This is a genomic window from Sphingopyxis sp. P1IMeth2, from assembly GCF_900185685.1.
Taxonomy (GTDB): domain Bacteria; phylum Pseudomonadota; class Alphaproteobacteria; order Sphingomonadales; family Sphingomonadaceae; genus Sphingopyxis; species Sphingopyxis terrae_A.
Map to the genome: position 1 here is coordinate 108340 of NZ_FYAT01000013.1, position 56074 is coordinate 164413.

Genomic DNA, 56074 nt, shown 5'->3' on the forward strand with positions numbered 1-56074 from the left:
AAATAATCGGCGGCCGAAACCTGTTCGGGGCCTCCTTCGGTGACCTTCACCAGCTTGGTGTCGGGCAGCGAGTCTCCGGTAGTGATGGTCATGCTGGCATCCTTTCGTTGGGGGGTCTTGTGCGGGCGAGACATTGGGTGTGCGCCGCCGCGAGTCAAGCGGCGCAGCGTTCGCATTGCACAATGGACCCCGCCGTTCGTCGATATGGCCGCAAAGACGCTGGACCGTGCGCGCCCGGCAGTCCATGATGGGGCGATGGAAAAGGCGCCGACCTGGTTCACCGGCCAATTGCTGCTCGCCCTGCCCGGCATCGGCGATCCGCGTTTCGATCACTCCGTCATCGCGATGATCAGCCACGACGAGGATGGTGCGATGGGGATCGGCATCGACGATCCGATCGACGGCATGACCGTCGGTGCGGTGCTCGATCAGCTCGATATCGCGCACGACGCTCCGCTCGATCAACCGGTCTTTCTGGGCGGACCGGTCGAACCGTCGCGCGGTTTCGTGCTCCACAGTCGCGACTGGTCGGGCGAGGGCGCGGTGCAGGTGTCGGGGCGCTGGATGATATCGAGCTCGCACGACATATTGCGCGCCATCGGCGAGGGGCGCGGGCCGTCGCAATGGCTCGTCGCGCTCGGCTATGCCGGATGGTCACCGGGGCAGCTCGAAGAGGAAATGGTACGCCACGCCTGGCATCTGACGCCCGGCAGCGACGCGTTGCTGTTCGACACGCCGCCGGCGCAGCGGTGGCAGGCGGCCTTTGCCGAAGCCGGCATCGATGCGCGCCTGCTGACGGTGGAGGGCGGCGAAGCGTAGGATCGCCGCCCGTCGATCCGCTGCGTCAGTGCGCCAGGGCGAGGAGCGGGCGCCCTTGGCCAAGCCGCGCGAGCGCGGTTCGGGCGGCCCAGCGCGAATCCATGAAATCGCCGTTCGCAAGCTCGAGGTCGTAGCGGATCGGGCTGTCGATCGCCGACCGATAGGCGGTCGCGGCGTCGGCGGTGCGGCCAAGCCGGGCATAGGCGGTGCCCAAATTGATCAGCCGCGACGGATCGCGGGCATCGACCCGGCCGTCGGTCAGCTTCGCCACTGCCGCCTTGTTTTCACCCGCCTGCAATTCTTCAAAGGCAACCGACAGCGGCGTCGAGGCGCTGTCCTCGGTGCCCGTGACGATGATCGACTGAGCCATCGCCGGCGACGCGACGGCCAGGGCTGCCAGGCTGAGCAGAATTTTTTTCATCTAGGTATCTCCCCGAAAACTTTGACCTATTTTCTCGTTTGTCGGGATGAAAGTCAATGAATCGCCGGCTATGTAACATTGGTGTCACATGGCCGGATTATGCTGAGCGCAAGGCGCATTATAAGGCAAATTTCTTAGGAAGTTGGCTGTTGCAAGACCGTGTCACAATTGCGCCCCGCGGGTTGTAACATTGGCGCGCGCCCGAATTTTATTTTGCGCTGCCTCGCGATTGGCGGCGGACGAATCGTGCCTGCGCCGCGTCCGACTGCGACCCGCGCCTTGCAGATATAAAGAAAAGTTTATATTTGAATGGCGACGCGCTTTCGGTTAGGGCGCGCAACATAATTGCTCGACAATTCGGGGCCGCTCGCCTGCGGCCGTACTCGCCAATATGGAGACTCCCCCGTGGCCACCACCGCAGCCAATGCCACCATTACCGCCGCCAATGCCGCAATCGCGGCGGCGAAGACCAAGGACGGCGCCGCCGACTATGTGATTGCCGACATCGGCCTCGCCGACTTCGGACGCAAGGAAATCGCGATCGCCGAAACCGAAATGCCCGGCCTGATGGCGCTGCGCGCCGAATATGGCGCGGCGCAGCCGCTGAAGGGCGCGCGCATCACCGGATCGCTGCACATGACGATCCAGACCGCGGTGCTGATCGAAACGCTGATCGCGCTGGGCGCCGACGTGCGCTGGGCGACTTGCAACATCTTTTCGACCCAGGATCATGCCGCTGCCGCGATTGCTGCCGGCGGCACGCCGGTGTTCGCGGTGAAGGGCGAAAGCCTTGCTGAATATTGGGATTATGTCGGTCGGATCTTCGACTGGGGCGACGATCAGACCGCGAACATGATCCTCGATGACGGCGGCGACGCCACGATGTTCGCGCTGTGGGGCGCGCGCGTCGAAGCGGGCGAGCCGCTGTTCGAACCGACCAACGCCGAAGAAGTCGAATTCGTCCGTGCGCTCAAGGAATTCCTTGCCGCCAAGCCGGGCTATCTCACCAAGAGCGTGCGCGCGATCAAGGGCGTGTCGGAAGAAACGACGACCGGCGTCCACCGCCTTTACCAGCTGGCCAAGGAAGGCAAGCTGCCCTTCCCGGCGATCAACGTGAACGACAGCGTCACCAAGTCGAAGTTCGACAACCTGTATGGCTGCAAGGAAAGCCTGGTCGATGCAATCCGCCGCGCGACCGACGTCATGCTGGCCGGCAAGGTTGCGTGCGTTGCGGGCTTTGGCGACGTCGGCAAGGGCTCGGCCGCCTCGCTCCGCAACGGCGGCGCGCGCGTGCTGGTTACCGAAATCGACCCGATCTGCGCGCTGCAGGCGGCGATGGAAGGCTATGAAGTCGTCACGATGGACGAAGCGGTCGCCCGCGCCGACATCTTCTGCACCGCGACCGGCAACGCCGACGTCATCACCGCCGACCATATGGCGGCGATGAAGCCGATGGCGATTGTCTGCAACATCGGCCACTTCGACAGCGAAATCCAGATCGCGGGGCTCGCCAATTACAAGTGGACCGAAGTGAAGCCGGGCACCGACCTCGTCGAATTCCCCGATGGCAAGCAGATCATCGTGCTGGCGAAGGGCCGCCTCGTGAACCTCGGCTGTGCGACCGGGCACCCGTCGTTCGTGATGTCGTCGAGCTTCACCAACCAGACGCTCGCGCAGATCGAGCTGTTTACCAAGGCCGACGATTACAAGAACGACGTCTATGTCCTGCCCAAGCATCTCGACGAAAAGGTCGCAGCGCTGCACCTCGAAAAGCTGGGGGTGAAGCTGTCGACGCTGACGCAGAAGCAGGCCGATTATATCGGCGTGCCGGTCGATGGACCGTTCAAGCCCGATCATTATCGTTACTGATCGTTACTAATTTTTCATAAGCAGACTGTAGGGTCGCGCTGCCGTCCGGAGACCGGATGGGGGCGTGGCCCTTTGCTTTTGGGGGTTCGGGGCAACGCTCGCTCGATTCAGATTTTGGTGCAGCCGGGGGGCATCGCTTAAACGAGGGAGTTCCCGGAATGATTACCGTGCGCGCGATGCGAGCAGGGCTTTATGGCGGCCTGTCCGCGCTGGCTATTCTGGCGGCCGCCGCGCCGGCTGCGGCGCAGGATGTTGTGCCGGATGCGTCGGCGGACGCCGACAGCAGTACACAGATCATCGTCACCGGGTCGCGCATTGCGCGCACCGATGCGGACACGATCCAGCCGACGCTTGTCACCACCTCCGACCAGATCGACCGCCGCGGCTATACCAATGTCGCGCAGGCGCTGTCGGAAATTGCCGCCTTCGGCGTTCCCGGCAACAGCAATGTCGGTGCGCAGGAGGGGCCGTTCGGTTCGGGGCAGACCTTTGTCGATTTCTTTTCGCTGGGCAGCCAGCGCACGTTGACGCTGGTGAACGGTCGGCGCTTCGTGTCGTCCAATACCGCCTCGGTATTCGGGCCGGCGGGGCCGGGCAGTCAGGTTGACCTTAACGTCATCCCCGAAACGCTGGTCGATCGCATCGAAACGGTCGCGGTCGGCGGCGCACCCATCTATGGCTCCGATGCGATCGCGGGCACCGTCAACATCATCCTCAAGCGGGATTTCGACGGGCTTGAAATAAAAGGCCAGGCGGGCGTGTCGCAGCGCGGCGACGCGCCGGATTATCGCATCAGCGTCATCTGGGGCGCCGATTTTGCTGACGGGCGGGGCCATATCACGCTGAGCGGCGAATGGAATCGCGCACGCGGCCTCGCCACGGGCGATCGCTTTCTGACGAGCGCCGCCGGCCCCTTCTTCACGACCGCCGCCGATCCGGCCTCACCCTTTCAGCAACAGCTCTATTATGATCAGCGGCTCAACGTTTTTACAAATAGCGGGGTACCGCTTGCCTTCGACAGCATCCCCGAATTCGGCGGAATTTTCGATGCATCGGGCAATGTCCTGACGTTCAACGACGCGGGCCGGCTCGTCCCGCTCGACTTCGGGACGCGCACGGGCAGCCTGTTCGAAAGCTCGGGGGGCAACGGCTTCGCGACGAAAGATTATGGCAATCTCTCGACGAACAATGACCGCTATCTCGCAACCGCGCTCGGCAGTTTCGACCTGAGCGACACGGTCCGCTGGTTCGGCGAGGGCTGGTATGCGCACAGCAAAGGGACGAACATCGCGGCCCAGCCGCTGTATAACACGGCGCTGGCCGGACCGGGAACGTCGCCGAACGGCAATCTGGTGCTCAGCCTCGACAATCCCTATCTGAACGACGCCGACCGGGCGACAATCCGTGACAATCTGGCCGCCTATGGTCTGCTCGGCGGGATTCCGATCGATGCCGACGGCGACGGCAATCCCGATTTTGCGACGGCTCCCGACAGCTTTCTGATGGCCCGTGCCAATACCGACCTGACGACGGGCCGCGCCGACACGACGGTCGAACTCTATCGCTTCGTCACCGGGCTCGACGGCGAACTCGGCGTCGGCGACCGGATCTACAAATGGGATGTCTCGGCCAACTACGGCCATTCCAAAACGCGTGGGCGTGAACGTGTGCTGGTGCAGCAGAATTTCCTCAACGCGGTCGATGCCGTCGATGAGGGTGTGTTCGGCGGCGGTGCCGCCAACGGCAATATCATCTGCCGCCCCGGATACAGCAACGCGAACATCGCGACGCTAAATGCCACCTGCGCGCCGCTCGACCTGTTCGGTGTCGGCCGCTTCAGCCAGGCTGCGCTCGATTATGTGACGACGATCGCCGATCCGACCGCGACCAATTCGCAGTTCGTGCTGAGCGCGTCGGTCAACGGGCCGCTGTTCCAGCTGCCCGGCGGCGATGTCATCGCCTCGCTCGGCTATGAACATCGGCACGAGAAGACCGCTTTCGACCCCGGCGCCTATTATTATGGCGAGGATGTCGGGGGCGGATTCCGGATGCCGTTTGGCCGCAGCATCCCGATCGATCCGGTGCGGGGCAGCTTCACGACGAATGAATTTTCCGGCGAGCTCAAGATTCCGGTCGTTACGCCGGGGATGGACAGCTTCGTCAATGCGTTCGAACTCGACGGCGCGGCGCGCTATATCGATCATTCGGCAGCGGGGGGCGACTGGACGTGGACCGCGGGCGGACGATTGTCGCCGGTCGCCGATGTGACAATCCGCGGCAATTTCACCCGCTCGGTGCGCGCGCCCGCGATCACCGAAAGCTTCAGCCCGACGTCGCTGGCCTTTGCAACGGCCAATGATCCGTGCGATCGCCGCTTCGTCAATTCGGGACCGAACCCGGCGCAGCGGCGCGCAAACTGCATTGCCGGGGGGATAGCGAACCCCGATGCCTTCACGTCGAACATCGTCGGATTCACGGCGCCGATCTCGGTTTCGGGCAATGCCGCACTCAAGAACGAGCGCGCCGACAGCTGGACCGTCGGCGCGATTGTCCGCCCGCGCTTCGTGCCTGGTCTGACGATCACCGCCGACTGGGTCGATATCCGGCTGCGCGATGCGATAATATTGCTCGGTGCCGGCCAGACGCTCGACGCTTGCTATGATGCGGTCGCCTATCCGGCGACGGTTTGTGGCCAGATCGACCGCGATCCGGGCGGGCAAGTGACTTTCGTGCGCACCGGCTATGCCAATGCGGCGTCGATGGACTTCCGCGGCCTGACCGCCGAAATCGCCTATCGGCGCGAGATTGCGGCGGACACGGCGCTCGGCCTGTCGCTCAATTACTTCTATCTCGACAAGCTCGAAACGCGCGTCGGAACCGGCGATATCGACACCGCGCGCGGCGAAATCGGCAATCCCAAACATTCGTTCACCGCGAATGTCACGGTCGATCGCGGCCCGGTAAATCTGCTCTGGCAAACGCAATATTATGGCAAGAGTGTGTGGAACGCCGACGCGGCGCCCAACGCGCTGGAATATAGCGGTGTCGGCTCGTGGTGGCTGTTCAACGCCTCGCTCGGCGTCGACGTGTCGAAGCAGTTTTCGTTGCGCCTGATCGTCGACAATGTCTTCGACGCAAAACCGCCGTTCCCGGCGCCGGCGGCCAATGGCACGATCACCTATTATTCGGGCATTTTAGGACGCTATTTCCGCGCATCGGCGACGGCAAAATTCTGACCGCGTACCGGCGCGCAATCCGCGCGGGGTGCGGGGGATATTCGACCGGACGAGGCCTTCCGGCGTCCTGTTCCGCCGTGCCTGTGCGGCGGACGATTGAATAGAGGCTGCGCAGTCGATAGGGGCAGACGGATGATATCCGGCGTCCCTGTCGTCCTCTTGCTTCGATCGGCGCGATGCCCGTGCCGATGAGCGCGGGCTTGCTCTTCGCGCTCGGCCTGTTCGCCGCGCTCTGGCTGGTCGCTGGGCTGTGGGCGGTCGGGCGCGGGGTTGCGATGCAGCGGCGCTCGGCGTTCGTCGCCGGGCAGACCGAACGCCTCGCCAGCCTGCTCGAAGCGTCGCCCTATCTGCCCGTCGTGGTGCGCGGCGACTGGCGCATCGAGGCGAGCGAGCGGCTCGGCCGCTGGCTCGGGCTCGATGCCGGACCGCGCAGTTTCGACGAGCTTCACGGACTCGGCGCCGGGCTCGACGCGCAGGCGCACGAAGCGTTGCGCCAGGCGATCCTCGGCGCCCAGCGCGGTGCCAAACCCTTCACGCTCAGCCTGCGTCCGCAGGGCAGCAACCGTACGATCGTCTGTCAGGGCGTGGCGGCGCCGCAGTCGGTCGGCGGACCGGGCAGCGTTCTGCTGTGGCTCAGCGATGCGACCGACGGCCAGCAATCGCTCGCCAAGGCGCGGATCGAGCGCGACGAGGCGATGGCGGCGTTCGAGGCGCTGTCGGGACTGATCGAGGCGGCGCCGTTTCCGATGTGGTTCCGCGAACCCGATCTTCGCCTCGCGCTCGTCAACACCGCCTATGTCCGGGCGGTCGAGGCGAAAAGTGCAGCGCGGGTGATCGAGGATGGCACCGAATTGTGCGAGCCGATCGCCGGGGTCAGCGCGACCGACGCGGCCGAAGCGGCGCGTGCCGCGGGCTCGGCGCATATGCGCACCGTCCCGGTGACGATCGAGGGCGAGCGCCGGATCATGCGGGTCGTCGACGTGCCGCTGGCGCCCGAGGGCGGCCGCGTCATCGGCATCGCGGGCTATGCGATCGATATTCAGGAGCTGGAGAGCGAGCGCGGCGCGCACCGCCGCTTCGTCGATACGCAGCGCGAATTGCTCGACCGGCTGTCGGCGGCGGTGGCACAGTTCGGCCCCGATCATGGCCTTGTCTTTGCGAACCAGCCCTTTCGCCGGCTGTTCGACGTGACGGCCGAGGATGTGTCCGAAGGCCGGGCGCTCGCGCGGTTGCTCGATGCATGGCGTGAGGGCGGCCGGACGCCCGAGGTGCGCGACTATCCCGAATGGCGGCAGGCGCATGTCGACTGGTTCGCGCTGCCGCACGCGAGCGAGGAGGAATGGCGCCTGCGCGACGGCACCCATCTGCACGTCGTCGCCCAGCCGACCCCCGACGGCGGCCTGCTGCTGATCGCCGAGGATCGCACCGAGCAGGTGCAACTGGCCTCGACGCGCGACACGTTGCTGCGCGTGCGCACCGCAACCTTCGACAATCTGTTCGAGGCGATCGCGGTCTTCGCTCCCGATGGCCGCCTGCATCTGTGGAACCAGCGCTTCCGCCGCCTGTGGGGCGTCGATGAATCGACCCTTGCGGCGCATCCGCGCGTCGATGTGCTGATGAACGGCCTCGCCGACCGGCTCGCCAAGCCCAACCAGATCAGCATCGTCCAGGAAGTGATCCGCGCCGCGACGCTCGAGCGGACGCAGCGCGCGGGCGAAATCCGGTTCAAGGACGGGCGCCATTTCGATTTCGCCTCGATCCCGCTGCCCGACGGCAATGCGCTGCTCATCATGCTCGACATCACCGCCAGCCGGAAGATGGAGGGCGCGCTGCGCGAACGCAACGAGGCGCTCGAAGCGGCGGACAAGGTCAAGACCGCCTTTCTGTCGCGGATGAGTTACGAACTGCGCACGCCGCTGACCTCGATCGGCGGCTTCGGCGAGATGCTGCAGGCGGGTTATGCGGGCGAACTTCCGCCTGCCGCGCGCTCCTATGTCGACGCGATCATGGATTCGGTCGCGGTGCTCGGCCGCCAGATCGACAATGTGCTCGACCTCGCGCAGGGCGAGGCGGGGACGCTGGCGGTCGAACGCGCGCCGGTCGACGTCCGCGCGCTGCTCGGCAAGGCGCTCGCCGACGCGGCTCCGTTCGCCGAGACCGAACACATCGAACTCGTCGGCAATCTGTCCGACAATCTTGGCAGTATCGAAGGCGATGCGCCGCGCCTGTCGCGGGTCGTGGGCGGGCTGCTCGACAATGCGATCCGCTTTACTGCCCCGGCCAAGCGCAGCGGCGGGCGCGTGCTGCTCCACGCCGACGGCGACGCGCGCGGAGTGGAGATCGTCGTGTCGGACAACGGCCCCGGCATGCCCGATGCGGTCGCCGCGGTGACGAAGGGGCAGCAGGCGGGTACGCAGACCGGCGGCATCGGCCTCGCGCTCGCGCGCCAGCTCGTTGCCGCGCACGGCGGCACGATGGAGGTGCTCAGCGAAAAGGGACAGGGCACGCTGGTCCGCGTCACCCTGCCGCGCGGATGAGCTTCAGCTGCGCCTATGATCTCGAAGACGCCGATCGCATCGGTGCCGCCATCGGCGCCGCGCTGAGGCCCGGCGATGTCGTGCTGTTGTCGGGCGACCTCGGCGCGGGCAAGACGACGCTGGCGCGCGCGATGCTCAAAGCGCGCGGTCTGGCGGGCGAGGCGCCGAGCCCGACCTTCGCGATCGTCCAGCCCTACGCCCCGCCCGAAGTCGATCTGCCGATCGCGCATGTCGATCTCTATCGCATCGACGGAGAGGATGAACTGATCGAACTCGGCCTCGACGATTATCTCTACGACGGCGCGCTGCTGATCGAATGGCCCGAACGATTGGGCGCCCAGGCATGGCCCGACGCGCTGGCGCTGACGATTTCGGGAGGGGGCGATGCGCGCGTCTTGACAGCGGCGGTGCCGCCCGCTTGGGAAGCGCGATGGCCGCTCAGATGATTCCGCCCGACCATGCGCCCGCCTTTCTTGCCGCGCATGGCTGGGGCGAGGCCCGCATTCTGCCGCTCGCGGGCGATGCCTCGTTCCGCCGCTATTTCCGCGTTGTCGGAGAGGGGCGGCAGGCGGTGCTGATGGATGCGCCGCCGCCGCACGAAGACCCGCGCCCCTTCATCGCGGTCGCCGAATGGCTGTGCGAACAGGGGATGACCGCGCCCGCGATCCTCGCCCGCGATCTGGCGCGGGGCCTGCTGCTGATCGAGGATTTCGGCGACGTGCGGCTGCGCGAAACGCTCGACGCGCGCCCGGCGGCGGAGGCCGAATTCTACGCCGGGGTCACCGACCTGCTCGTCCATCTGCACGCGCGCCCCGCGATGCCGGGGCTGCCCGTCCACGGCATCGAACAATGGCTGGACGAGGTGATGCTGTTCACCGACTGGTACTGCCCCGCGCTGGACCTTGCCGTCGATCGCGACGGATTTCGCGCGGCGTGGCAGGCGGCGCTGGCGCCCGTCGAGCAGGACGGCTTGCCGCGTGTCACCGTACTGCGCGACTTTCATGCTGAAAATATCATGCTCGTCGATGGACGCAGCGGCATTGAACATTTCGGCCTGCTCGATTTTCAGGACGCGCTGGTCGGCCATCCCGCCTATGACCTTGCCTCGGTGCTCGAGGACGCGCGCCGCGACGTGACCCCGATGGTCGAGGCGGCAATGCTCGATCGCTATGTCGCTGCGACGGGACAGGGTACGGCGTTCCGCGCTGCCTATTGGGCGCTCGCGGCGCAGCGCAACACGCGCATCCTGGGCGTTTTCGTGCGCTTGTGGAAGCGCGACGGCAAGCCCGGATACCGCCAGTTCCAGCCGCGCATGTGGGGTCTGCTCGAACGCGACCTTGCGCATCCGGTGCTCGCACCGGTCAAAAAATGGTTCGACGACAATGTGCCCGCCGCCAAGCGCGCGGCGGCGTGGAGCGAGTGACGGCATGAGCGCGACGATCGAAAGCGCGATGGTGATGGCTGCGGGGATCGGCAAGCGGATGCGCCCGCTCACCGCGACGCGGCCCAAGCCGCTGGTGCGCGTGGCCGGCAAGCCGCTGATCGACCATAGCCTCGACCGGATCGAGGCGGCGGGGATCGGCCATGTCGTCGTCAACGTCCATTATCTCGCCGACGCGCTCGAGGCGCATCTCGCAAAGCAGAAGCGATCCTTTACCCTGGCGGTTTCGGACGAGCGCGGCGAACTGCTCGAAACCGGTGGCGGCATGGTCAAGGCGCTGCCGCTGCTCAAGGGCGATCCGATCCTGGTCGTCAACAGCGACAATATCTGGACCGACGGGCCGCAGGACAGCATCCGTAATCTGGCGCGCCACTGGGACGGCGATCGGATGGATGCGCTGCTCCTCGTAATCCGTCAGGCGAGTGCGACGGGACACGGTGGCAAGGGCGATTTTCACATGGACCCGGGCGGCAAGCTGTCGCGGCGCAAGCCCGGCCGTGTCGCGCCTTTCGTCTATACCGGAATCCAGCTCATTTCGCCGCGCCTGCTCGTTGGCGCGCCCGAAGGGCCCTTTTCGACGAACCTGTTGTGGGACCGCGCGATCGCGGCGGGGCGGCTTTATGGCCTGTCGCACATGGGGCAATGGTTCGACGTCGGCACCCCCGCCAGCATTGCACCAACCGAAGCGGCGCTGAGCGAGGTTTGATTCCTTTCCGCAGCCATTTCGAGCCCTTCGACTGCTTTGCAGGCGTTCGGGACGAACTGCGCGAAGCAATCCAGAGCTTGCGTAAGCCGCCTTGGATTGCTTCGCTGCGCTCGCAATGACGGAGATGTCCAAACCCACCCTCTATTCCATCCCGATTCATCGGGCCTTCGCCGACGCGCTCGCCGCCGGGGTAATCGCGCGCTTCGACGACGGCGCGCTGGGATTGGCGCACGGCCTGATCCTGCTGCCGAGCAATCGGGCGCGCAGCGCGGTGCAGGCGGCGTTCGTCCGCGCGGGCGGGCAGGGGCTTCTCATGCCGCGGCTGGCGGTGATCGGCGATACCGATCTCGACGAATCGGTCGCGCTGTCGCTCGATGCGATCGACGACGATCCGCTGCCGCCTGCTATCGATCCGCTGCACCGGCGCCTGCTGCTCGCCGAACTCATCGAGCGGCATACGCCGCCGGGCGAACCGGCAATCACCGGCGCAGCGGCGTTCCAGCTTGCCGACGGACTCGGCCGCGTGATCGACCAGCTTCATTATGAAGAGGTGCCGGTTTCGGCGCTCGTCGACCTCGATCTCGGCGCCTTTGCCGACCATTGGCGGGCGTCGCTATCGCGACTGCGGCTGCTGGTCGATGAATGGCCGGCCACGCTTGCCAGGACCGGCGCGATCGACCGCGCGGCGCGCCGCAACTTGCTTCTCGATCGCGTTGCCGCGGGATGGCGTGCGGCGCCGCCGGCGCGCTTCGTCGTCGCGGCGGGCGTTACCACCGCTGCTCCTGCCATCGCGCGGTTGCTCCGCACCGTGACCGATATGACGCGCGGCATGGTCGTGCTGCCCGGGCTCGATCAGGTGATGACGGCGGATGAATGGGATGCGCTCGGCCCGACGCGGCCCGATGCGGATGACGATCGACGCCCGCTCGAAACGCATCCGCAATATCATCTGAAGCTGCTGCTCGATCGCATGGGCGTTGCTCGTGATGAAGTGCAGCCATGGGATGCCGCATCGCCGCACGATGGCCCCGAAGCGCGGACGCCCTTCGCGTCGCTGCTCTTCGCGCCCGCGGACTACAGCACCCAGTGGCAGGCGGCGGGCGATCTGTCGGCGGCGGTTGCCGGCCTGTCGGGCGCCGTCTTCGCCGACGACGGGCAGGAGGCGCAGGGAATCGCCCTGCTGATGCGCGAGGCGATCGAGACGCCGGGGCGCACGGCCGCCCTCCTAACCCCCGACCGCGCGCTCGCCGAGCGCGTCGCCGCCGCGCTGACGCGCTGGGGCATCAGTGTCGATGACAGCGCCGGCCAACCGCTGTCGCGCACCGCGCCGGGCGCGCTGTTGCTGCTGCTTGCCGACCTGGCTGCCGCCTTCGATCCGGTCGCGTTGGTGGCGCTGCTCGGCCATCCGCTCGTGCGTGCGGGAGGGGAGCGCACCATGTGGCTCGACGAGGTGCGGCGGCTCGACCTGACGCTGCGTGAGCCCGGACTGCTTCCGGGATGGGACGGGGTGAGCGCGCGCATTGCGGCGCGCGCTGCCGATCCCAAGGCGCGCGGTCATGCCATTGTGGTCCAGATGGCGCCCTGGTGGACGCGTGTTTCGACCGAACTCGCCGCCGCGCTCGTGCCCTTTGGTGCCGGGCCGGCGCCGCCCGCCGACCTGCTCGCGGCGTTGCAGCGCGCTGCCGAATGGCTGGCGGGCGACGCGGTGTGGGCGGGGCCGGCGGGCCGGATGCTCGCCGAACTGTTCGACCAGTGGGCGCTGGCGCGCGGCGCCGGGCCGGCGCTTGTCGATCCTGCCGATTTTCCCGCGATGCTCGGGCAATTGCTTGGGCAAGCGAGCGTGCGTCCGCCCTATGGCGGGCATCCGCGCCTGTTCATCTGGGGCTTGCTTGAGGCGCGGTTGCAGCGGGCCGACCTGATGATTCTCGGCGGACTCGACGAAGGGCGCTGGCCCGCCGCGACGCAACCCGACCCGTGGCTCGCGCCCGGTATCCGCCGTCTGCTCGGTCTTGCCGCGCCCGAACGGCAGCAGGGGATGGCGGCGCATGATTTCGTGGGCGCGCTCGGAGGCGGAAAGATCGTCGTCACGCGCGCGCAGCGCAGCGGCGGCGATCCCGCCGTCGCCTCGCGCTTCTGGCTGCGGCTCGCGGCGCTTGCGGGCAAGCTTCCCGAACCCGCACCGGGCGGGGTGCCGCTCACGCGCCTTGCCGCCGAAATCGACCTGCCGCCGGGCGGCGCGCAGCCCGCCGGTCGTCCGGCGCCGCAGCCGCCCGCTGCCGACCGTCCGCGCCGGATCAGCGTCACCGGCGTCGACAAGCTCGCGCGCGATCCCTTTGCCTTTTATGCCGACCGGATGCTCGGCCTTTCGGCGCTCGATCCATTGAGCGCCGCTCCCGATCCGCGCTGGCGCGGCACGCGGGTGCATAAATTGTTCGAGGATTGGGTGCGCGGCGGCGCCACGCGCGACGCGTTCGAGGCAGAACTGGCCGCGCTCGCCGCCGATCCCGCGCTCGACGGGCTTGCGCGCGCCTTCTGGCTGCCGCGTATCGCACCCGCGCTGCGCTGGGCTGCGGAGCAGGTTTGGGAGGCCGAGCGCAAGCCGGTCGCAGTCGAGGCGCGGGGCGAACGGACCGACGACGGCATCACGCTGCATGGCAAGGCCGACCGCATCGACCGCGGCCCCGATGGCCTTGCCATCATCGATTATAAATCGGGCGGCGCGCCGAGCGCGCAGGCCGCCGCCGACGGGCTCGACAATCAGCTCGGGCTGCTCGGCCTGCTTGCGCGCGAAGGGGCGATGGAGGGTATCGATGCCGCCCCCGTCGTGGCGCTCGAATATTGGAGCTTGCGTCCCGATCGCCGCGCCGACGGTGCGGGGCGGATTTCGAACAGCTATGGCCCGCGCAGCACGCTCAAGACCGCCGAGGCGGCGATCGACCATGCCGCCGACACGCTGACCCGGCTGGCGCGCGATTATTTGCTCGGCGACGCGCCCTTCTTGCCCGGCGAGGGCCGCGGCTATGGCGATTTTGACCAGCTCATGCGCCGCGACGAATGGTTCGGGCGCGGGGAGGACGGGCTGTGAGCAAGAGCGCCGGCCTCGCCATCCTCGACCCGCGGCAGGGCGCCGCCGCCGATCCCGAAAGCCATGTCTGGCTCGGCGCATCGGCGGGGACCGGCAAGACGCAGGTGCTGTCGGCGCGCGTGCTGCGGCTGATGCTGGACGGCGTTTCGCCGCAGGCGATCCTGTGCATCACCTTCACCAAGGCGGGCGCTGCCGAAATGGCGCACCGCATCCACGAACGGCTCGCGACCTGGGTGCGGATGAGCGACGGCGATCTGCGGCTCGATCTCCACGCGCTGGGGCTCGACTGGGAGCGGCCGGGGCTGATGACGCGCGCGCGGTCGCTGTTCGCGACAGTGATCGACAGCCCCGGCGGCGCGATCCGCGTCCAGACGATCCACAGCTTCTGCCAGACCCTGCTCGCCAGCTTTCCGCTCGAGGCAAAGCTGCTTCCCGGCTTTCGCGCTATCGAGGAAGATGAAGCAGCGGCGCTGAAGCGGCAGATACTCGGCGATCTGCTCGAGCATGATCCCGACCGCGAGGCGCTGCGGGCGGTTGCGGCGATGCTGTCGCGGCGGCTGGGGCAGGAATCCGCGCTTGCCTTCCTGTCGAGCTGCGCCGCGGTCTTCGGTGGCCCGCGCGCCGCGTTGCCGCCCGCGGCGCAGGATCTGCGCGCGGCGTTCGACCTGCCGGGCGGCGATCCGGATGCGTGGCTCGCTGCCGAAATTGCAGGCGGGGCGATTTCCGACGCCGATATCAAGGCGGTCGCGACCAGCGGGGCGGCGTGGGGTACCAAGACCGGCGAGGCTTGTTCGGACAAGATGGTCGGCTGGCTCATCGCCGAGGCCTCGGCGCGCGCCGCGATGCTCGACGAACTGCTCGGCTGTTTCCTGACCGGCAAGGGCGAGCTGCGCGCCGATTTTGCGGGCGATAAGGGCCGGATGACCGATTGTGCCGATAGCGCGGTGCGCATCGTCGATGCCGCCGGGCGGCTGCGCGCGACGGCGACCGCGATGCGCGTCGCCGACGATCTTGCGGCGGGGTGGAAGCTTGGCGCGCGCTTTGCCGAAGCCTATGCGCTCGCCAAGCGCGATGCGGGGCTTGCCGATTTCGACGATCTCATCACGCTCGCCGGGACGCTGCTGCGTGTCAGCAGCTTCGGCGAATGGGTGCGCTTCAAGCTCGATCAGCGCACCGACCATATCCTCGTCGATGAGGCGCAGGATACGAACATGCGCCAGTGGGGCATTGTCCTGTCGCTCGCCGAAGAGTTTTTCGCGGGCGTCAGCGCGAAGGACGACCGGCTGCGGACGCTGTTCACGGTCGGCGACCGCAAGCAGGCGATCTTCGGCTTTCAGGGCACCGACCCCAGGGCGTTCGCGAACGCGCGCGACATGTTCCACGCGATGGGCGAGATGGGCGGCCAGCCCTTCCGCCAGGTCGATCTCGTTTCCAACTATCGCTCGACGCCCGCGGTGCTCGACGTCGTCGACCGCTGGCTCGGCGACGGCGGGACGATAGCGATGGGACTCGACGGCGAAGAGCCGCCACACCGTCCGTTTCGAAGCGCGCAGGCCGGCCAGGTCGAACTCTGGGCGCCGCTGCCCGTCGGCAAGGCGATCGATGCCGCAGCCGCGGAGGACGGCGGGGACGAGGGGGACGGCAGCGCCCCCGCCTCCGATCCTGCCTCGATGCGGTTGGCCAAGGCGATCGCGGGCGAGGTGCAGGACTGGATCGCGAACGGCAAGGATGGCCGCCCCGTGGCGCCCGGCGATATCATGATCCTCGTACGCCGGCGCCGCGATCTGGCGGCGCGGATCGTCGCGCGGCTTCAGACGCTGCACGTCCCCGTCGCGGGCGTCGACCGCTTCGCGCTGACCCAGCCGCTAGCGGTTCAGGATCTGATCGCCGCTATGCGCTTCGCGGTGCAGCCGCTCGACGATCTCAACCTCGCCGCGCTGCTCGTGTCGCCGCTGCTCGGCTGGACGCAGGACGAGCTTTACGCGCGTACGGCAAAGCGCGGCCGCGCCGCCATCTGGGAACATCTGCGCTCCCATGAGGAGACTATGCCGCCCGCAACGATGGCGGCGCTGCGCGCACTGCTCGGCATGGCCGATTTCACGACCCCTTTCCGCTTTCTCGAAACGATCCTCTCAGGGCCGATCGACGGACGGCGCAAGCTGTACGCGCGGCTGGGGCGCGAGGCGCGCGACCCGATCGACGAACTGCTGAGCCAGGCGCTGGCGTTCGAGGCGCGCGAAACCGTGTCGCTACTCGGCTTTCTGACCCGGATCGCGGGCAGCAGCGCCGATATCAAGCGGCAGACCGAAGCGCGCAGCGACGTCGTGCGCGTGATGACGGTGCACGGATCGAAGGGCTTGCAGGCGCCGATCGTCATTCTCGCCGATGCGACCGACGATGCCGCGATCGGTCATCGTCCCTTCACCGTCGATGTCGCCGCCTGGGAAAAGCTGCCCGTCTTCGCGATGCCCGCCGACGAGCGGCAGGGTGCGCTGGCGCAGGCCTATCAGGACGCGGCCGATGCCGCGGCGCAGGAGCATTGGCGGCTGTTCTACGTCGCGATGACCCGCGCCGAAGAGATGCTGATCGTCGCGGGCGTTACCAAAAAGCCCGACCTGTCGGTGCCCGAGACAAGCTGGCACAGCGCGGCCGCGATGGCGCTGGAGGGGCTTGGTTGCGATTGGGAGGATGCGGGGCCGCTGTGGGGCCGCCGCCGTGTCCACCGCATCAATGACGGCAAATGGGCGCGCAGGGATGCGGCTGTGCGCGCCGCACCGCCGCCGCTCGCGCTGCCCGCCTGGACCCACGCCCCGGCGCCCGAGGAGGCGCGCCCGCCGCGTCCGCTCGCGCCCTCGGCGCTGGGCGAAGACGATGTCGCGGTGCCGCCGCAGGGGGCGGCGCGCGTCGCGGCGGTGACGCGCGGCCTGCTGCTCCACGCGCTGTTCGAACGCCTGCCGCCGGTCGCGACCGATAGGCGGCGCGCGGCGGCGCTGCGCTGGCTCGCGGTGCAGGCACCGACGCTCGACGATGCGGCGCGTATGGCGATGGCGGACGAGGTGCTCGCCATCCTCGATGATCCGGCGCACGCCGCACTCTTCGGCCCCGACAGTCTGGCCGAAGTGCCGCTCTCGGCGGTGGTCGACGGCATGGTCGTGGCGGGGGTCGTCGACCGGCTGCGCGTGACAGACGACGCGGTGACAGTGATCGATTACAAGACCGGGCGGCGGATACCCGGGAGCGCGGCCGATGTCGCGCCCGCCTATCTGCGCCAGATGGCGGCCTATCGCGATGCGCTGGCGGTCATCTTTCCGGGCCGGCGCGTCGAAACGGCGCTGCTCTATACGGCGGAGCCGCGCCTCATCGCGCTCGACGATGCCGTGCTGGCACCGCACAAGCCCGGCTTGCTTGCCGCCAAGGCGAATTTGCCGCCGCCGCCTCTTGAGCCGGGCGCCCCGACGTCCTAGCTTGGCATCAACGATTTTTCAGAATTTCAGGAGTTCAGACGATGGCAACCAAGGCAATCACCGACGCCAGCTTTCAGGCCGATGTCCTCGACAGCGACACCCCCGTGCTCGTCGATTTCTGGGCCGAATGGTGCGGTCCGTGCAAGATGATCGGCCCGTCGCTCGAAGAAATTTCGAACGAACTCGCCGGCAAGGTGGTGATCGCCAAGCTGAACATCGACGACCATCCCGACGCGCCGAGCAAATATGGCGTGCGCGGCATCCCGACGATGATCCTGTTCAAGAATGGCCAGATCGCCGACACCAAGGTCGGCGCCGCACCGAAGAGCGCGCTTAAGGGCTGGCTCGAAGGCGCGCTTTGATTTTAGCTAGCCCCCCGACGCCGAGTGATCGGTGTCGGGGGGAGCCTTCTATCGGTCAGTCACGCCAATAGTCGTGTCGTTCGGAGCCATCGAAACCGGCCCGAAGCGAGGCAGAAATTGCGGAAACCTCTGGCCTGATCCGCATGGGCACGGGTCTTTTCGGCCGAGTTTTTCGATAAGTTCGATATCGCCGCGGACGAAGCGATGACCACGCTTGACCTGCGTTTCGGACGGGTAACCCTTACGCCGCTTCGAGGTGTCTCGAAAGCAAGGCAGGTCGGCGAAGTCTTTTTGCCGTACCATGACGGCCTCCTGTGGTCGGCGCACCTGATTGCGCGCAGTGGGCGGATCTAAAAGATCGCGGTCAACTCCGGTAGTCGGCGTTGATGCTGATATAGCCGTGGGTCAGGTCGCAGGTCCAAACGGTCGCGCGCCCGTCGCCGAGGCCGAGGTCGGCGCCGACGCGAATGTCCTGGCCCTTCAGATGCGCCGCAACGGGGCCCTCGTCATAGCCGTCGACGGGTAGCCCGTCCTTCGCGACCCAATGGTCGCCGAAGCGGATTGCCAGCCGGTCGCGGTCGGCAGGTTCGCCTGCCTTGCCCACCGCCATCACGACGCGGCCCCAATTGGCATCCTCGCCCGCGATCGCGGTCTTGACCAGCGGCGAATTGGCGATCGACAGCGCGACGCGCTTGGCGCTGGCATCGCTGACCGCGCCGGTCACCGTAATTTCGATGAATTTCGACGCACCTTCGCCGTCGCGCACGACAAGCTGCGCAAGGTCGAGCGCAACGCTTTGGATTGCCGCATAAAGCGCGTCGGCGCCCGGATCGTCGCGCGTCGTCAGCACCGGATTGCCCGCCCGCCCGGTCGCGAACAACAGCACCGTGTCGCTGGTCGACGTGTCGCTGTCGACCGTGATCGCGTTGAAACTCCCGGCGGTCGCGTCGCTCAGCATCGCTTGCAACAGATCGGGCGCCACCGCGGCATCGGTGAAAATATAGCCGAGCATCGTCGCCATGTCGGGCGCGATCATCCCCGATCCCTTGACGATCCCCGCGACTTGCACCGTGGCGCCGCCGACGACCGCGCTTGCCGCCGCGCCCTTCGGGAAGGTGTCGGTGGTGGTGATCGTCTGCGCCGCTTCTTCCCAGCTTGCGCTCGGCGTGTCGAAGCCGATGACCTTGGCGACGCCGGCGTGCGCCTTGTCCTTGGGCAGCGGCACGCCGATCACGCCCGTCGAACAGACGAAGACTTCCCTCGGATCGCACGCCAGATGCGCAGCGACCTGATCGACGATCTGCTCGACCGCCTCGCGTCCGCGATAGCCGGTGAAGGCGTTCGAATTGCCCGCATTGACGATCAGCGCGCGGGCGCGGCCGTGCGCGATGCCCTCGCGGCACATTTCGACCTCGGTCGAACAGCAGACATTCTGCGTCGTCACGCCCGCGACGACGGTACCCGGCGCCAGTTCGACATAGGTGAGGTCGCAGCGGTCCCAATTTTTGTAGTGCGCGCGCGCGATACGGCGCGTCACCCCGGCGATTTCGGGCAGGGCGGGGAAGGCAGCGGGCGCGAGCGGCGAGCGATCAGTCATGGCGCGCGCATAGCCGTTGGGGGGGCAAAGAAAAACCCCTCCCGCGAACGGAAGGGGCTTTGCTGCCGGAGTTCAGCGACGAGCGCTTCCCGGCGGTCGTCCTCCCCGCGGCGTCGCCACAAGGAGGATCGTCCGGCTTACGCCGGGATGCCGCTGATCGCCTTGACTTCCATGAAGTCCTTGAGGCCGAACAGACCGCCTTCGCGGCCATTGCCCGACGCCTTGTAACCGCCGAAGGGCGCGCCCGGTCCGGGGCCCCAGGCGTTGACAGCGACCATGCCGGCGCGCAGCTTCGGTGCCACCTCGGCGGCCTTGGACGGATCGCCCGATACCACGGCCGACAAGCCATATTCGGTGTCGTTAGCGATATCGACCGCTTCGTCGAGGCTGGAATATTCCATGATCGTCGCAACGGGGCCGAACACTTCTTCCTTGGCGATCCGCATGTCGGGCGTGACGCCCGAGAAGACGGTCGGCTTGATGAAATAGCCGCGGTTGACGTTCGCGGGCAGGCCGGTGCCGCCGGTTTCGAGCGTTGCGCCCTCGTCGATCGCCGACTGGATCAGGCCCTGGATCTTTTCGAACTGCGCCTTGTTGACGACGGGGCCGATATGCCCCCCTTCCTGCGCCGGATCGCCAACCTGCGTTCCGTCGAACATCGCCTTGATGACGCCGACGGCCTCTTCCTTGCGGTCCTTGTGGACCAGAATACGCGTCGGGGCGATACAGCTCTGACCAGTGTTGACGAGCACGCCCTGCACCGTCGGGGGCAGGACCTGGGCCAGATCGGCGTCGGGCAGGACGATGTTCGGCGACTTGCCGCCCAGTTCCTGATGGACGCGCTTGACCGTGTCGGCCGCCGCCTTGGCGACGAGGATGCCAGCGCGGGTCGATCCGGTGAAGCTCACCATTTCGATCCCCGGATGCGCGCTGATCGCATTGCCGACGGTCGGGCCGTCACCCTGAACCAGGTTGAACACGCCCGGCGGAACGCCTGCCGCATCGAGGATTTCGGCGAAAATAACGGCATTGCCGGGGCATTCTTCCGACGGCTTCAGCACCATCGTGTTGCCGGCGGCGAGCGCGGGCGCGACCTTGAGCGCAATCTGGTTGAGCGGCCAGTTCCAAGGGGTGATCATCCCGACGACGCCGATCGGTTCATAGACGACCTTGTTTGCGCCATGCTGTTCGCTGAACTCGAAATTCTTCAGCGCTTCGATCGTGCCGAGGAAGCCGCCGATGCCGGCGCCGACTTGCGCGGTGCCCGCGAAGCTGACCGGTGCGCCCATTTCGGCCGCCATCGACTTGGCGAGATCGGCGCCGCGCTTCTTATATTCCTCGACGATACGGCCGAGCAGCGCCAAGCGCTCCTCCCGCGTCGTCTGCGAATAGGTCTTATAGGCTTCCTTGGCGGCGGCAACGGCATCGTCGACGTCGGCCGCGGTGCCGAGCACGACGGTCGATGCCGCTTCCTCGGTCGCCGGGTTGATGACGTCGTGCAGCTTGCCGCCCTTGCTGTCGACCCATTTGCCGCCGATGTAATTCTGTTTCAGGTGCGTTTCGGTATCGCTCATCATCTTTCTCCCATCGGCGGAAACTTCCGTCTCGGATTGCTACCTAATCACTGTGCCGCGCGAATCAAGCGCGGTCGGCTGCGATTTCTTCCAGCTCAGCGCTTTTCAGCGGCTATGCGTGACATGAGTATCGCAGCGCGCGTCGCCTGGCGTGCGATGCTGGACAATTCGACCCTTTCGCCGGGCGCATGATCGCCGGTCGAATAGGTGCCGAGCCCGGCAAGGCCATCGACATCGGCGGCGACGAAGCTGATGTCGCCGGCGCCGCGTTTAAGCGGATCGAGCGCGGCCATTTCGGGGAGCCCCATGTCGCGGTTCACGCCGTTGAGCCGGTCGAGCAGCGCCTTGTTGCCCGCCGTCGGCGCCATCGGCGGATAGGCGCCGGGGTCGAAGGCAAGCTTCGCATCGGTGCCGGGCAGATGGCGCGCAACGATCGCCGCCATCTTGTCCTTCACCCGCGCCGACTGTTCGGGCGACAGGGTGCGCAGGTCGCCGCGCGCCACCGCAATCGGGGCGACGATGTTGGTCTTGCCGTTTGCGGTCGCGCGGATACCGCCGGTGTCGAGCGTCGCTTCCTGTCCGCCGGCGATTAGCCCGACGTTGAAGGTCAGATTGGGTTCGGGCAGTTGGGTGCGGAAATCGCGGATGATGCGTGCCAGCTCGTTGATCGCGCCGTCGCCGACCTCGGCGCTGAAGATGCCCGAACTGTGGGCGCTCATGCCCGTCGCGGTGACGGTCCAGCTTTCCGAACTGCGGCGGGCGATCGATCCCATATCGGCGCCATTGTCGCGGACAAGTCCTTCGAAATCGAGCGCGATGTCGCTGCGCTTGCCCGCGGTGATCAGGTCGGCGCGCGATTTTTCGATCGGATCGCCCGCGTCTTCCTCGTCGCCGGTCATATGGATTTCGATATTGGCGTCTTTCAGCGTGCCCGCAGCCTTCATCGCGCGCAGCGCCGCGACGATCACCACCATGCCGCCCTTGTCGTCGCCCGCGCCGGGGCCTTCGCCCCAGCCGTCCTTGCGCGTGAAGGTCTGGAAGGGCGAGTCGGGTTCGAACACCGTGTCGAGATGCGCGATCAGCAGCATCTTCTTGCCGTCGGCACGCCCCTTGTGCACCGCGATCAGATGGCCGGCGCGCTTCGTCTCGGGCGTGGGTTTCCAGGTGACCGTAAAGCCCAGCGGCTCGAGCTCGGAGCGCATCATCTCGGCTACCTTTTCGACCCCGGCGAGGTTCAACGTACCACTGTTCTGATTCACCAGCCTTTCGAGCAGCGCGATCGACCGTTCCTGCTCGGCCTTTACCGTTTCGGCCATCCGGCTTTCGGTCGGGCTCAGCTTGGCATGCGCGGCCGGGGCGAGCGCGAGCGCGGCAAGGGCGGCGAACGCGGCGAAGCGGGCTGATTTCATCTGCACAATCTCCTTTGTCGGCGCCCTTGTGCCGCTTGAAGGCCGCCGCCGCAAGCCATCGCGCCCGGCAATATTCGCTCGCTTGCCGATCCCCATCTCGAGCACGACCTGTAAAGAGTGTTTGACAGCATATGTTTCGCGTCTGTAAAGAGTGTCTGACAGGCTGAAAGGATGGTCATTGCAAAATCGCGTTCGGGATTGCCGCGAGCAGGCGGGGTGGAGCCAGGGCGAACTGGCCCGCCGGCTCGGCGTCTCGCGGCAGACGATCAATGCCGTCGAAACCGACAAATATGATCCCAGCCTGCCGCTCGCGCTGCGCATGGCCCGGCTGTTCGGGCTGGAGGTGCGCGAGCTGTTTATCGATCATTGGATGCCAGAGGACGAGTGATGGACAAGATGGTGGCCGGACATAGCGCTGCGGCGTGGAAGAAGAGCGGGATCGGGGCGCTGGTCGGCGCGATCGTCGGTGCGGGCACGGTCGCCGGGCTGATGCATGTCGCCGGGACCGATTTCATCGATGCGATGGGCGGATCGCGCGTTGCGCTGGCCGGGGTCGCCATCCTCTATCTCCTGATGGCGGCCTTTGTCGGCTTCGGGCTGGCGGTGCCGCGCACCGGCGCCAGGCTGCTCAACGTCGCCGATGCCGACGAACTGCGCGAGGAGCGCGCGGGCATGGGGCGATCGGTCATCGTCATGGGCGCAATCGGGGCCGCACTGCTTGCGCTCGCGCTCGCACGCACGCCCTCCTTTCCGGCCGGACCCGTTCCGGCGCAGGCGGCCGCGGCGGTGCTGGCCCTCGTGATTGCGGGCGGTGTCGCGGCGAGCTGGGCGTGGCGGTGGCAATATGACGAGCTTAACCGCCAATTGGGCATCGAAGGCGGCTATTGGGCCTTCGGCCTGAGCTGGATCGGGCTCACCCTCTGGGGCGCCGCCGATTTTCTAGGGCTCGGACCGGCGCTCACCGCGATCGACGTGGTGACGACGCTGGCGGCGATGATGCTTGTCGGGGCCTTTGTGGCGATCGGTCGCCGCGGCCTGATGATGCGCTGAGCGCAGGTAGCAGATAAGGGAAGGGCGTCCGAGCTCCCCCAAGCCGGACGCCCTTCGAGCGTGACTGATCGCTGCAGATCAGGCGCTGTAATACATGTCGAATTCGACCGGGCTCGGGGTCTGTTCGAAGTTGTAAACTTCGGCCCATTTGAGTTCGATATAGGCTTCGATCTGATCCTTCGAGAAGACGTCGCCCTTCAAGAGGAAGTCGTGATCGGCCGCGAGGCTGTCGAGCGCTTCGCGCAGGCTGCCACAGACGGTCGGGACTTCGGCGAGTTCTTCGGGCGGCAGATCATAGAGATTCTTGTCCATCGCGTCGCCGGGGTGGATCTTGTTCTGGATGCCGTCGAGCCCCGCCATCAGCAGCGCCGAATAGCAGAGATAGGGGTTCGCCATCGCGTCGGGGAAACGGAATTCGACGCGCTTCGCCTTGGCGCCCGCGCCATAGGGGATGCGGCACGAAGCCGAACGGTTGCGGCTCGAATAGGCGAGCAGCACCGGCGCCTCGAAGCCCGGGACGAGGCGCTTGTAGCTGTTCGTCGTCGGGTTGGTGAAGGCATTGAGTGCCTTCGCATGCTTGATGACGCCGCCGATGAAATAGAGGCACATGTCCGAAAGGCCGGCATAGCCGTTGCCCGCAAAGAGCGGCTTGCCCTTTTCCCAGATCGAGATGTGGGTGTGCATGCCCGATCCGTTATCGTCCTTGATCGGCTTGGGCATGAAGGTCGCAGTCTTGCCATAGGCATGGGCGACCTGATGCACGACATATTTGTAGATCTGCATGCGGTCGGCGGTCTGCGTCAGCGTGCCGAAGGTCAGGCCCAGCTCGTGCTGCGCGGCGGCGACTTCATGGTGATGCTTGTCGCAGGGCAGGCCCATTTCGAGCATGGTCGAGACCATTTCGGCGCGGATGTCGACGGCGCTGTCGACCGGCGCGACAGGGAAATAGCCGCCCTTGGCGCGCGGACGATGTCCAAGGTTGCCGCCTTCATAGGCGCGGCCGGTGTTGGTCGGCAGTTCGATATCGTCGATTTCGAAACCCGACTTGTTATAGCCGGTTTCGAAGCGGACGTCGTCGAACATGAAGAATTCGGCTTCGGGGCCGACATAGACGGTGTCGCCGATGCCGGTCGAGGCGACATAGGCTTCGGCGCGCTTCGCGGTGGTGCGCGGGTCGCGGGCATAGCCTTCGCCGGTCGAAGGTTCGACGATGTCGCAGAACATCACCAGCATCGGGGTTGCCGAGAAGGGATCGTCATAGACCGCTTCGAGATCGGGCTTCAGGATCATGTCGCTTTCGTTGATCGCCTTCCAGCCTTCGATCGACGAACCGTCGAACATCAGGCCGTCTTCGAGGGCGTCTTCGTCGATCACGCCGGCGCACATGGTCAGATGCTGCCATTTGCCCTTGGGATCGGTGAAACGCAGATCGACCCACTCGATGTCATTATCCTTGATCCGGGCGATGATATCCTTCGGCTTGGTGGCCATGGTCACTTCTTCCTTTTTGCGAATAGTACCGGCTGGACCGGCGTCTGTTGAACGGGATGGAGCGATGGAAGCTTAGAGCGCGTCCTCATTGCGCTCGCCGGTGCGGATGCGCAGCGCGGTTTCCACGGGGATCACGAAAATCTTGCCGTCGCCGATGCGGCCCGTCTGCGCCGCCGCGGCAATCGCCTCGACCACGCGTTCGGCCATATTGTCATCGACGATAACCTCCAGCTTCACCTTCGGCAGGAAGTCGACGACATATTCAGCGCCGCGATACAGTTCGGTGTGACCCTTCTGGCGACCGAAGCCCTTCGCCTCGGTGACGGTGATGCCGCTGACACCCACTTCGTGCAGCGCCTCCTTCACCTCGTCGAGCTTGAACGGTTTGATGATCGCCTCAATCTTCTTCACGCTTCATGTCCCCCTTTGGGCCTTCCACCTTTGCCTGTGGACGAAGCCGGGTCAGGTACGCCTGAACCGGTTTCCCCCGTGAGTCGGTGCGGTGTGCGGCCATCTTGCACCAATCAAGACCCGTGCCAATTGGCGAATCGCAAGCTTTCGGTAAGAAATTTGGCACGAAATTACGCCGCTGCCTGTCCTTTGGGCAGCGGCGTGATTTAGGTGATTAAATTTTGTGCAATCAGCGCCCGACGGGCGCCGACGCGTCGGGCAGGTTCGCCTTGGTCCAGTTCGACCGGTCGATGACATAGGCGCGAATCGCCTCGACATCGGCGGGGGAGAGCACCTTGGCAAAGCTCACCATGCCGCGGTCCTTCAGCGCGCCGTCGAGGATCACGCCCTTCCATGCATCGGCACTGGTCAGCGCACCCGAAACGCGCAGGTCGGGGGTGAAGCCGTTGCCGATCGCGCTGTCGCCGTGACAGACTTGGCAATAGCGCCCGAAATGCGCCTTGCCCGATGCGATCTGCTGCGGCGTGCCGAACTGCGCGGGCGGATTCCACGCCAGCGTCGTGGTCGCGGGCGGGGCGGGGAGCTGCACCGTACCGCCGAGCTTGAGCACCACGAGGCGCGGAATATTGGGCACCTTGCGCGTCACTCCGCCCGCGACCCCGGCGACAAGTGGAAAGGCGCCGCCCTTGCTGGTCTGGAAAGCGACATATTGCACTCCGCCCACGCGGAAGGTCGATGGCGCGCTGACGATCCCCGACTGCATGTCGAGGTCGAGCAGCTGCTTGCCGGTGTCGGCGGCATAGGCGCGGAAGCGCCCGGTGCTCGTTCCCTGGAAAACCAGATTGCCGGCGGTCGTCATCGTGCCGCCGTTCCATGCGGCGGGATAGTCGACGCCCCAGGCGACCTTGCCGGTGCGCGGGTCGAAGGCAACGAGACGGCCGGTGGTCGCGGCGACGGCCGCGCGGAAGGCAGCCTTGTCGTCGGGGAGCATCGCTGCGGTCAGCGAGGCGCCGATGTTGAAGCCGAGTACCTTGCGCCGGTCCAGCTCATCCATATCCTGGATATAGCCCTGCGGAATCTGCTGCGCCGGAATATAGACGAGGCCGGTAGCAGGGTTGTAGCTCATCGGATGCCAGTTGTGCGCGCCAAGCGCGCCCGGGATCGCGATGAAGGGCTTGCCGGTCTTGTAGAAGCGCGCGTCGGGATTTTCGATCGGCCGGCCAGTGGCCATGTCATAGCCGGTCGCCCAGTTGATCCCGTCGACGAAAGGCTTGGCGTCGATCAGCTTGCCGGTGGTCCGGTCGATCGTGAAGAAAAAGCCGTTCTTCGGTGCATGATACAGCACTTTGGTCGGCGTGCCGTTCACCGCCTGCTCGGCAAGGATGATCGGCTGCGTCGCGGTATAGTCCCAGCTCTCGCCGGGCGTTTCCTGATAATGCCATTTATATTTGCCGGTCGACGCATCGAGCGCCACCACGGACGAGAGGAACCAGTTGTCGCCTTCGCCGTTCGAACGCGTGCCATGGTTCCACGGATTGCCGTTGCCGACGCCGAGATAGATCTGGTCGAGATCCTTGTCATAGACGATCGCGTCCCACACCGTGCCGCCGCCGCCCGACGTCTTCCATTCCCCTTGGTCTGACCAGGTTGCATTGCCTTTCGACGCGAAGATGTCGTCGCTTGCGGCGCCGTCCTTCTTCTTTTCGGGGTTCGGCGCGGTGTAGAAGCGCCAGCGTTCCTTGCCGGTATCGGCATCATAGGCGGTGACATAGCCGCGCACCCCGAATTCGGCGCCGCCGCTGCCGATGAGCACCATGTCCTTCACGACGCGCGGCGCGCCGGTGATCGTGTAGGGCTTTTGGGGATCGAAGGTCTGCGTCGACCACAATTCCTTGCCGGTCTTGCGATCGAGCGCGATCAGCCGCCCGTCGAGTGCGCCGACGAAGAGCTTGTCGCCCCATACCGCGACGCCGCGGTTGACGACGTCGCAGCAGGCGTTGACCGCGCGGTCGCCCGACACCTTGGGATCGAAGGACCAGAGCTTCTTGCCGGTCCCGGCGTCCCACGCGTCGACCTTCGACCAGGCGTGGCTGACATAAAGGGTGCCATCGACGACGACCGGGGTGGCTTCCTGTCCGCGCGCGTCCTCAAGATCGGCGAACCAGGCAATGCCAAGCTCGCCCACATTCTTGTCGTTTATGTCGGTGAGCGGGCTGAAGCGCTGCTCGTCATAGCCATAGCCGATGCCGGCCCAGTTGTCGCCGTTGCCGCCGGTCTTGAGCAGTGCTTCGCTCGCCCTCTCGGCATCGTCGAGCGACCTGCCCGTGCCGCCCGACTTCGACGCGTTGCAACCCGCCAGAACCAAGGCCGCACCACAAAGCAGCGCGGTCGCCATGACCCGTTTCGCCATATTCGCTCTCCCTCGACGTCCTATGCTTGACGTTCACGTCAAGACTGCGCCGGGCGAAGCGGATTCGCAAGCGGGAATTTAGGGTGTTCTACCTAAAGTCTGGCAGGTTTCAGGCCCAGGGCGGGGTGTTGAGTCCCTTGGGGCTTGCGGTAAAGATTTCGCAGCCGTCCTCGGTGATGCCGATGCTGTGTTCGAACTGCGCCGAAAGCGACCGGTCGCGCGTCACCGCGGTCCAGCCGTCGGCAAGCATCTTCACGGCATATTTGCCGGTGTTTATCATCGGTTCGATGGTGAAGAACATGCCGGGCCTCAGCTCGGGGCCGGTGCCGGGGCGCCCGGCGTGGACCACTTCGGGCGCATCGTGGAACATCTGGCCGAGCCCGTGACCGCAAAAATCGCGCACCACCGAATAACGGTGGCGTTCGGCGTGGCTCTGGATCGCGTGCGCGACGTCGCCCATCGTATTGCCGGGCTTCGCCTGTTCGATGCCCAGCATCAGGCATTCATAGGTCACGTCCACCAGCCGCCGCGCCTTGATCGGAACTTCGCCGACCAGATACATGCGGCTGGTGTCGCCATGCCAGCCGTCGATGATGCTGGTGACGTCGACATTGACGATATCGCCTTCGCGCAGCGGCTTGTCGTCGGGAATCCCGTGGCACACGACATGGTTGATGCTGGTACAGCAGCTATGCGTGAAGCCGCGATAGCCCAGCGTCGCGGGAATGCCGCCGCCCGCAAGCATCATCTCGCGCACCAGATCGTCGATCGCCCCGGTGGTCACGCCGGGCTGGATGAAAGGAACGAGCGCGTCGAGAATCTCGGCCGACAGCCGGCCGGCCTTGCGCATTCCGGCAAAGCCGGATTCGTCGTGAAGCTTGATCGTGCCGTCGCGGACGGGGGCGGGGGTGGCCGCTTCGTCGGCGGTTACGGAGATGTAGTTGTACATGCCGGTGATATAGGCGCCGCAGCCCCAAAAAGCGAGGGGGTCAAACAAAACCCCTCCCGCAAGCGGGAGGGGTTGAAGCGGTTTCTACTCTGCCGCCTTCTCAGCTTTGGCCTTGCCCTTGCCCTTGCTCGCCTTGGGCGCCGCCGGGGTGATTTCGAAGCTCAGCGGATTGCCGACCTTGGCATCCTCGCCGGTTTTCAGCTTCACCTTGACCTCGCCGCCGTGGACGAGCTTGCCGAAGAGCAGTTCTTCGGCGAGCGGCTGCTTGATCTTTTCCTGGATCAGGCGGCCCATCGGGCGTGCGCCATAGAGCTTGTCATAGCCCTTGGCGGTCAACCATTCGCGCGCCTTGTCGTCGAGCTGGATGTGGACGTTGCGGTCGGCAAGCTGCAGTTCGAGTTGCAGGATGAACTTGTCGACAACGCGCGCCACGACTTCCGGCGGCAGATAGCCGAAGGGGACGATCGCATCGAGGCGGTTGCGGAATTCGGGGGTGAACATGCGCTTCACCGCCTCTTCCTGCGCATCCTCGCGCGTCTGGGTGCCGAAACCGATCGACTCGCGCGTCATGTCGCTCGCGCCCGCATTGGTCGTCATGATCAGGATCACGTTGCGGAAGTCGACCGTCTTGCCGTGGTGGTCGGTCAGCCGGCCATTGTCCATCACCTGGAGCAGGATGTTGAACAGGTCGGGATGCGCCTTCTCGATCTCGTCGAGCAGCAGCACGCAGTGCGGGTTCTGGTCGATCGCGTCGGTCAGCAGGCCGCCCTGGTCATAGCCGACATAGCCCGGCGGCGCGCCGATCAGGCGGCTCACCGAGTGGCGTTCCATATATTCGGACATGTCGAACCGCTGGAGCGGAATGCCGAGCAGATGCGCGAGCTGTTTCGCGACCTCGGTCTTGCCGACGCCGGTGGGGCCGCTGAACAGATAATTGCCGATCGGCTTTTCGGGATCGCGCAGCCCGGCGCGGCTGAGCTTGATCGCCGACGACAGCACCTCGATCGCGGTATTCTGACCGAAGACGACGCGCTTGAGGTCGGTCTCGAGCGTTTCGAGAACCTTCTTGTCGTCGCTCGACACCGATTTCGGCGGGATACGCGCCATCGTCGCGATCACCGCCTCGATCTCCTTCGCGGTGATCGTTTTGCGGCGCTTCGACGGCGGCACCAGCATCTGCATCGCGCCGACTTCGTCGATCACGTCGATCGCCTTGTCGGGCAGCTTGCGGTCGTTGATGTAACGCGATGACAGCTCGACCGCCGCGTTGATCGCGTCGGCGGTGTATTTCACATTATGATGGCTCTCGAACGCGTCGCGCAGGCCGGCGAGGATCTTCTTCGTGTCCTCGATGCTCGGTTCGATCACGTCGATCTTCTGGAACCGGCGCAGCAGCGCGCGGTCCTTCTCGAAATGATTGCGGAACTCCTTGTAGGTGGTCGAACCGATGCAGCGGATCACACCGCCCGACAATGCGGGCTTCAGGAGGTTCGACGCATCCATCGCGCCGCCGCTCGTCGCGCCGGCGCCGATCACCGTGTGGATCTCGTCGATGAACAGGATCGCGTGCGGCATGCCTTCGAGTTCGGAGACGACCTGTTTCAGCCGCTCCTCGAAATCGCCGCGATAGCGCGTGCCGGCGAGCAGCGCGCCCATATCAAGCGAATAGATCACCGCTTCCTTCAGCACCTCGGGCACGTCGCCCTCGATGATCTTGCGCGCGAGGCCCTCGGCGATCGCGGTCTTGCCGACGCCGGGGTCGCCCACATAGAGCGGGTTGTTCTTGCTGCGGCGGCAAAGGATCTGGATCGTGCGGTCGACCTCGGCGCTGCGGCCGATCAGCGGGTCGACCTTGCCGCCCTTCGCCTTTTCGTTGAGGTTGACCGTGAACTGGTCGAGCGCGGTTTCCTTCTTGTTCTTGCCTTCGCTCTTGTCCTTCGCTTCTTCCTTTTCCTCGGGCTCGGCGGTGGGCGACGGCTTGCCGCCCTTGCCGACCCCGTGGCTGAGGTAGGAAACGGCGTCGAGCCGCGTCAGATCCTGCTGCTGCAAGAAGTAGACCGCATAGCTCTCGCGCTCCGAAAACAGCGCGACGAGGACATTCGCGCCCGTCACCTCATCCTTGCCCGACGACTGGACGTGCAGGATCGCGCGCTGGACGACGCGCTGGAAACCGCTGGTTGGGGAGGGGTCGCTGTGCCCCTCGACCTTCAGGCTGTCGAGTTCGGTGTCGAGATAATGGACCACCGCCGACTGCAACTCGCCCAGCGCGACGCCGCACGCGCGCATCACTTCGGCAGCATGTTCGTCGTCGATCAGCGCGTAGAGCAGATGCTCCAGCGTCGCGTATTCGTGGTGGCGCTCCGACGCGGCCTTCAGCGCGTTGTGCAGGGTCTTTTCGAGGGACTCCGAAAAGGACGGCATGGTCTTCATCTCCTTGCGGGGACGTGCCGGGGAGAGGCCGCCCCTAGGAACACAACGTGGCGATGCTCCCGTCTCTCCGCAAGGGAAAAGCGGAAGCTCGTGTGAAATTACGATGACAGGCTTGTCTTATGGTTAACGCAGCGTTGCGATTTGGCGGGCGCGACGCCGCTCAATCACAGGGCCTGCGCTAGGTCGCGTCGTCGGAGTCGGGTTTGTCATCGTCGTCCTGCGCCGTTCCCATCTGGAAACGGACCCGCTCGACGCAGCCCGTCCATCCTTGCGGCGAAGCCGCGGCCCGGGCGGACAGGAGCATTCGCTGCGCCTGGGTGCCGAAGTCGGCAGCAGGCTGCGCCGCGGCAACCTTGACATTGCCGATTTCACCCCAAGGGGCGATGTCATACGTCAGCACCGCCCAGCCTTCGACTGCGCGCCGGCGATAAGCGGCGGGGTAGATCAGGGCCGGCTTGCGGTCCCACGCGCGATCGTCGCCGCAGGTCGCGCCCTGCGGCCTGAATGCGTCGGCATCGGGAATCGGCGGCGGTGATACCGTCTCTGGCGCCCGCCGATAAGGGTAGAGGCATTGCGTGCGAACGCCTCCGGTGAAGCGCGATCGTGCCACGGCGTCGCGCGCCGCCGCATCGAGCTCCCGATTGCCCGACGTCGCAAATGTCTTCAGGTTGACGGGGCGCCCTTTCGCATCGGTGTCGTAAAGGACAAAGGACCAGTCTTTTCGTCCCCGCGTCGCCGGGATTTTCGAAAAGTCCGGAAATGCGCGAAGGAGCGGCCGGGGGCGCGGCGGTGCGGCGCAAGTGCCGATGTCGCGGATGCGCGCCCATCCCTCTTTGGGCAACGGTCCCGAAATCGGCGTCATCGTATAAGCGAGCAGATCCGGGGGTGCAGCGGCGCCGACCGCCTGCGCGCTGATGCGATAGCGTATCGTGCATCGGGTGCGGGCTTGCCCGACCGGGAAACGGCTTGCCGCCAGCGATGCCGGTAGATCCTGACCAAGAGCGCCAGGCGACCCGTCGCTCTCGATCGAAATCGGCCGTCCGTCGGCGTCGATGTCGAAACGATATATTATCTGGGCGGCGGTGCGCATCGGCCGGTTCGACATCGCGCGCAGGACGGCCTTTACGCCCGCAGTGTCGAGGGCGCCGTCGCTGCAGCGCGCATCGGCGATATCCCAGGAAAGCAGCGCCGGCCAACCGTCGGCAGACTCAAGCAGCGGAAGGGGCGACTTGTCGACAGGAGCCGGAATGACAATGGGCGGAGGGGGTGGCGGCGTGCTGGCCAGGGCGGCAATCGAAAGCGCGGCAATAAGGGGCATGGGCTCGTTCCGTTCCTGATTTCGGGGGAAAATTTCGGCTACAGGCTAGGCAGAGCCCATGCGGCGGGCAAGAGTCGACCCCGCCAAATCGGCCGCTTTTGCCTGCAGATTCATGGCGCTGCTGCGACGGCCGCCCCGTCATCCCTTGCGGAACAGTGCCTCCGCATTTGCCTTGAAGCTGCCCGCTGCCGCCTTGTGCGCCTTTGTGCGTGCTATCTCGGCCTCCAGCACCGCAAGCCGATCGTCGAGTTCGGCGACCGACAAGGGGTCGAGCGACTGTTTGGCGAGCGCCGTCAGCACATCGTCGCGGCGGCGGGGAAGGTCGTCGTCGTCCATGGCCATCCTCCCTGTCGAATTGCGGCCTTGTGGGGCGCGAACTGTTGACCCCCGCGCCGCGGCTGTCAATAAGGCGGGACGAGTGGGAAATCGAACAAAGTGGGGGATTTAGCGTGACCAGCCTGCCCGAGAGCATGACCGCCGTCGCGATCCGCGAACCCGGCGGCCCCGAAGTGCTCGTTGCCGAGCAGCGACCCGTGCCGCGGCCGGGGCCGGGCGAGTTGCTGATCCGCGTCGCCGCGGCGGGGGTGAACCGTCCCGACGTGCTCCAGCGCATGGGCTACTATCCGCCGCCGCCCGGCGCGTCGGACCTTCCCGGCCTCGAAATCGCCGGGACAGTGGTCGCGACCGGACCGGGCGGCGATCCCGAAATGCTGGGGCAGGCGGTGTGCGCGCTGGTCGGGGGCGGGGGCTATGCCGAATATTGCGTCGCGCCCGTGGGCAGCGTGCTGCCCGTTCCCGCAGGATTCACCATGGCCGAAGCGGCGGCACTGCCCGAAACGGTGTTCACCGTATGGCATAATCTGTTCGAGCGCGGCTGGATCAAGGAAGGGGAGACAGCGCTCGTCCACGGGGGGACCAGCGGTATCGGAACGACGGCGATCGGCCTGTGCAAGCTATTCGATATCCGCATCATCGTCACCTGCGGCAGCGCCGACAAATGCGACGCGGCGCGGGCGCTCGGCGCCGACCTCGCGATCGATTATTCGGCCGAGGATTATGTGGAGGCGGTAAAGGGCTTTACCGGCGGGGCGGGGGTCGATGTCGTGCTGGATATGGTCGGCGGCGATTATGTGCCGCGCAATCTTGCGTGTCTGGCCGACGACGGGCGGCACGTCACCATCGCCTTCCAGCGGGGCGCGAAAGCCGAAATCGACATGTCGCAGCTCATGCGCCGCCGCCTGACGATGACCGGATCGACGCTGCGGGCGCGCAGCGCCGACTTCAAGGCCGCGCTGGCCGACGAGATTCACAAGACGTTGTGGCCGCGCCTTTCCAGCGGGGCCTGGAAGCCCGCGATGGATCAATCCTTTCCGCTTGCCGATGCCGCCGCTGCGCACGCGCGGATGCAGGCGGGCGCGCACGTCGGAAAGATCGTCCTCAAGATCGGATAATCGCTTGCTGCGCGCTGGTCCCCGGCGGCTGGCCAAGAAAAAGGGCGGTCGTCCGGTTGGACGCCGCCCTTGACCTTGTGTCGATGGAAAGTTCGGCTCAGGCCGCGTCTTCCAGTTCCTCGTCGGTCAGCACCGGGCCCGAATCCTGGCCCTTGGCATCGACGTCGCGGTCGACGAATTCGATGATCGCGATCGGCGCGGCGTCCGAAGCGCGGATGCCGGCCTTGATGATGCGGGTGTAGCCGCCGTTGCGGTCCTTGTAGCGTTCGGCGAGGACGTCGAACAGCTTCTGAAGCTGCGCTTCGTCCATCAGACGGCTCATCGCCAGACGGCGATTGGCAAGGCCGCCACGCTTCGCGAGCGTGATCAGCTTTTCGACATAGGGACGCAGTTCCTTCGCCTTGGCGACGGTCGTCGTGATCTGCTCATGCTTGATGAGCGAAGCCGACATGTTGCGGAACATCGCGATGCGATGCGCGCCGGTGCGCTGAAGCTTCCGGCCACCCGATTTATGACGCATAATCCATTCCTTCGTTTGTCAGAGGGGCCGTTTTACGGAACCCCAAGCCAGGCCCGCTTGCGGGGGAGCCCTTTTCCCTTTGTGTTCCCCGGCGAAGGCCGGGGTCCAGATTCAGCGTTGCACCTGTGCCCCGGCTTTCGCCGGGGAACAGTTCGGGACTTAACCCAGTAGCTCCTGTTCGAGCTTCTTGGCCATTTCCTCGATGTTTTCCGGCGGCCAGCCGGGGATGTCCATGCCGAGGCGCAGACCCATCGACGAGAGCACTTCCTTGATCTCGTTGAGCGACTTGCGGCCGAAGTTCGGCGTGCGGAGCATCTCGGCCTCGGTCTTCTGGACCAGGTCGCCGATGTAGATGATGTTGTCGTTCTTGAGGCAGTTGGCCGAACGAACCGACAGTTCGAGCTCGTCGACCTTCTTGAGAAGGAAGCGGTTGAGCTGGTTGACGTCCGATTCCTCGGTCGAAGCCGACGGAGCCGCCATGCCGATGAGGCCGCTGTCGTTCATCGCTTCTTCGAAGTGGACGAAGACCTGAAGCTGGTCCTGGAGGATGCGCGCAGCATAGGCGACGGCATCTTCCGGGGTCACGGTGCCGTCGGTATCGACGGTCAGCGACAGCTTGTCATAGTCCAGTTCCTGACCGATGCGGGCATTGTCGACCTTGTAGGCGACCTGACGCACCGGCGAGTAGAGCGAATCGACCGGGATCAGGCCGATCGGCGCGTCGGCCGGACGGTTGGCCGTCGCGGGAACATAGCCCTTACCGGTGTCGGCAACGAGTTCCATGTTCAGCGTCGCCCCGTCGTCGAGGTGGCAGATCACGTGATCGGGGTTCATCACCTTGATGTCACCCGACACCATGATGTCGCCGGCCTTGACGGTCGCGGGACCGGTCGCCGAAAGCTGCAGCCGCTTCGGGCCTTCGCCTTCCATCTTGAGCGCGATCTGCTTCACGTTGAGAACGATGTCGGTCACGTCCTCGCGCACGCCAGCCAGGCTCGAGAATTCGTGCAGGACGTTCTCGATCTTGATCGACGTGATGGCCGCACCCTGGAGCGACGACAGGAGCACGCGGCGCAGCGCGTTGCCAAGCGTCAGGCCAAAGCCGCGTTCGAGCGGTTCGGCGACGAAGGTGGCCTTGCGCTTGCTGTCGCTGCCAGCCTTGATTTCCAGGTTGCTGGGCTTCTTCAATTCCTGCCAGTTCCGGATATTGACAGTCATGGACTTCCCTTTGCTTTGGGCGGGACGGGCGGGGCGGGTCGAGCCTGTCCTGCGTTAGATATGGTGACGGCAGAGCGGCCCGAAGACCGCCAGTCCGGAAACGTCAGACGCGGCGGCGCTTGGCCGGACGTACGCCGTTGTGCGGGATCGGCGTCACGTCGCGGATCGACGTGATGTGGAAACCGACCGCCTGCAACGCGCGCAGGGCCGATTCACGACCGGCGCCGGGGCCTTTCACTTCGACTTCCAGCGTGCGGACGCCATGTTCGGCGGCCTTCTTGCCGGCGTCCTCGGCGCAAACCTGCGCTGCATAGGGCGTCGACTTGCGGCTGCCCTTGAAGCCCATCATGCCGGCACTCGACCAGGCAATCGCATTGCCCTGCGCGTCGGTGATGGTGATCATCGTGTTGTTGAAGGTCGCGTTGACGTGGGCGACGCCCGACGAGATATTCTTGCGTTCGCGCCGACGAAGGCGCTGCGGTTCACGAGCCATTTTGAATTCCTAAACCCTAAATCCTGAAAACGACCGGTGGTGCCAGTGCGATGGCGACCTCCGGCGGAGAAATAAGGAAATCCGTCCCCCGGACGAATCTCTGCTCTTACTTCTTCTTACCGGCGATCGGCTTGGCCTTGCCCTTGCGGGTGCGCGCATTGGTGTGCGTGCGCTGGCCGCGGACCGGAAGGCCCTTGCGATGACGCAGGCCGCGATAGCAGGCGAGGTCCATGAGGCGCTTGATGTTCATCGCCGTGTTGCGGCGAAGATCACCCTCGACCGTGAGGTCGGCGTCGATCGTTTCGCGGATCTGCAGGACTTCGGCGTCCGACAGGTCCTGGATGCGGCGGGTGTGGTCGATGCCGAGCTTGTCGGCGATGTCGACGGCGGTCTTGCGGCCGATGCCGTGGATGTAGGTGAGCGCGATGATTACGCGCTTGTTGGTGGGCAGGTTTACGCCCGCGATACGTGCCATCTGTTCTTTCTCCTGCTCCACAGGGTTCGCTGGCAAACGAGCCCTATCTCAAAGCGTCTGTTTTCCAACGCAAAAAACGGACCACGAAGACGCGCTGAGCGTTTCGCCGTCCGGTCAGGGTGTTGGAATGGATGCGCAATTAAGGTGAGTCGGGCGAATTGTCAAGCGAAGCGGCGGCTTTTGCAGCCTGCCGGGGCGCGCCTCAATCATCGGCGGTAAGCGCCACCGCCCGGTCGTGCAGCCGGTTGACGACCGCGCCATGAATGCCCGGCGCGCTCGCGATGACACCGAAGGCCTGCGCGCGCGGCGTGTTGAAGACGAGCGGCTCACCAAAGGCGTCGGTGACGGTCGCGCCGGCCTCGGTCGCGATCAGCGCCGCGGCGGCGACGTCCCATTCGAAACCCCAGCGCAGCGTCGCGACCAGATCGGCGCGATCGTCGGCGACCAGCGCCATGCGCAGCGCGATGCTGTTGGGTTTTGTCACCATGATGAGGTCGCGGTCGATCTTGGGCAGGCTGTCGGCGGGAACGCGCGATCCGTTGAAGATCATCCGGCGGCTGGCGCGCAGCGTTTCGCCGTTGAGCGTCGCACCCTGACCCTTGCGGGCGACCCACAGTTCGTCGAGCGCGGGCGCGTAGAGCACGCCGATTTCGGGGGCGCCGTCGACGACCAGCGCGACCGACACCGCCCAGCCCGGACGGCCGCGGATGAAGTCGCGGGTGCCGTCGATGGGGTCGACGCACCACATGAAACGGCGCGACAGCCGGTCGCTGTTGTCCGCGGTTTCCTCCGAAAGCCATCCGGCCTCCGGCACCATCGCGCCGAGAACCGCCTTCAACCGGGCATCGACCGCCAGATCGACGTCGCTGACCGGATTATTTTCCGACTTGTGCCAGACATTGACTGCCTTGCCCTCGCCGCGCCAGCGCGCCATCGCCATGTCGCCGACCTCGCGCGTCGCGGCGATCACGGCTTCCAGGTTGCGCGCGGGCATCGGGCGGCCGGCCTAGCTGCTGGCGACGGTCATGCCGTCGATGCGCAGCGTCGGCACGTTGGTGCCGTGGCGGAAGACCAGATCGTCGGCGGGGACCAGCGCGGCGAACATGTCGATCAGATTGCCCGCGATCGTGAATTCGGCGATCGGGCCGGCGATCCGCCCGCCCTCGATCAGGAAACCCGATGCGCCGCGGCTATAATCGCCGGTCACGGGGTTGACGCCTTGGCCGATCAGTTCGGTGATATAGACGCCGCGGTCGATGTCGGCGATCAGCGCGTCGGGCGCAATCGACCCGGCCGCGAGATGCAGATTGCTGGCAGAGACCCCCGACGCGCCGCCGCCGCGGCTCGCATGGCCGGTCGGTTCGAGCCCGAGCTGCTTCGCCGACGCGGTGTCGAGCAGCCACCCCGTAATGCGGCCATCGGCGACGATATCGCGCGCGGCGGTCGGCAGGCCCTCTCCGTCGAAGGCCCGGCTGCGCAGCCCGCGCGGACGATGCGGTTCGTCGCGCACGACGATTGCGCTGTCGAACAGCGCCCGCTCTTCCTTGCCGAGCAGGAAGCTGGTGCCGCGGGCGATCGCGGGGCCGGCGATCGCGCCGAGCAGATGGCCGACGATACTGCTGCCGATGCGTGGATCGAGGACGACCGGCACCTTGCCGACGGGCGCCTTGCCGGGGTTCAGCCGCGCGACGGCGCGGGTTCCGGCGCGCGCGCCGATTTCGGCGGCGCTTTCGAGGTCGGACAGATGATGCGCGCTGTGCCAGCCATAATCGCGCTGCATCGCCGCGCCTTCGCCGGCGATGACGCTCGCCGACAGGCTGTGCCCGCTCGACCCATAGCCGCCGGCGAAGCCATGGCTCGTCGCGAGCGCGAAGCGCGTGCGGCTGTGGCTCGCGCTGCCGCCTTCGCTGTTGGTGACGCCGGCGACGGCGCGCGCAGCCTCCTCGACCGCCAGCGCGGCCTCGCGCAGCGCCTGGGGATCGGCTTCGCTGCCGTCGTCGAGATCGAAATCGGGGACCGGGCCGGTGAACAGGCGGTCGGCGGGGGCGAGGCCCGCATAGGGATCTTCGGGCGCCTCGCGTGCCATGGCAACGCAGCGCTCGACGAGCTTCGCCAGTTCGGCGGCATCCATGTCGGCGGTCGAGACGCTGGCGCTGCGCTGCCCGACGAAAACGCGCAGGCTGATATCCTGCCCCTCGGACCGCTCGACATCCTCGAGCGCGCCCAGCCGCATCGAGACCGAGGTCGCGGCATTGCAATAGTAAAGCGCGTCGGCGGCGTCGGCGCCCGCCTTGGTCGCGGCGGCGCAAAGCATTTGCGCGCGGTCGAGGGCTTCGGAAACACTCAGCATGGCCGCGCCCTATACGGCGCGCGGCGGGGCGTCAAAATCAAAGTCGGATGACGTGCGCTTCAGCGCGCGATGGCGGCGATGGCATCGGTGGCCGCCATCGCACCGCTGACCCACAGGAAGGGCAGGGTGATCGCGGCAACCCACAGGCGGCGCACATCGCGGCGGAAGCGGGCGTGCAGCCCCCAACTTGCCAGCGCCTGGCGGCTCAGATGATACCAGCGCCGCTCGGTCGAGCGCGCGACGGGAAGCGCGAGCGCAAGGACGACGATCAGCGACACGACCGCCAGCATCGACGGGGCGCCGGCGGAAACCGCGCTCATGACCAGCCAGACCTGGAGGGCCGCAAAAACGATCAGCGCGGCGGCGGCGTGCCAGGTCATGCGACGACCTAGACTGCGTGCCGGTGGAACGCTGGCGGTAGCGCGGCGCCAAAGGCGCGGTTCGAAGGTCGATGCCATGTTGTTTTTCAGCCTCCCCGGCTGGCGATTCCCATAAATGCGAAGTTTTCAGCCGAAAATTCCCAAGTCAAGACAGGTTGCCAGCGATTCGTTAATTTTCGGGTTCGATTCACCGCAGAATCGCAACAAAATCGGGTCCGACGGCTGATATTGCGGCAGATTCGGTTGTTTCACCGGGAGCCGGGCGCGAAGGCGCGCGCCATCAGCCCCGGTCGCGAGGCCGAACTCTGCCCGAGTCGAAAATAGCGGTAGAGAGGGGCGCGCGCCGCGCGCCGTGCCGCAAATCAGCGCGGCGGGGGGACCGGCAGCGGTTCGGCGTCGGGATTGTCGGTTGCCGGTGCGTCGGTTGCGGGCGCGGTCTCTTCGGCCTGCTTCTGCCGGTCGGCCAGCGCCTTTTCCTCGGCGACGACGGCTGCTTCGACCGTGTCGGCGGCCGCATCGATCCCGGCGAGGCGCTTGGCGCGCTCGTCAGCAATCATCGCCTGCCAGTCGGTCTTGTCGGCGGCCTGCCGTTCGGCCTTGGCGCCGGCGAGCAATTGCTGGGTGCAGCCCGTGAAGCCGCCGAGTCCGACCGGCGAACAGCTGTCGGTGCCGAAGCGGCCGACGCGCTGGAGCGATACGACCCGGTTCACCCAGGCTTCGTTGCGCGGGTCGAGCGGGTCGCCGCCACGGAAAATCTGCGGGACGCGGTAACGGTCGCCTTCGGGCAACACGGCGCAGACCAGAATTTCATCGCCATTCGCCTCGGGGCATTTGTCGTTGCCATAGACGATGACCTGATTGATCTTCTCATTCGCGGGGCCCACCGGCCCCGTATCTTGCGCGGCGGCGGGCTGGGCGATCGCTGCCCCGGCGAGGATCAGCATGGCAAGCGGCAGGCGGGTCATCGTCATTTCCTTTTCGTTTCGGGCGGCTTGCCACCCGCTGCCTGCATCCGCGCTGAACGGTCAGGCTTTCCCCGTGGAACCCTATCAGATACGCTTTGACAGCGCGATGGCTGCGCGGCAGCCCGCGCGGATCGCGAGGCTGAGCAGCGGATAGGCGGGCGCGCTTTCGGCCCCCGCGGCAATCGCCGCTTCCTTATGCTCCAGCTCTTCGGCGCGGAAATCGGCAACCGCTGCGCTCAGTTCGGGGTCGCTGTCGCCCAGCGTATCGAGCTGTTCGCGATAGTGGCGATCGATCTCGGTCTCGACGGCGGCGGTGCAGGCCATGGCGGCGCGCGGCCCCATCGCGGCGGTGACGGCGCCGAGCGCGAAGCCCGCGACGTTCCAGAACGGCTGAAGCGCGGTGGGGCGCACGCCGCGGCGCGCGACCATCGCGTCGAAAAATTTGCGGTGCCGCTCTTCCTGTTCGGCCATATGCGCGATCTCGCGCGCCATCGGATGGCGGTCGCCCATCACCGCGAGCTGACCCGCATAAATGCGCGTCGCGCCATATTCGCCCGCCTGATCGACGCGGATCATCGAGGCCGTTTTGCGGTCAGCTGTCATCGTGCCGCCGATGTGGGACGGCGGCGCAGCAAGGTCAAGACGAACGCCGCGCCGGCGAGCGAGAAGATAGCGTTGAAACCGGCGAGCGAAACACCGAGCAGCGTCCATTGCGGGACGTCGCAGCGGGTGATGGGCGCCGCCATGATGTCGCTGAGCGATACCGGTCCGCTGACGCCGGTGCTGCACGTCGTCAGCCCTTCCCAGAAGCCATATTCGACCCCGGCGTGAAAGACGCCGATGACGCCGCTGATCGAGATGGCGATTGCGGCGAGCAGAGTCAGCCCGCGCATCGCCGCCGTATTGCGGGAGAGCAGCAGTGCCAGCGCCGCCAGCACGATCGCCGCCTGATGCGGCCAGCGCTGCCAGTAGCACATCTCGCACGGGTGGAGTCCGAAGCCGAATTGCGACACCAGCGCACCGCCATAGAGCGCCAGCGGGATGGCAAGCGCGGCAAGCGGCGCGGCGTAACGCGAAGTTCGCATCGTCGGTCAGCCCCTCTTAGTTGCGCGTCGTCGGCTTGGCGACGGGCTTGGCCGCCTGCGCCATACGCGACGTTGGCGGGCCGATGCGACCGATCGTCTGCAGCGCATAATAGAGCTGATAATCCTCGATGCCCTTGGCCTTCAGCTCCTCGGCGGTGGCGGTGAAGCGCGGATCGTCCTTCTCGTCCTTTTCGAGCAGGCTGTTGTCGACCTTTTTCTCGTTGATCAGATGGCGGCGCAGGTCGCTTTCGCGAAAGCGCGGACGGTCCTTATAGTCGGGGTCGGACAGCTGCGGCACGCGGATATCGGGCTCGATCCCGCCTTCCTGCACGCTGCGACCCGACGGGGTGTAATAGCGCGCGGTCGTCAGCCGCAGCGCCGTGGTATCGGTCAGCGGCAGCACGGTCTGCACCGATCCCTTGCCGAAACTGCGTTCGCCCATGATCAGCGCCCGGTGCTGGTCCTGCAGCGCGCCGGCGACGATTTCGGACGCCGAAGCCGATCCGGCGTCGATCAGCACGATCAGCGGCGCGCCTTGCGCAAGGTCGCCGGGTTCGGCGAAGAAGCGTTCGATATCATTCTTGCGGCGCCCGCGCTGCGAGACGATTTCGCCGCGGTCGAGGAAGACGTCGCTGACGCTCACTGCCTCATCGAGCAGGCCGCCGGGGTTCGAGCGCAGGTCGACGATCCAGCCGCGCGGCTTGTGGCCGAGCGACTTTTCGACCGCGACCATCGCGGCGCGCAGGTCGCGGCCCGCGTCGGCGGAGAAGCTGGCGATGGTCAGCACGCCGACATCGTCCTTGACCTCCCACTTCACTGGCTTCACGTCGATGATCTCGCGCTTCAGGGTCAGCTCCATCGGCTTGTCCTGGCCCTCGCGCACGACCGTAATCTCGACCTCGGTGCCGGGGCGGCCCCGCATCTGTTCGACCGCTTCGTCGAGCGTCATGCCGAAGATGAGCTGCTTGTTGATATGGGTGATATAGTCGCCGGCCTTGATGCCCGCGCGGTCGGCCGGTGTGTCGGCGGTCGGCGCGATCACCTTGACCACGCCGTCCTCCATCGTCACCGACAGGCCCAGGCCGCCATATTCGCCATCGGTCTGCGTCCGCAGCGTCGAATAGTCGCGCGCGTCGAGATAGCCCGAATGGGGATCGAGGCTGGCGAGCATGCCGTTGATCGCGCCTTCGATCAGCTTGTCGTCGCTGACCGGTTCGACATAATTGGCCTTCACTTCCAGGAACACGTCCATGAAGCGCTGGATTTCCTCGGTGGTCTTCGAATCGACCGTCGCCATCGCGCCGGTTGCGAGCGGCACGAGCGCGAGCGTGCTGAGCGCGGCAGCCCCCTGCCAGAAGGCGAAGCGGCGCTTCGGGGAGGCGGGAGTCTTGGTCGATTCGGTCATGGATGTCTTTCAGTCACGCGGAACAGGCCGCACTATAATCCCCGGCAAGCCATCGTCCAATGCCTTTGCATCGGCGTCAAGCGCGCGATTGCCCTAGCAAAGGTCGCCCGAACGGCGCGTTAACGGCGGCGGCGTCAGCCAAGCATCGCGACCAGATCGACGGGGCGCCCGGCGCGGCGCAGTTCGACCGTGATGCGGCTGTCGTCCGACCCCGCGCGGCCCACCGGCGCCCCGGCGTCCAGCGTGTCGCCGACCGAAACCGACAGCGCGATCATTCCCGTGATCAGCGATGTCCAGCCGCCGCCATGGTCTATGATGACGATCTTGCCATAGCCGCGATAATCGCCGGCAAAGCTCACGCGGCCCGCGGCGGGGGCGACCACCTGACCGCCGGGCTGCGTCGCGACGGTGATGCCGCGCGAGCGGACGCCGCTGTCATTCACTTCGCCGAGCCCCGCAACGATGCGTCCGACGACCGGCAGGCGATAGGCGCCCGCGCCGAGGTCCGCGCCGCGGCTTGCGGCCGGCGCGACGGGCGCGGCCTGCGGGGCCGCGCTGGCGGGGTCGGCGGGGCGCGGAAGCGGCCCGGACAGATCGGCGAGTTCGCCGCGCACCGCTGCGTCGGCCTCCAGCGCGTCCATCAGATCGACGATGTCGCGCGCCTTTTCGCCGAGACCAAGCGCGCGGTCGGCCTCGATCTGCGCGCTGCTCATCAGGTCGCGCGAGCGCAGCCGGCCTTCATTCTCGAGCCGCGTCAGCGCGTCGCGCCGCTCGGCAAGCTGTGCCTTGCTTGCCGAAAGCGCCTGCAGCGCGACGCGCTGCTGCTGCTGCGTCGTGCGCAGCCGGGCGAGTTCCTGCCGGACTCCCGCGGTGCGCTCTTGAATCACCGGCATCACCGCGTCGAGTACGGCGCGCGCGTGGACCATGTCGCGCAGCGAGCCCGGCTGCGCGAGCACGCTCACCGGCGGGCGGCGGCTCAATTGCTGGAGCGATGCGGTGAGCGCGAGCAGGGGTTGCTGCTGTTCGGCGAGCCGCGTCTGTTGATCGGCAAGGCGGCGGCTGACCAGTGCGACGCGCGCCTCCGCCGCGTCGATATCGGCCTCGGCGGACTGGATCCGCGCGGCGAGGGCGGCGCTGCGTTTCTTCAGCCTGTCGGCCTCGTCGCGCGCGGCACCTGCCTGCGCTTCGAGCACCGCGCTGCGCCGCATTGCCGCGGCCGACTGGGCCTTGGCGGTGAGCAGCTGCTGGCGCTCGCGCGCCGCAATCGCGGCGGGATCGAAAACGTCGCTCTGCGCCAACGCCAGCGCGCCGCCGGCGATCGCCGCAAAGGCGGCGACGACAAGCAAGGCGGCCCTCATTGGCGGCCTTCGCGGTGATAGGGGTGGCCCGCAACGATGCTGGTGGCGCGCCACAATTGCTCGGCGAGCATCGCGCGCGCCATCAGATGCGGCCAGGTCGCGCGGCCGAAGGCGATGACCTTGTCGGCCCCTTCGCGCTCGTCGGGGGTGAAGCCGTCGGCGGCACCAAGACAGAATCGTGCCTCGCGTACGCCGCCGTCGCGCCATTTTTCCAGCAGTTTGGCGAATTCGAGCGACGACATCTGTTCGCCGCCTTCGTCGAGCAGCACGGTGCGACTGCCGACGGGTGCGGCGGGCACGCGGCCGCCGGTGTCGGGAAGCTCCGAAATCTTCTGCGCCCAGGTCACGCGCTTCATATAGCGCTCGACCAGTTCGGCCTCGGGCCCGCGCCCGATGCGCCCGCGCGCGATGATGTGCAGCAACATGACGCCTCGCCTACGTTAGCGAGGCAAAGGCGTCAATTTACCGCGGCAACCGGCGGTGCATCGCCGAACGACCACATGCGTTCGAGATTATAGAAGCTGCGAACTTCCGGACGGAACAAGTGGACGATCACGTCGCCGGCGTCGATCAGCACCCAATCAGCATTGGGCAGCCCCTCGACGCGGACCGGCCGGCCCGTTTCCTGCTTGATCCGCTGCGCCAGCTTGTCGGCGATTGCCGACACATGGCGCGTCGACCGACCGCTCGCGATCACCATATGGTCGGCGATGCTGCTCTTGCCGGCAAGCGGGATGGAAATGGTTTCCTGGGCCTGATCCTCGTCCAGCTGGTGAAGGATCAGCGCGTGGAGGCTTTCCACGCTGTCGTCCGAAGACTTGGGTGCGGACGCGGCGCCGGGCGCGGCATCCTTACTGGCGGCTATCAAGCGGTTTCATTCCTTTCATCCATGGCCAGCCGCGAATGCGTGACAGGGTCGCGCAGCGCGCGGCCTGCATAGCTTTCGAACCAGCGGGGGTTGGCCTGCCGTATTGCAGTTGCGGATCGCACATCGGGCGAAAAACGCAGGAACACGAGGGCAGGCGGTCTCCAGTCTGTCCAAAGACGTTTCTGGTCCGCGGGCCGGACAAAGCGCCGCAGCCAACCCATCGCCTCTGCAGCATGGGTGCGGCCATTATAGCCCGGACGCGCGATAACCGCAATCGGCATCAATCGCGCAATCTCCCGCCAGTCGCGCCAGCGGGGCAATTGAACCAGATTGTCGGCGCCCATGATCCAGATGAAGCGCCGATTCGGATAGCGATGGATGAGCGCGCGCAGCGTGTCGACCGTATAGCGCGTACCCAGCTCGGCCTCGATCGCGGTGGCGCGGATCGGCGAGCGCCGCGCCATGCGCTGTGCCGAGGCCAACCGGGCGGCAAGCGGCGCCATGCCCGCCTGCGCCTTGAGCGGATTGCCGGGCGAAACGAGCCACCACAGCTCGTCGAGCCTCAGCGCATCGATCGCGTCAAGACTGATCGCGCGGTGCCCGCTATGCGCGGGATTAAAGCTGCCGCCGAGGAGGCCGGTGGTAAGCGGACGGGTCAGGGTCGAACCTGCCCGCTCCCGCGCACCAGCCATTTATAGGTGGTGAGCCCTTCGAGTGCGACGGGGCCGCGTGCGTGGAGGCGTCCCGTCGCGATTCCGATCTCGGCGCCAAGGCCGAACTCGCCGCCGTCGGCGAATTGCGTCGAGGCGTTGTGCATGACGATCGCACTGTCGACTTCGGACAGGAACCGCTCGGCGGTCGCGACATCCTCGGTGACGATCGCGTCGGTGTGGTGGCTGGAGTGGGCGTCGATATGCGACAGCGCGCCCTCGATCCCGTCGACCGCGGCGATCGAGACGATCGCGTCGAGATATTCGCAGTCCCAATCAGTCGCGCTCGCGCGCGTGACATGGGAGCTGAGCGCCGCGATGGCGGCATCGCCGCGCACTTCGCAGCTCGCGGCGATCAGCGCGTCGACGATGGCAAGCGGCGCGGGATAGGCCCGGTCGATCAGGATCGTTTCGGTCGCGCCGCAGACGCCGGTGCGGCGCATCTTGGCGTTGACCGCAAGATCCACCGCCTTGGCGGGATCGGCGGCGCCGTCGATATAGAGATGATTGATCCCGTCGAGATGGGCGAGCACGGGTACGCGCGCCTCGTCTTGCACGCGGGCGACCAGCCCCTTGCCGCCGCGCGGGATGATGATGTCGATCAGGCCCTGCGCGCGGAGCAGCGCTCCCACCGCGGCGCGGTCCTGCGTCGGCACCAGTTGCACGGCATCGGTGGGGAGGCCGGTCTGGGCGAGACCCGCGGCGAGTGCGGCGTGGATCGCTCGGTTCGAGTGAACCGCCTCGCTGCCGCCGCGCAGGATTACCGCATTGCCCGACATCAGCCCCAGCGCCGCAGCATCGGCGGTGACGTTCGGGCGGCTTTCATAGATGATGCCGACGACGCCCAGCGGAACGCGCACGCGGGCCAGCGTCATGCCGTTGGGGCGCTCGGTCCGGTCGATTTCGGCGCCGACCGGGTCGGGCAGGCCGGCAATACCCTCGACCGCGTCGGCAATCGCGGCGAGCCGATTCTCGTCGAGGCGCAGCCGGTCGATCATCGCCGACGACAGGCCGCCTTCGCGCCCCGCCTCCATATCGCGCGCATTGGCATCCAGGATCGTCGCGGCGCGCGCGCGCAGCTCGGCCGCAGCCGTGCGCAGCGCCTTGGCCTTTTCGGCTGTCGTCGCCACCGCGAGCGCCTTCGCTGCCAAGCGTGCGCGTGCGCCCATGTCGGCGATCAGCGTATCCGCGTCGTTATGGTGCAGCGCGGCGCCGAGGGCTGTGGAGGTTTCAGCGTTCATGCGACGGGCCAATATCACTTTTGGCGTGATTCCCGAAAGCCCCGTTGCACGAGGTCATTCGGCCCACTAGTCAGGGCGCATGAGCGGGGACATCGAAGCATTCGGGGCGGCGATCACGGCAGGGCTTGCAGGCCGTGCGATCGAGCCGGGGCATGGCGAAGGCAGCGCGCACGCGGGCGCCCGCTGCCTCAATTGCGGGACGGTGTTGCGCGGGTCGCACTGCCACCGCTGCGGGCAGAAGGCCGATGTCCATCGCAGCTTCGGCGCGATCGGACATGATCTGGTTCACGCCATCTTTCATTTCGAGGGCAAGCTGTGGAACACGCTGCCGCTCCTGACATGGCGGCCTGGCGATCTGACGCGCCGCTACATTCACGGCGAGCGGGCGAGCTTCATTTCGCCGCTGGCGCTGTTCCTGTTTGCGGTGTTCCTGACCTATGCGGTGCTGGCGATGGTCGGCGCGGGCGGCGGTGTCGGGGAGGAACTGAACAAGGCCGCGGCCGAACAGACGCGATCGGCCGCGATCAAGGACAGCATGCAGGTCGAGGTCGACCGTATCGATACCGAACTTGCGAAAAAGGATCTCCCCGCGGCGCAGCGCCAGGAATTGCAGGACGAGCGCGCCACTCTTCAGAAAAGTGCCGACTATCTAGGCATTTCGCGGAGCCGCAGCAAGGATGAGCGCACGGCCGACCGCGCCGCGGGGCCGCCGGTTCTCGACAACCCCGTCGATCAGGTGAAGACCGGCGCCGATTTCGTCACGCGCAACAAGGTCGATACGGGGGTGCCCTTCATCGACCATGGTCTGCAAAAGGCGTTCGCGAACCCGGCGCTGATTCTCTACAAATTGCAGGCCAACGCCTATAAATTCGCCTGGGCGCTGATCCCGTTGTCGCTGCCCTTCATGTGGCTGCTCTATCCGTTCAGCCGGCGTTTCCACACCTATGACCATTTCGTCTTCGTCACCTATTCGATCAGCTTCATGCTGCTACTCTTCGTCGTGGTGCGGCTGCTCAATCTGACGTTGCTGGGCGATCTCGCGACCTTCTTCGCGATGCTCTATGTTCCGTTCCACATGTATCGCCAGCTTCGCGGCGCCTATCGCTCGTCGCGCGTCGGTGCGCTTGCACGGACGACCCTGCTGCTTTTCTTCAGCCTGTTCGCGGTCATCGCTTTCATGCTGCTGTTGCTCGCGCTCGGTATGAGCGGGTGAGCGCATAATTGTCATGAAAGCCGGGCACAGACCCGGCGAAATGGGAGGAAAATCGATGCACCAGCTTTGGGCCGAAATGGATCGCCGCCTGCTGATGAAGCTCGGCACGGCAGGGCTTGCCGCCATGGCCTTGCCTGGCGCGGCGCAGGCGATGGCGGCACAGGGCTTCACCCACGGGGTCGCGAGTGGCGAGCCCGGTCCGCGGTCGGTGCTGCTATGGACGCGCTATGCCGCTGCGGCCGACACCGCGCTGACGGCCGAGGTGTCGGACACGGCCGACTTCGTGCGCATCGTCGGTGGCGGCAGCGTCACCGCCGCCGGCGACGCGGATCACACCGCCAAGCTGCGCGTCGACGGTCTCGAGCCCGGCCGCTGGTATTTCTATCGCTTTGTCGCGCCCGACGGCACGATGTCGGTGACGGGGCGTACGCGCACCTTGCCGGAAGGGGCAGCGGGCGCCTTCACCCTGGCGCTGTTCTCCTGCGCGAATCTGCCCTTCGGCTGGTTCAACGCCTATGGCCATGCGGCCGCCCGTTCGGACATCGATCTGGTCGTTCACGTCGGCGATTATCTCTACGAATATAAGGTCGGCACCTATCCGTCGGCGAAAGAGGCGGTGCCCGGCCGCCTGATTCAACCTTCGAACGAGCTGATCGCGCTCGCCGATTACCGGCTGCGCTATGCCGCTTATCGCAGCGACGCCGATTTGCAGCGCCTTCACCAGCTGTTCCCGATCGTCGCGCAGTGGGACGATCATGAATTTGCCAATGACACCTGGAAGGGCGGGGCCGAAAACCACCAACCCGACGAGGGCGACTGGAGCGCGCGCGAAGCCGCCGCCATGCGCGCCTATGACGAATGGATGCCGGTCGGCGGCGCGCGCTGGCGCAGCTATCAGGTCGGCGATCTGGCGACGATCTTCCTGCCCGAAACGCGCATCACCGCGCGCGACAAGCAGTTCGAGATCGGCGACATCCTTGCCGACAAGGGCGACGCGGCCGCCGCGCTCAAGCAATTTGCCGAAACCGGTTATCGCGACCCAGCGCGGCAGTTGCTGGGCAGTGAGCAGGAAAAATGGCTGTTCGACGGCTTCGCGGCATCGGCGAAATCTGGCACGCGTTGGCAGGTCTGCGCGCAGCAGATTGTCATGGGCAGCCTGTTCACGCCGCCCGAATCGAAAAACTGGTTCGGCGCCAACCTGCCCGACTATGTGCAGCGCCGGGTCGAGATCGGTCAGCTCGCCGCCAAGGCCGGGCTGCCGCTCAATATGGACAGTTGGGACGGCTATCCCGCCGCGCGCGACCGCCTGCTCGCCGCGGCGCAGCGCGCCGGCGCCAATCTCGTCACCCTGTCGGGCGACAGCCACAATGCCTGGGCCTTCGACCTGACGCATGGCGGCCGACCGGCGGGGATCGAGGTCGGCGGACACAGCGTTACCTCGCCGGGGTTCGAAAGCTACACGCCGGCCATCCCCGACGACATACGGGTCGCCGCCCTGCGCGCCGCGTCGCCGCAGCTGCGCTGGGCGAACACGCGCGATCGCGGCTATGCGACGGTGGCGCTGACGCCCGAGCGTGTCACTGCCGACTGGCATTTCGTCAGCTCGGTGCGCAGCCACGACCTCGCGCTCGCCTCGTCGCACCGGATGACCGCGACGCGCGGCCGCAATGCCTATGACAAGGGCTGACGCGCCGGGCGAGGGAGCCTCCGGCAGATCGGGTCGCTAAATTAGCGGCTAGCCAAGCGCGCTGCGTTCGTCCTATGTTCCGCCGATGACCTTGCCCCTGCTCCTAGCCGTCGTTGCCGCCCTTGTTGTCGGTGCCGTGATCGGCTGGCTGTTCGCTGGACGGCAGGCGGGCGGGCTCAAGGCCGAACGCGACGGGCTCGCCGAACGGTTCAGGGTCGCCGTCACCGATCTCGCCGCCGAAGCGGAGGCACGCAAGGCCGCCGATATCCAGCTCGCGTCGCTGCTCGCCGAACAAAAGGCGCGCGACGCGGCCCACGACGCGCAGATCGCGCAGCTCAAGGAGGCACAGGCGGCGCTCACCGCGCAATTCCGCGAGGTCGGACAGGCGATGCTGGGCGAGGCGCAGAAAAACTTCCTCGAACGTGCCGATCAGCGGTTCCGCCAGAGTGAGGAAAGCGCGGGGCAGAATCTGAAGGCGCTGCTCCAGCCGGTTCACGAACGGCTGGCCAAATATGAAGAGGCGGTCGGCAAGGTCGAGGCCGAACGTCGCGACGCCTTCGGGCTGCTGCACGGCCAGATCGCCGCCATGCGCGAAGGGACCGAGCGCGTGTCGAGCGAGGCGGCGAAGCTGGTCAACGCGCTGCGCAACGCGCCCAAGGCGCGCGGCCGCTGGGGCGAGCAACAGCTGCGCAATGTGCTCGAAAGCTGCGGCCTGTCCGAACATGCCGATTTCCAGACCGAAGTAAGCGTCGCCGATGGCGAAGGCGGGCGGCTGCGTCCCGACGTCGTGGTCAAGGTGCCGGGCGGGCAAAGCCTGGTCATCGACGCCAAAGTGTCGCTCAACGCCTATCAGGACGCGTTCGGCGCGGTCGACGAAGCCGAAAAGACCGCGCATCTCGCCGCACATGCCGCGGCGATGAAGGCGCACGTCAACACGCTGAGCGCCAAAGCCTATTGGAACCAGTTCGACGACACGCCCGACTATGTGGTGATGTTCGTTCCCGGCGAACATTTCCTCGCCGCCGCGCTCGATCATGACGCCGAGCTTTGGGATTATGCCTTCGACCGCAAGGTGCTGCTCGCCACGCCGACCAACCTGATCGCGATTGCGCGCACCGTCGCGGCGGTCTGGCGGCAGGAAAAGCTGGCGGGGCAGGCGCGCGAGATCGCCGCGCTGGGCAAGGAGCTTTATGCGCGCATGGCGACGATGGGCGGGCATATCGCCCGCGTCGGCAAGAATCTGGATCAGGCGACCGGCGCCTACAACGCCTTTGTGGGCAGCTTCGAAAGCCAGGTGCTGACGCAGGCGAAGCGTTTCGAGGCGCTCGACGTCGAGACGGGCGGCAAGGAAATTCCCGTGCTGCCCGTTGCCGAACAGGCGGCGCGGCCGCTGGCGAAGCTTGCGGCGGCACCGGCTGCGGTAAACGACGCGAGCGAATGACCTGTCGCCCCCGCGCGGGCGGAAGCGATATGGCGCGTCAGATCACGCGCTTCAGCACGGCCGTCTGGCCGCTTTCGCCGGTCAGCACCATCGTGCCGTCGGACGGGAAGCTCAGCCGCACCGGCGTTTTCATCAGGTCGAAGAAGGCGCGTTCCTGCGCCATGCCGGCGCCGGGGCAGGCCATCAGCGTCGCCGCAAGCTGTCCTGCGGACAGCATGCCGTCCTTGACGGCATAGCTGCCCCCGAAGCGGTTGCAGCCCGCGCTGCCGCTCATCCGTTCTCCCTCAAAGACCAGCTCGGTGGGGCGATCGGCGGCGACCGGCGTGCCGCCAATCGACACGAAGGTCCAGCGGGTGCCGGTAAGGTCGGCGGGCGGCAAGATCGCGCCGCCGCAGCCATTCACCGTCTTGCCGTCGGCGGTGACGGTCACCGTGTCGCGATACCGGCGGTCGCTCATCCCTTCGCTGCACGCGCTGTGCGTCACATCGACGGTCAGCCGGCCGGTCACATAGCGCTCGCCGTTGAAACTCGGCCGCGCGCCGGGGTTGGCGACCGCGATGCGTGTCGCGCCATAATCGCCATTATAGGCAAGGCGCGCGGGCGTGATTTCCAGCGTCCAGCCCGGCTCGGTCCCCAGCGCCATATAGGCCTCGGCCGGCGGAGCGGGCGTCGCGGGTCCGGTGCCGGTGGCAGCGCAGCCGGCAAGCGTCGCTGCGGCGGCGAGGGCGGGGACAAGCAGCATCTTCATGACAAATCCTTTCGCGGCGGCGGTTACCTCGGGTCCAATGGCCGGCCGCTGAACAAGTTGCATGGCCGGCGTTCAGCTTCGCTGCTGGTTCAGCACTTCATAGGCCATGACTGCGGCCGCAACGGCCGCGTTCAGGCTGTCGGCCTTGCCCATCATCGGCATTTTTACGCGCACGTCGGCGGCTTCGGCATAGGCTTGCGGCAGGCCCTGCGATTCATTGCCGATCAGGATGAAGGTGGGGGCGGCATAACGCACCGCCTGATAATCCTTGGTGTCGTCACCGAGCCAGGTTGCGACCAGTTCGCCGCGCCCGCTGCGCAGCCAGGGCAGAAACTCGTCCCATTCGGCCTGCACCAGCCGCTGGGTGAAGATCGCCCCCATGCTCGCGCGCACGGCTTCGACACCATAGGGATCGGTCGATTCGCCGAGCAGGATCAACCCGCCGGCGCCGACCGCGTCGCCGGTGCGCAGCATGGTGCCCAGATTGCCGGGATCGCGCAGCCGTTCGGCAACCAGCCAGATCGGCGCCGCGTCGCGGTCGAGGTCGGATAGCGCGGTCCGCGGCTCGGCATAGATGCCGACGATCGTCTGCGGATTGTCCTTGCCCGACAATTTGGAGAGGATTGCCGGCGTCGTGTCGATCACCTCTCCGCCGCTCGCCAGCGTCGCGTCGATCAGCGTCCGCGCGAGCGGATGCGCGGCGCCCTCGTCGGCCAGAAACAGCCAGCGCGGCAATATGCCCGCCTCGCGCGCTTCGGTCGCGATGCGCAGCCCTTCGGCCAGGAACAGCCCTTCGGCGCGGCGATGCCGCTTTTCGCGCAACAGCCGCATCCGCTTTACGAGCGGGTTCGACAGGCTTTCGATTCGGGAACGGCGGGCGTTTTGCTGGCCGGTCGGGGCCATCGGATCAATCCTCGCCGAAGCTGTCCTTGACGAGCCCGACGAGCTTGAGCATCGCGGCTTCGGCGCCGTCGCCGCTGGTGTGGATGGTGATGCTGTCGCCCTTCGCCGCGCCGAGCATCATCAATCCCATGATCGACGATCCCGAAACGCGCGACCCGCCCTTTTCGACCTCGACCGACACGGTTTCGGGCAGGCGGCTGACGAAGGTAACGAACTTGGCGCTGGCGCGGGCGTGCAGGCCGCGCTGGTTGGTGATTTCTACGGTTTCGCTGATCTGGTTCATGGCCCCACCCCCAACATTTCCGATGCGACGGAAATATATTTCTGGCCCGCTTCCTTGGCCGCGATCACCGCGGCACGCAGGTCCATCGTCTTGCGCGCGCTTTCCAGCCGGATGAGCATCGGCAGGTTGACGCCGGCAATGACTTCGGTTCGTCCGCTTTCCAGCAGGCTGATGGCAAGGTTCGACGGCGTGCCGCCGAACAGGTCGGTCAGCATGACGACCCCGCGCCCTTCGTCGACGCGCTGGATCGCCTCGGCAATTTCGCCGCGGCGCACTTCCATATTGTCATTGGGGCCGATGCACACAGTCGCCACCGCGCGCTGCGGTCCCACCACATGTTCCATCGCCGTCACCATTTCCTCGGCGAGGCGGCCGTGCGTGACGAGAACCATTCCGAGCAGCGGCAGGGCTTTATCGGTGGGCATGAAAAGCGAGACCCTTATGTTTGTCCGCCGGGTGCGGGAGATGCGGGCGGGGGCTTGCCCTCAAGCCCATCTTGCGGGGCCGAGTCAAGGTTGCGGTGGGTCACCGTGGGCTCATGGCCCGCGGCGCGTAGCGTTCGGGCAACCCGATCGGCGACATGGACCGAACGGTGGCGTCCGCCGGTGCAGCCGAAGGCGATGGTGACATAGCTTTTCCCTTCGGCGCGGTAGCGCGGCAGCAGGGTGAGGAGCAGGGTTTCGATCTGCGTCACCGTCGCTTCATAAGCGGGATCGGTGCGAATATAGGCGGCGACGTCGGGATCGAGCCCGGTGTGCGGGCGCAGCGCCGCGTCCCAGTGCGGATTGCGCAGATAGCGCATGTCGAACACCAGATCGGCGTGGCGCGGCAACCCGCGCGCGAAGCCGAAGCTCAATATGTTGAGCACCGGTGCATCGTCGCCGCTGCCGCCGAAGCGCTGGCGCACCTCCTGCTGCAGATCGTTGCTCGTATAGTTGGTCGTGTCGATGACATGCTCGGCCCAGCGGCGGAGCGGCTCCATCATCTCGCGTTCGCGCGCGATGCCGTCCGCGGCGGGGCGGTCCTCCGCCATCGGGTGGCGGCGGCGCGTCTCCGAAAAGCGCCGTTCGAGTTCGGCGCCTGCGCAATCGAGAAACAGCGTCTGCATGTCGCGCCCGCCCGCTTCGCGCAGTTCCTTCATGCGTTTGACGAGCAGCGCCGGCTTGAAACCACGGCTGCGACTGTCGATGCCCACCGCGATCGGCCGGTTCGCCGCGCTGCGCTGCACCGGCGCGTCGATCAGTGCGTCGAGCAGCGCGAGCGGCAGATTGTCGACAACCTCCCACCCCAGATCTTCCAGCACCTTGAGCACGGTCGACTTGCCGGCGCCCGAAAGGCCGGTGACGAGCAGCAGACGCGGCGCGGCGGGATCGCTCATGCAGCCGGCGCCAGTCGTTCGAGCGCGAGCAATATCTTGATCGGGGCCGATACTTCGAAGGCCGAAAGCAGCAGCGCGGGCAGGGGATGGCCGACGACCATTTCGACCTGATTCACCGCGGGCATGCGATCATAATGGTCTGTAAGCCGGACCGCGAGAGCCAGCGGCACCGGAGCGGTCCACGGTCGCTCGATGATGCCGATGCCGCGCACTTCCAGCTTTCCAGCCAGGTTTTCGGGCGGGCGGCACCACAGGCGTCCGCGCTCGTACCAGATGTCGCAGCGGTCGTCGGCGACAAGCCGCGCGCCCCGGTCGAGCAGGCGGAGTGCAAGGTCCGACTTGCCTTGGCCCGAATTGCCGAGAATCAGGACGCCGCCATTGCCTGCTGCCACGCAGCTCGCATGGATATTGTGGATCTCGGCCCTGGTCCTGCTCGGGAACATGGGTGCAGGCTTACCGGCGACGAAGCGGGGCTGCAAGGCGATAGGCGCCCGCGGCAAATTCAGCCCGTGGGATCGGAGCCTTCGCGCGCGGGCAGGGTGATCAGCAGGCTGGCGCCGGGCCGGCCGTCGTCGCGGTCGCGCGCCGAGATGGTGCCGCCATGCCCCTCGATGATCGTTCGCGCGATGGCGAGGCCCAGCCCGCTATGCTTGCCGAACGCTTCCCCCGACGGCCGTTCGCTGTGGAAACGGCGGAAAATTGCTTCACGCTGCGACGGTTCGATCCCCGGCCCGTCGTCATCGACCCGCACATGGACCTCGTCGCCCAGGCGGGTGGCGGCGATACAGACGAGGCCGCCAGCGGGCGAGAAGCTGATCGCATTGTCGATGACATTGTCGATCGCCCGCTCGATCCGATGGCCGTCGCCCATCACCGCAGTCGTCCCCTTGCGCGGCCGCGCAAAGGCGATGCGAGGTCGATCTTCGCTTTGGCTGTTGCGGGCGCAGCGCGCGGCGAGCATCGATTCGATCATCAGCCCGACATCGACGGGTTCAAAAGACGCGCGCGACAATTGCGCGTCGATCCGGCTTGCGTCGCTGATGTCGGTGACGAGGCGGTCGAGCCGGCGGACATCCTCGTCCGCGATGGCGAGCAACTGAGTGCGCTGCGCGTCGGACGTGACGCGCCCCAGCCCTTCGATCGCTGATCGCACCGATGCGATGGGATTTTTGAGCTCGTGCGTCACATCGGCGGCGAAATGTTCCCCCGCGTCGATGCGCTCGCGCAGCGCCTGCGTCATGTCGCTCAGCGCGCGCGCCAGCGTGCCGATCTCGTCGCGGCGGCTCGGAAGGCGGGGGACGACCACCTCGCGCGCGCGGCCCA

The 56074-nt window shown here is 66.4% G+C and carries 53 protein-coding genes (2 of these 53 running past the window's edge); 17 read left to right on the top strand and 36 right to left on the bottom strand.

Going from position 1 to position 56074, the window contains the following annotated elements; translation table 11 throughout:
- A protein-coding gene (locus P1IM2_RS11915) for a peroxiredoxin (protein ID WP_003040485.1) crosses the window boundary here: on the bottom strand, positions 1-92 show its 5' portion. Its footprint begins 391 nt before the window's first position; the window shows 92 of its 483 coding nt (coding positions 1-92); its start codon is at positions 90-92; its stop codon lies off the left edge, out of view.
- A 112-nt stretch (positions 93-204) separates the two neighbouring features.
- Here P1IM2_RS11915 and P1IM2_RS11920 point away from each other — a divergent pair, with 112 nt between their 5' ends.
- Complete coding sequence (locus tag P1IM2_RS11920) at positions 205-819, top strand: YqgE/AlgH family protein (protein ID WP_186402606.1); 615 nt, start codon at positions 205-207, stop codon at positions 817-819.
- A 25-nt stretch (positions 820-844) separates the two neighbouring features.
- Here P1IM2_RS11920 and P1IM2_RS11925 read toward each other — a convergent pair whose 3' ends face one another.
- The gene (locus P1IM2_RS11925) at positions 845-1240 is read right to left on the bottom strand and encodes a hypothetical protein (protein ID WP_062900658.1); all 396 of its coding nucleotides are present in this window, start codon (positions 1238-1240) and stop codon (positions 845-847) included.
- Between the two features lie 432 nt (positions 1241-1672).
- On the opposite strand from P1IM2_RS11925, the gene ahcY reads away from it, so the two are divergent.
- From ahcY to trxA, 9 genes are all read left to right on the top strand, one after another.
- On the top strand, positions 1673-3109 hold the full coding sequence (gene ahcY, locus P1IM2_RS11930; RefSeq protein ID WP_409372288.1) for an adenosylhomocysteinase: 1437 nt from the start codon (positions 1673-1675) through the stop codon (positions 3107-3109).
- 158 nt (positions 3110-3267) lie between these two features.
- Complete coding sequence (locus tag P1IM2_RS11935; RefSeq protein ID WP_186402607.1) at positions 3268-6345, top strand: TonB-dependent receptor domain-containing protein; 3078 nt, start codon at positions 3268-3270, stop codon at positions 6343-6345.
- A gap of 188 nt (positions 6346-6533) precedes the next feature.
- Positions 6534-8882 carry a PAS-domain containing protein gene (locus tag P1IM2_RS11940; RefSeq protein WP_409574539.1) on the top strand — a complete coding sequence of 783 codons (2349 nt, stop codon included), beginning with the start codon at positions 6534-6536 and terminating at the stop codon, positions 8880-8882.
- Positions 8879-9328 (top strand): tRNA (adenosine(37)-N6)-threonylcarbamoyltransferase complex ATPase subunit type 1 TsaE, encoded by a 450-nt coding sequence (gene tsaE, locus P1IM2_RS11945; RefSeq protein WP_062900655.1) that lies wholly within the window; start codon positions 8879-8881, stop codon positions 9326-9328. The genes P1IM2_RS11940 and tsaE overlap by 4 nt, the downstream gene beginning before the upstream one ends.
- Positions 9313-10305, top strand: a complete 993-nt coding sequence (locus tag P1IM2_RS11950) for an aminoglycoside phosphotransferase family protein (RefSeq protein WP_260834036.1) — start codon at positions 9313-9315, stop codon at positions 10303-10305. The genes tsaE and P1IM2_RS11950 overlap by 16 nt, the downstream gene beginning before the upstream one ends.
- A 4-nt stretch (positions 10306-10309) precedes the next feature.
- A complete protein-coding gene (locus P1IM2_RS11955) occupies positions 10310-11029 on the top strand; it encodes a nucleotidyltransferase family protein (protein WP_186402609.1) in 720 nt (239 codons plus the stop codon).
- A gap of 124 nt (positions 11030-11153) precedes the next feature.
- Positions 11154-14114, top strand: a complete 2961-nt coding sequence (gene addB / locus P1IM2_RS11960) for a double-strand break repair protein AddB (RefSeq protein WP_186402610.1) — start codon at positions 11154-11156, stop codon at positions 14112-14114.
- Positions 14111-17578, top strand: a complete 3468-nt coding sequence (gene addA / locus P1IM2_RS11965; RefSeq protein ID WP_186402611.1) for a double-strand break repair helicase AddA — start codon at positions 14111-14113, stop codon at positions 17576-17578. Before addB ends, addA begins: the two co-directional genes overlap by 4 nt.
- A gap of 41 nt (positions 17579-17619) precedes the next feature.
- A complete protein-coding gene (gene trxA, locus P1IM2_RS11970) occupies positions 17620-17940 on the top strand; it encodes a thioredoxin TrxA (RefSeq protein WP_003040459.1) in 321 nt (106 codons plus the stop codon).
- Positions 17941-17988: 48 nt separating this feature from the next.
- Here trxA and P1IM2_RS19075 read toward each other — a convergent pair whose 3' ends face one another.
- The gene (locus P1IM2_RS19075) at positions 17989-18216 is read right to left on the bottom strand and encodes an SEC-C metal-binding domain-containing protein (RefSeq protein WP_409574540.1); all 228 of its coding nucleotides are present in this window, start codon (positions 18214-18216) and stop codon (positions 17989-17991) included.
- Here P1IM2_RS19075 and P1IM2_RS18955 point away from each other — a divergent pair.
- Positions 18145-18294: a hypothetical protein gene (locus P1IM2_RS18955; protein WP_260834038.1), complete on the top strand. Its 150-nt coding sequence runs from the start codon at positions 18145-18147 to the stop codon at positions 18292-18294. The genes P1IM2_RS19075 and P1IM2_RS18955 overlap by 72 nt on opposite strands.
- 10 nt (positions 18295-18304) lie before the next feature.
- Here P1IM2_RS18955 and argJ read toward each other — a convergent pair whose 3' ends face one another.
- The 3 genes from argJ to P1IM2_RS11990 all read right to left on the bottom strand — a co-directional run bounded on the left by argJ (position 18305) and on the right by P1IM2_RS11990 (position 22520).
- Positions 18305-19537, bottom strand: a complete 1233-nt coding sequence (argJ, locus tag P1IM2_RS11980) for a bifunctional glutamate N-acetyltransferase/amino-acid acetyltransferase ArgJ (protein ID WP_062900652.1) — start codon at positions 19535-19537, stop codon at positions 18305-18307.
- 137 nt (positions 19538-19674) lie between these two features.
- Entirely contained in the window at positions 19675-21114 is a 1440-nt protein-coding gene (locus P1IM2_RS11985) for an aldehyde dehydrogenase family protein (protein ID WP_058813093.1), read from the bottom strand.
- Positions 21115-21206: 92 nt separating this feature from the next.
- Positions 21207-22520 (bottom strand): M20/M25/M40 family metallo-hydrolase, encoded by a 1314-nt coding sequence (locus tag P1IM2_RS11990; RefSeq protein WP_186402613.1) that lies wholly within the window; start codon positions 22518-22520, stop codon positions 21207-21209.
- Between the two features lie 178 nt (positions 22521-22698).
- Between P1IM2_RS11990 and P1IM2_RS11995 the strand changes: the two genes are divergently transcribed.
- Positions 22699-22908: a helix-turn-helix transcriptional regulator gene (locus P1IM2_RS11995; RefSeq protein ID WP_003040449.1), complete on the top strand. Its 210-nt coding sequence runs from the start codon at positions 22699-22701 to the stop codon at positions 22906-22908.
- On the top strand, positions 22908-23570 hold the full coding sequence (locus P1IM2_RS12000) for a hypothetical protein (RefSeq protein WP_186402614.1): 663 nt from the start codon (positions 22908-22910) through the stop codon (positions 23568-23570). Before P1IM2_RS11995 ends, P1IM2_RS12000 begins: the two co-directional genes overlap by 1 nt.
- Before the next feature lie 78 nt (positions 23571-23648).
- On the opposite strand, the gene glnA is transcribed toward P1IM2_RS12000, so the two are convergent.
- From glnA to P1IM2_RS12035, 7 genes are all read right to left on the bottom strand, one after another.
- A complete protein-coding gene (gene glnA / locus P1IM2_RS12005) occupies positions 23649-25061 on the bottom strand; it encodes a type I glutamate--ammonia ligase (protein WP_058813096.1) in 1413 nt (470 codons plus the stop codon).
- Positions 25062-25133: 72 nt separating this feature from the next.
- On the bottom strand, positions 25134-25472 hold the full coding sequence (locus P1IM2_RS12010) for a P-II family nitrogen regulator (RefSeq protein ID WP_003040441.1): 339 nt from the start codon (positions 25470-25472) through the stop codon (positions 25134-25136).
- Positions 25473-25701: 229 nt separating this feature from the next.
- A complete protein-coding gene (locus tag P1IM2_RS12015; protein ID WP_062900649.1) occupies positions 25702-27882 on the bottom strand; it encodes a PQQ-dependent dehydrogenase, methanol/ethanol family in 2181 nt (726 codons plus the stop codon).
- A gap of 109 nt (positions 27883-27991) precedes the next feature.
- A complete protein-coding gene (map, locus tag P1IM2_RS12020; protein ID WP_062900648.1) occupies positions 27992-28831 on the bottom strand; it encodes a type I methionyl aminopeptidase in 840 nt (279 codons plus the stop codon).
- Between the two features lie 84 nt (positions 28832-28915).
- A complete protein-coding gene (clpA, locus tag P1IM2_RS12025; protein WP_058813119.1) occupies positions 28916-31252 on the bottom strand; it encodes an ATP-dependent Clp protease ATP-binding subunit ClpA in 2337 nt (778 codons plus the stop codon).
- 187 nt (positions 31253-31439) lie between these two features.
- Positions 31440-32579 (bottom strand): energy transducer TonB, encoded by a 1140-nt coding sequence (locus P1IM2_RS12030; protein WP_186402615.1) that lies wholly within the window; start codon positions 32577-32579, stop codon positions 31440-31442.
- A 138-nt stretch (positions 32580-32717) separates the two neighbouring features.
- Entirely contained in the window at positions 32718-32915 is a 198-nt protein-coding gene (locus tag P1IM2_RS12035; RefSeq protein ID WP_062900646.1) for a DUF1192 domain-containing protein, read from the bottom strand.
- Between the two features lie 113 nt (positions 32916-33028).
- Here P1IM2_RS12035 and P1IM2_RS12040 point away from each other — a divergent pair, with 113 nt between their 5' ends.
- A complete protein-coding gene (locus P1IM2_RS12040; RefSeq protein WP_260834044.1) occupies positions 33029-34030 on the top strand; it encodes an NAD(P)H-quinone oxidoreductase in 1002 nt (333 codons plus the stop codon).
- Positions 34031-34127: 97 nt separating this feature from the next.
- On the opposite strand, the gene rplQ is transcribed toward P1IM2_RS12040, so the two are convergent.
- From rplQ to P1IM2_RS12120, 16 genes are all read right to left on the bottom strand, one after another.
- Positions 34128-34550, bottom strand: coding sequence for a 50S ribosomal protein L17 (gene rplQ / locus P1IM2_RS12045; protein WP_003040421.1), 423 nt, complete (start codon positions 34548-34550; stop codon positions 34128-34130).
- A 159-nt stretch (positions 34551-34709) separates the two neighbouring features.
- Complete coding sequence (locus tag P1IM2_RS12050) at positions 34710-35768, bottom strand: DNA-directed RNA polymerase subunit alpha (protein WP_003040418.1); 1059 nt, start codon at positions 35766-35768, stop codon at positions 34710-34712.
- A 103-nt stretch (positions 35769-35871) separates the two neighbouring features.
- On the bottom strand, positions 35872-36261 hold the full coding sequence (gene rpsK / locus P1IM2_RS12055; protein ID WP_003040416.1) for a 30S ribosomal protein S11: 390 nt from the start codon (positions 36259-36261) through the stop codon (positions 35872-35874).
- A gap of 106 nt (positions 36262-36367) precedes the next feature.
- Positions 36368-36736 carry a 30S ribosomal protein S13 gene (rpsM, locus tag P1IM2_RS12060; RefSeq protein WP_003040400.1) on the bottom strand — a complete coding sequence of 123 codons (369 nt, stop codon included), beginning with the start codon at positions 36734-36736 and terminating at the stop codon, positions 36368-36370.
- Between the two features lie 202 nt (positions 36737-36938).
- The gene (locus tag P1IM2_RS12065) at positions 36939-37730 is read right to left on the bottom strand and encodes an inositol monophosphatase family protein (RefSeq protein ID WP_062763912.1); all 792 of its coding nucleotides are present in this window, start codon (positions 37728-37730) and stop codon (positions 36939-36941) included.
- Between the two features lie 12 nt (positions 37731-37742).
- Positions 37743-39086, bottom strand: coding sequence for a TldD/PmbA family protein (locus P1IM2_RS12070; RefSeq protein WP_062900644.1), 1344 nt, complete (start codon positions 39084-39086; stop codon positions 37743-37745).
- A 59-nt stretch (positions 39087-39145) separates the two neighbouring features.
- A complete protein-coding gene (locus P1IM2_RS12075; protein ID WP_234178554.1) occupies positions 39146-39466 on the bottom strand; it encodes a hypothetical protein in 321 nt (106 codons plus the stop codon).
- A 362-nt stretch (positions 39467-39828) separates the two neighbouring features.
- Entirely contained in the window at positions 39829-40431 is a 603-nt protein-coding gene (locus P1IM2_RS12080) for a hypothetical protein (RefSeq protein WP_058813104.1), read from the bottom strand.
- A gap of 84 nt (positions 40432-40515) precedes the next feature.
- Positions 40516-41034 (bottom strand): demethoxyubiquinone hydroxylase family protein, encoded by a 519-nt coding sequence (locus tag P1IM2_RS12085; protein ID WP_051066299.1) that lies wholly within the window; start codon positions 41032-41034, stop codon positions 40516-40518.
- A complete protein-coding gene (locus tag P1IM2_RS12090) occupies positions 41031-41516 on the bottom strand; it encodes a disulfide bond formation protein B (RefSeq protein WP_186402616.1) in 486 nt (161 codons plus the stop codon). Before P1IM2_RS12090 ends, P1IM2_RS12085 begins: the two co-directional genes overlap by 4 nt.
- A 16-nt stretch (positions 41517-41532) precedes the next feature.
- Entirely contained in the window at positions 41533-42921 is a 1389-nt protein-coding gene (locus P1IM2_RS12095) for a S41 family peptidase (RefSeq protein WP_186402617.1), read from the bottom strand.
- A gap of 134 nt (positions 42922-43055) precedes the next feature.
- Positions 43056-44279 carry a murein hydrolase activator EnvC gene (locus tag P1IM2_RS12100; RefSeq protein WP_186402618.1) on the bottom strand — a complete coding sequence of 408 codons (1224 nt, stop codon included), beginning with the start codon at positions 44277-44279 and terminating at the stop codon, positions 43056-43058.
- Entirely contained in the window at positions 44276-44704 is a 429-nt protein-coding gene (locus tag P1IM2_RS12105) for a 23S rRNA (pseudouridine(1915)-N(3))-methyltransferase RlmH (RefSeq protein WP_003040374.1), read from the bottom strand. Before P1IM2_RS12105 ends, P1IM2_RS12100 begins: the two co-directional genes overlap by 4 nt.
- 32 nt (positions 44705-44736) lie before the next feature.
- Positions 44737-45147 carry a ribosome silencing factor gene (gene rsfS, locus P1IM2_RS12110; protein WP_003040371.1) on the bottom strand — a complete coding sequence of 137 codons (411 nt, stop codon included), beginning with the start codon at positions 45145-45147 and terminating at the stop codon, positions 44737-44739.
- On the bottom strand, positions 45144-45839 hold the full coding sequence (locus tag P1IM2_RS12115) for a nicotinate-nucleotide adenylyltransferase (RefSeq protein WP_062900640.1): 696 nt from the start codon (positions 45837-45839) through the stop codon (positions 45144-45146). Before P1IM2_RS12115 ends, rsfS begins: the two co-directional genes overlap by 4 nt.
- On the bottom strand, positions 45803-47098 hold the full coding sequence (locus P1IM2_RS12120; protein WP_062900639.1) for a glutamate-5-semialdehyde dehydrogenase: 1296 nt from the start codon (positions 47096-47098) through the stop codon (positions 45803-45805). The genes P1IM2_RS12115 and P1IM2_RS12120 overlap by 37 nt, the downstream gene beginning before the upstream one ends.
- A gap of 79 nt (positions 47099-47177) precedes the next feature.
- Between P1IM2_RS12120 and P1IM2_RS12125 the strand changes: the two genes are divergently transcribed.
- From P1IM2_RS12125 to P1IM2_RS12135, 3 genes are all read left to right on the top strand, one after another.
- A complete protein-coding gene (locus P1IM2_RS12125; protein ID WP_186402619.1) occupies positions 47178-48311 on the top strand; it encodes a DUF3667 domain-containing protein in 1134 nt (377 codons plus the stop codon).
- 55 nt (positions 48312-48366) lie between these two features.
- A complete protein-coding gene (locus tag P1IM2_RS12130) occupies positions 48367-49998 on the top strand; it encodes an alkaline phosphatase D family protein (protein ID WP_186402620.1) in 1632 nt (543 codons plus the stop codon).
- Positions 49999-50083: 85 nt separating this feature from the next.
- Entirely contained in the window at positions 50084-51439 is a 1356-nt protein-coding gene (locus P1IM2_RS12135; protein WP_062900636.1) for a DNA recombination protein RmuC, read from the top strand.
- Between the two features lie 37 nt (positions 51440-51476).
- Here the strand turns inward: P1IM2_RS12135 and P1IM2_RS12140 are convergent, their stop codons facing one another.
- The 7 genes from P1IM2_RS12140 to P1IM2_RS12170 all read right to left on the bottom strand — a co-directional run.
- Positions 51477-52187 carry an META domain-containing protein gene (locus P1IM2_RS12140; protein ID WP_186402621.1) on the bottom strand — a complete coding sequence of 237 codons (711 nt, stop codon included), beginning with the start codon at positions 52185-52187 and terminating at the stop codon, positions 51477-51479.
- Positions 52188-52259: 72 nt separating this feature from the next.
- Positions 52260-53090, bottom strand: a complete 831-nt coding sequence (locus tag P1IM2_RS12145; protein ID WP_062900634.1) for a TrmH family RNA methyltransferase — start codon at positions 53088-53090, stop codon at positions 52260-52262.
- Positions 53091-53094: 4 nt separating this feature from the next.
- Positions 53095-53373, bottom strand: coding sequence for an HPr family phosphocarrier protein (locus P1IM2_RS12150; RefSeq protein WP_003040349.1), 279 nt, complete (start codon positions 53371-53373; stop codon positions 53095-53097).
- Positions 53370-53774: a PTS sugar transporter subunit IIA gene (locus P1IM2_RS12155; protein ID WP_062902970.1), complete on the bottom strand. Its 405-nt coding sequence runs from the start codon at positions 53772-53774 to the stop codon at positions 53370-53372. Before P1IM2_RS12155 ends, P1IM2_RS12150 begins: the two co-directional genes overlap by 4 nt.
- A gap of 38 nt (positions 53775-53812) precedes the next feature.
- Positions 53813-54751 (bottom strand): RNase adapter RapZ, encoded by a 939-nt coding sequence (gene rapZ, locus P1IM2_RS12160; protein WP_186402622.1) that lies wholly within the window; start codon positions 54749-54751, stop codon positions 53813-53815.
- Entirely contained in the window at positions 54748-55194 is a 447-nt protein-coding gene (locus P1IM2_RS12165) for an HPr kinase/phosphorylase (protein WP_003040343.1), read from the bottom strand. The genes rapZ and P1IM2_RS12165 overlap by 4 nt, the downstream gene beginning before the upstream one ends.
- Before the next feature lie 59 nt (positions 55195-55253).
- Positions 55254-56074, bottom strand: the 3' portion of a protein-coding gene (locus P1IM2_RS12170) for an ATP-binding protein (RefSeq protein ID WP_409372276.1). 772 nt of this gene lie beyond the right edge of the window; the window shows 821 of its 1593 coding nt (coding positions 773-1593); its start codon lies off the right edge, out of view; the stop codon is at positions 55254-55256.

Excerpts from the sequence above, each read along its gene's own strand:
- P1IM2_RS11920 (WP_186402606.1), top strand. The coding sequence starts at position 205 with ATGGCCGCAAAGACGCTGGACCGTGCGCGCCCGGCAGTCCATGATGGG.
- P1IM2_RS11925 (WP_062900658.1), bottom strand. The coding sequence starts at position 1,240 with ATGAAAAAAATTCTGCTCAGCCTGGCAGCCCTGGCCGTCGCGTCGCCG.
- P1IM2_RS11935 (WP_186402607.1), top strand. The coding sequence starts at position 3,268 with ATGATTACCGTGCGCGCGATGCGAGCAGGGCTTTATGGCGGCCTGTCC.
- P1IM2_RS11940 (WP_409574539.1), top strand. The coding sequence starts at position 6,534 with ATGAGCGCGGGCTTGCTCTTCGCGCTCGGCCTGTTCGCCGCGCTCTGG.
- tsaE (WP_062900655.1), top strand. The coding sequence starts at position 8,879 with ATGAGCTTCAGCTGCGCCTATGATCTCGAAGACGCCGATCGCATCGGT.
- P1IM2_RS11950 (WP_260834036.1), top strand. The coding sequence starts at position 9,313 with ATGGCCGCTCAGATGATTCCGCCCGACCATGCGCCCGCCTTTCTTGCC.
- P1IM2_RS11955 (WP_186402609.1), top strand. The coding sequence starts at position 10,310 with ATGAGCGCGACGATCGAAAGCGCGATGGTGATGGCTGCGGGGATCGGC.
- addB (WP_186402610.1), top strand. The coding sequence starts at position 11,154 with ATGTCCAAACCCACCCTCTATTCCATCCCGATTCATCGGGCCTTCGCC.
- trxA (WP_003040459.1), top strand. The coding sequence starts at position 17,620 with ATGGCAACCAAGGCAATCACCGACGCCAGCTTTCAGGCCGATGTCCTC.
- P1IM2_RS18955 (WP_260834038.1), top strand. The coding sequence starts at position 18,145 with ATGACCACGCTTGACCTGCGTTTCGGACGGGTAACCCTTACGCCGCTT.
- argJ (WP_062900652.1), bottom strand. The coding sequence starts at position 19,537 with ATGACTGATCGCTCGCCGCTCGCGCCCGCTGCCTTCCCCGCCCTGCCC.
- P1IM2_RS11985 (WP_058813093.1), bottom strand. The coding sequence starts at position 21,114 with ATGATGAGCGATACCGAAACGCACCTGAAACAGAATTACATCGGCGGC.
- P1IM2_RS11990 (WP_186402613.1), bottom strand. The coding sequence starts at position 22,520 with ATGAAATCAGCCCGCTTCGCCGCGTTCGCCGCCCTTGCCGCGCTCGCG.
- P1IM2_RS12000 (WP_186402614.1), top strand. The coding sequence starts at position 22,908 with ATGGACAAGATGGTGGCCGGACATAGCGCTGCGGCGTGGAAGAAGAGC.
- glnA (WP_058813096.1), bottom strand. The coding sequence starts at position 25,061 with ATGGCCACCAAGCCGAAGGATATCATCGCCCGGATCAAGGATAATGAC.
- P1IM2_RS12015 (WP_062900649.1), bottom strand. The coding sequence starts at position 27,882 with ATGGCGAAACGGGTCATGGCGACCGCGCTGCTTTGTGGTGCGGCCTTG.
- map (WP_062900648.1), bottom strand. The coding sequence starts at position 28,831 with ATGTACAACTACATCTCCGTAACCGCCGACGAAGCGGCCACCCCCGCC.
- clpA (WP_058813119.1), bottom strand. The coding sequence starts at position 31,252 with ATGCCGTCCTTTTCGGAGTCCCTCGAAAAGACCCTGCACAACGCGCTG.
- P1IM2_RS12030 (WP_186402615.1), bottom strand. The coding sequence starts at position 32,579 with ATGCCCCTTATTGCCGCGCTTTCGATTGCCGCCCTGGCCAGCACGCCG.
- P1IM2_RS12035 (WP_062900646.1), bottom strand. The coding sequence starts at position 32,915 with ATGGACGACGACGACCTTCCCCGCCGCCGCGACGATGTGCTGACGGCG.
- rplQ (WP_003040421.1), bottom strand. The coding sequence starts at position 34,550 with ATGCGTCATAAATCGGGTGGCCGGAAGCTTCAGCGCACCGGCGCGCAT.
- P1IM2_RS12050 (WP_003040418.1), bottom strand. The coding sequence starts at position 35,768 with ATGACTGTCAATATCCGGAACTGGCAGGAATTGAAGAAGCCCAGCAAC.
- rpsK (WP_003040416.1), bottom strand. The coding sequence starts at position 36,261 with ATGGCTCGTGAACCGCAGCGCCTTCGTCGGCGCGAACGCAAGAATATC.
- rpsM (WP_003040400.1), bottom strand. The coding sequence starts at position 36,736 with ATGGCACGTATCGCGGGCGTAAACCTGCCCACCAACAAGCGCGTAATC.
- P1IM2_RS12065 (WP_062763912.1), bottom strand. The coding sequence starts at position 37,730 with ATGCCCGCGCGCAACCTGGAAGCCGTGATCGCCGCGACGCGCGAGGTC.
- P1IM2_RS12070 (WP_062900644.1), bottom strand. The coding sequence starts at position 39,086 with ATGCTGAGTGTTTCCGAAGCCCTCGACCGCGCGCAAATGCTTTGCGCC.
- P1IM2_RS12075 (WP_234178554.1), bottom strand. The coding sequence starts at position 39,466 with ATGACCTGGCACGCCGCCGCCGCGCTGATCGTTTTTGCGGCCCTCCAG.
- P1IM2_RS12080 (WP_058813104.1), bottom strand. The coding sequence starts at position 40,431 with ATGACCCGCCTGCCGCTTGCCATGCTGATCCTCGCCGGGGCAGCGATC.
- P1IM2_RS12085 (WP_051066299.1), bottom strand. The coding sequence starts at position 41,034 with ATGACAGCTGACCGCAAAACGGCCTCGATGATCCGCGTCGATCAGGCG.
- P1IM2_RS12090 (WP_186402616.1), bottom strand. The coding sequence starts at position 41,516 with ATGCGAACTTCGCGTTACGCCGCGCCGCTTGCCGCGCTTGCCATCCCG.
- P1IM2_RS12095 (WP_186402617.1), bottom strand. The coding sequence starts at position 42,921 with ATGACCGAATCGACCAAGACTCCCGCCTCCCCGAAGCGCCGCTTCGCC.
- P1IM2_RS12100 (WP_186402618.1), bottom strand. The coding sequence starts at position 44,279 with ATGAGGGCCGCCTTGCTTGTCGTCGCCGCCTTTGCGGCGATCGCCGGC.
- P1IM2_RS12105 (WP_003040374.1), bottom strand. The coding sequence starts at position 44,704 with ATGTTGCTGCACATCATCGCGCGCGGGCGCATCGGGCGCGGGCCCGAG.
- P1IM2_RS12115 (WP_062900640.1), bottom strand. The coding sequence starts at position 45,839 with ATGGCTGGTGCGCGGGAGCGGGCAGGTTCGACCCTGACCCGTCCGCTT.
- P1IM2_RS12120 (WP_062900639.1), bottom strand. The coding sequence starts at position 47,098 with ATGAACGCTGAAACCTCCACAGCCCTCGGCGCCGCGCTGCACCATAAC.
- P1IM2_RS12125 (WP_186402619.1), top strand. The coding sequence starts at position 47,178 with ATGAGCGGGGACATCGAAGCATTCGGGGCGGCGATCACGGCAGGGCTT.
- P1IM2_RS12130 (WP_186402620.1), top strand. The coding sequence starts at position 48,367 with ATGCACCAGCTTTGGGCCGAAATGGATCGCCGCCTGCTGATGAAGCTC.
- P1IM2_RS12135 (WP_062900636.1), top strand. The coding sequence starts at position 50,084 with ATGACCTTGCCCCTGCTCCTAGCCGTCGTTGCCGCCCTTGTTGTCGGT.
- P1IM2_RS12140 (WP_186402621.1), bottom strand. The coding sequence starts at position 52,187 with ATGAAGATGCTGCTTGTCCCCGCCCTCGCCGCCGCAGCGACGCTTGCC.
- P1IM2_RS12145 (WP_062900634.1), bottom strand. The coding sequence starts at position 53,090 with ATGGCCCCGACCGGCCAGCAAAACGCCCGCCGTTCCCGAATCGAAAGC.
- P1IM2_RS12150 (WP_003040349.1), bottom strand. The coding sequence starts at position 53,373 with ATGAACCAGATCAGCGAAACCGTAGAAATCACCAACCAGCGCGGCCTG.
- rapZ (WP_186402622.1), bottom strand. The coding sequence starts at position 54,751 with ATGAGCGATCCCGCCGCGCCGCGTCTGCTGCTCGTCACCGGCCTTTCG.
- P1IM2_RS12165 (WP_003040343.1), bottom strand. The coding sequence starts at position 55,194 with ATGTTCCCGAGCAGGACCAGGGCCGAGATCCACAATATCCATGCGAGC.